This window comes from Duganella sp. P38 (assembly GCF_050859475.1).
Classification (GTDB): domain Bacteria; phylum Pseudomonadota; class Gammaproteobacteria; order Burkholderiales; family Burkholderiaceae_D; genus Rugamonas.
Map to the genome: position 1 here is coordinate 853,723 of NZ_CP193936.1, position 56,577 is coordinate 910,299.

Below are 56,577 nucleotides of genomic sequence, written 5' to 3' on the forward strand. Positions count from 1 at the left end.
CGCTGCAAGTCGAATGCGGCGAAGTGGTCGGCCTGCTGGGGCCGAACGGCGCCGGCAAGACCACCTCGTTCTACATGATCGTCGGCCTGGTGCCGTCGGACGCCGGCAGCATCGACATCAGCGGCACCGACATTTCCGCGCTGCCGATCCACCGCCGCGCGACGATGGGCCTGTCCTATCTGCCGCAGGAGGCGTCGGTGTTCCGCAAGCTGACGGTGGAAGAAAATATCCGTGCCGTGCTGGAAATCCAGAAGGTGGACGGCAAGCCTTTATCCAAGGCGGAGATCGATGAACGGCTGAATACCCTGCTGGCCGATTTGCAAATCGAAAAGCTGCGCGAGAACCAGGCGCTGTCGCTGTCCGGCGGCGAGCGCCGCCGCGTCGAGATCGCGCGCGCGCTGGCCACCAATCCGCGCTTCGTGCTGCTCGACGAACCATTCGCCGGGGTCGACCCGATTGCCGTGATTGAGATCCAGCGCATCGTGCGCTTCCTCAAGGAGCGCAATATCGGCGTCCTCATTACCGATCACAATGTGCGCGAGACGCTGGGCATCTGCGACCGCGCCTACATCATCAACCAGGGCTCGGTGCTGGCATCGGGCCGGCCGGACGACATCATCGCCAACGAGTCGGTGCGGCGCGTCTACCTGGGTGAACATTTCCGTATGTAAGCCTTACATGAAACAGTCTCTGCAACTGCGCACGTCGCAGCACCTCGCGTTGACGCCCCAGCTGCAGCAGTCGATCCGGCTGCTGCAACTGTCGACGCTGGAGCTGCACCAGGAACTGGAACAGCTGCTGACCGATAACCCGCTGCTGGAGCGCCTCGACGATCCGCTCGACCACTCGCTGCGGCTGCTGGCCGACGGCGCCATCAGCCCGCAGGCGCCGGCGGCCGAGGCGCCGGCCGAGGGCCCGCCGCAGGGCGACGCCCCGGCCGCCGAGGCCGACGCCTACGACGGCCCGGCCGCCGACACCGAAAGCACCACGCCCGAGGCCGACATGGACTGGGGCGATTCCGGCCGCAGCAAGAACAGCGACGACGAGGACGCGCGCCCGCAACTGGAGGCGCACCACCGCACGCTGCGCGAACACCTGATGGAACAGATGCGCGTGACGGTGCTGGCAACGCGCGACCGCGCGCTGGTCGAACTGATCATCGACGGCCTCGACGAGAACGGCTATCTGGAGGAGTCGCTGGACGACATCCACGCGCGCCTGCCGGAAGAGCTGGAAGTGGAGGGCGCGGAATTGCAGACCGCGCTGAAGCTGCTGCAAAGCTTCGATCCGGCTGGCGTCGGTGCGCGCAGCGCCGCCGAATGCCTGGCGATCCAGATCCGGCGCTTGCCCGGCGTGCCGCTGGTGACGCGGCGCATGGCGCTGGCCATCGTGGAAAACCACCTGGCCTGGTTCGCCCAGCGCGACTTCAACAAGCTGAAAAAAGCGCTGCTGTGCGATGACGAGGACCTGCGCGAAGCCCAGGCCGTGATCCGCCAGTGCAATCCGCATCCGGGCGCGGCCTTCGCGTCGGACGTGTCCGATTACGTGGTGCCGGATGTGATCGTCAAGAAATCGCGCAACGGCTGGCAGGTCAGCCTGAACAACGACGTCATGCCGCGCCTGCGCGTCAACGCCATGTACGCCAACCTGCTCAAGCAGGGCAAGGGCGAGGGCGCGATGGGCGCGCAGTTGCAGGAGGCCAAGTGGCTGATCAAGAATATGCGCCAGCGCTTCGACACCATCCTGCGCGTGGCGCAAGCGATAGTAGAAAGACAAAAGAACTTTTTCTCGCACGGCGCCGTTGCCATGCGTCCCCTTGTGCTTCGCGAAATTGCTGATACACTGGTTTTACACGAGAGCACAATTTCTCGGGTAACAACTCAAAAATATATGCTGACCCCGCACGGCATGTTTGAGTTGAAATACTTCTTTGGTAGCCACGTCGCCACCGAAGCTGGCGGGGAAGCAAGTTCGACGGCGATACGTGCGTTGATAGTGCAATTGACAGGAGCTGAAGACCCGAAAAATCCTTTATCCGACAGTAAGATTGCGGACATGCTGGGAGAACAGGGCATGGTGATTGCGCGACGCACTGTGGCCAAATATCGCGAAGCTCTCAAAATCCCTCCAGTCAGCCTCCGCAAGTCTTTGTAGTTACCTGGTTCCTGCACGCCCGGCCGCAATGGGCAACGCACGAACCGTCAGAAGCGACTTATCTTTAGGAGTGTGTATGAATCTCACCATCAGTGGACATCATCTCGAAGTGACCGCAGCTATTCGCGAATACGTGCAGAATAAACTGGAACGCGTCACCCGCCACTTTGATCAAGTGATTGATATTGCCGTCATCCTGACCGTAGATAACCTTAAAGAGAAAGAGAAACGCCAGAAGGCTGAAATCAACCTGCGTCTGTCCGGTAAAACCGTCTACGTGGAGAGCCTGTCGCAAGACCTGTACGCCGCCATCGATACACTGATCGATAAGCTCGACCGCCAGGTCATGAAATACAAAGCCAAAGTCCAGGGCCACGCCCGCGATGCGATCAAGCACATCCCGGAAAGCTACGAACCCGCCGCCGCCGTCTGACTGACGCTGCCGGCACCTGACGAAAGGGCGTCTGCACGGCGCCCTTTTTTGCGCCAATCCTGATAAACGATTTCCTAATAACGTGCAAGCTGCGTTGGTGTAAACGCAACGTGTGGTAAATCCTTATAGAGTTCTGTTGGTGAAAATGTTTTAATGAATCAGGTAAAACGTTTTACCAATAACTATAAAGAGAGACTGCCCGATGAACAAGCTGACGATCCGGCCGCTGAGCGCGGCCATTGCCTTGCTGTGCCTGTCCAACGCCTGGGCGCAGCAGGCACCGGCGGCCGACGCCAACACCGTGGTGGTGTCCGGCATCCGCAAATCCTACGCCGACGCCGTCAACATGAAGCGCGACACGCTGGAAATCACCGACAGCATTTCCTCCGACGGCCTCGGCCGCTTTCCGGACCTCAACGTCGGCGAGGCCATCCAGCGCATCCCCGGCGTGCAGCTGAACCGCGAGGCCGGCTCGCGCAACGCCACCATCAACCTGCGCGGCCTGCCGGGCACGTTCGCGCTGACGACGATTAACGGCATGTCGTTCGCGCAGCCGGTGCTGAACGGTTCGACGCCGCTGGGCGCGTTCAACTCGGACATCTTCAGCGCGGTGACGGTGCTGAAAAGCCCGACCGCCGCCGAGCAGCCGGGCGGCTTGAGCGGCAATATCGACTTGCGCATCACCTCGGCGCTGGCGCGCAAGGATGGTGGCAGCCTGTCGATCGGCGACGAGTATAACGAACTGGGCCACCTGAGCACGCCCAACGCCAGCGCCGCGTGGAATCGGCACTTCGGCAAGGACCTGGCGGTGTTTGGCGTCTACGCGTACAAGAAGGAGGATTTCCGCCGCGACTCGACGCAGGTACAGGATTACGACCAGCTGACCGCGGCCAACCTCGGCATCACGCAGGCGCAGTTCGACGCCCGCTATCCGAAAGCCGAATACGCCAAAGGCATCCTGTTCCCCGGGCAAATCCGCCAGACCGTCACCGCCAACACCGGCGACACGCACAGCGGCGCGGCCGGCGTCGGCTGGCGCATGAACAGCGAGGCCCGCCTCAACCTGACCGGCTATGTCAGCGACCGCAAGCTGGGCTCGTCCAACCAGTACCTGAACTATATCGACCCGACCGTCAACTCGCCGATCACCAACCTGGGGCCGGTCTTCTTCATCGACACGCCGACCGGCAAGCAGGCGATGATCAACTCCTACGACTACGCCAACGCCAGCATCACCGATTCGCTGCGCTCGGCGCCGCAACGCCAGCGCACCCACGGCCTGAGCGCCGATGTCGACTGGGAAAACGACGAGTGGCACGTCAACGGCGCGGTGCACAGCTCGCGCGCGGAAAACCGCCAGGACCAGCTGTCGATCGACATCGTGCAGTCGGCGCGCACGCTGCCCGGATCCAACGGCACTTATGGCCACTACTACTCGGGCGGCGACGATTTGCGCAACTCGGTGCTGACGCTGTTCACGCCGACGGCCGGCCACATCAATCCCGGCCCGTATGACCAGCGCCCCGGCACCTCGGTCACGCAGGCGCGCAACAACGGCAACGACCGCTTTGGCGTCACCGGCACCAACGGCCGCGCGCTGACCTCGGTGGACGCGGTGCAGGCCTTCGCCGAGCGCAGCTTCGAGGATGGCTTCTTCAAGTCGGTGAAGGCCGGCCTGCGCGCCGAGAAAAACGATTTCATCTCCAGCGGCACGCGCAACACGGCGCAGGGCATCAACTTCGCCGCGATCCAGCCCTCGCTGGCGATCGCCAATCCGTATCTGTCGACCTTCGGCGGCGGCTATATCCCGGGCTATACCAAGAATTGGGTGGCGGTCGACATCCCGGCCGTGCTGAACGCCGTCAAGCCGGTCACGGTGCTGCCGGGCCAGACGCTGACGCCATACGGCCTGGTCAACAACGACGCCGATCCGGGCTTCTCCTCGTACAACTTCTCGGTGCGCAACAAGATCGCTTCGGCCTATGTGTCGAGCATCTGGGGCGCCAGCGTGTGGGGCGTGCCGCTCAAAGGCAATCTCGGCGCGCGTTATGAAACCACGCGCGAAACGGTCGACTCGCTCGACACCAGCAACGTCACTGTCGCCATTCCCGGCGGCACCAAGGTGGTGACGACCAGGACGCCGCGCACCTTCGCGCAGCGCTATCACAACTTCCTGCCGTCGCTGGTGGCCAAGGCCGACCTGAGCGACAGGATCGCGCTGCGCGGCGCCGCCTACCGCAGCTTTGTGCGGCCGCAGCCGCGCGACATCACGCCGTCCACGGTGGTGACCGAACCGGCCACCGGCAGCGCCACGCCGACCTACAACGTGGTGCTCGGCAGCGCCGACCTGAAGCCGTACACCGCCAATTCCTTCGACCTGGCGCTGGAATGGTATAACCGCCCGAACGGCCTGGTGGCGCTGACGGCGTTCCAGAAGGACGTCAAGGGCCTGGTCGGCCCGGTGCGCGACGTCAATCGCCTGTGCCCGGCCGACGCGACCGCGCTGGGCCTGGGCCACCTGAGCATCGTCGGCAACAACTGCCTGAGCGATATCCTGGTCAACGTCGGCACGGCGGAGGCGCCGTCACTGCAGCCGGCGCGCGTGGTCATCACCGGCCAGACCAATCAGCAGAAGATCAAGGTGCAGGGCCTGGAACTGAACATCCAGCAGAACCTGGACTGGCTGCCGGCGCCATGGAACAACCTCGGCGGCGCCTTCAACTACGCCTACACCACCATCAAGGGCAAGAACGACGATGGCTCGGCGGCGACGCTGCCCGGCGTTTCCCGCAATAATTACAACCTCATCGCTTATTACGAGACCAAGGCCTGGGGCGTGCGCGCGGTGTACAACTACCGCGACGACTACGACCTGGCGGCCGGCGGCACCTTCAACGGCGCGGCGCGCTCGGTCAAGGCGCGCGGCCAGCTGGACATGTCGGCCAGCTACACGTTCGAGAACAACCTCAAGCTGTCGTTCGACGCGTTCAACATGACCAACTCGATGCGCGAGGAATACGAGGCGTCGTACCTGAAGCCGCGCCGCCTGGATGTCGACGGCCGCACTTATCAGGTCAAACTGAGCACGACTTTCTGACAGGAGCACCATGAAATTATTGATACCGTTACTGCTGGCCATTCCGCTGGCGCAGGCTTGCGAAGCGCCGCCGCCGGCGCGCAGCGACATCGAGGCCAACAGCTACTACTCGGACAGCAATCATTCAGTGATCGATCCGGTCAGGCGCGCGCAGAACATCGCCAACACCCGGCCGATCGAGGATTTCCTGGCGCACGTGGCGCAGGACGCCAACGGCCGCGACGCCGGCTGCGCGCTGACCTGGCTGGCCAGCTGGGGCGGGCAGAACGCCATGCTGGGCAAGCTGTCGAGCGAGCAGGCATACTACGTGCGCAAGTGGACGCTGAGCGGCATGGCGCTGAACTACGCGCGCGTGCGGCAGCAGGCCACACCGGCGCAGCGCGGCGTGATCGAAGGCTGGTTCAAGGCGCTGGCCGACGCCACCATCGCGCATTCCGACGCAAAAAGGGGCACGCGCAACAACCACTACTACTGGGAAGGCCTGGCGGTGACGGCGGTGGGCGGCGTCACCGGCGAGACGCGCTACCTGGACTGGGGGCGCAAGGTGTTGCAGCATGCGCTGGCGCAGATGGAGCCGGATGGCGCGCTGCCGGCCGAGATGGCGCGCGCGGTCAAGGCGCTGCACTATCAGGTCTACGCCGCCACGCCGCTGGTGATGATCGCCTCGATCCTGGACGTGCGCGACGCGCGCCTGGACACGCTGGTGGCGTTCACGGCGGCCGGCTCGGCCGACCCGTCCGGCATCGCCAGGCGCACCGGCTTCGAGCAGGAGCCGGTGGGCAGCCGCGAGGTGCTGACCATCTACAACCGCCACGTCGGCCGGCCGCCGCCGCCGGCCGGCAAGGCGCTGTGGCAGCCGCGCCTCGGCGGCGCGCTAGGCGTGCCGAATCCGCTGGAGCATCTGAAGTAGAATATTCGCATGAGCGTATATATCCATACCAGCGTTAGCAACGGCACTGGCTTGATCGTGCTGGACCGGCCCAAGGCCCTGAACTCCCTGTCCCTCGACATGGTGCGCGCGATTACGCAAGCGCTGCTGGCGTGGCGCGACGATGCGGCGGTGGCCGCCGTGGTGATCCGCAGCAGCAGTGACAAGGCCTTCTGCGCCGGCGGCGACATCCGCTTCTTCTACGAGGCGGGGCGCAGTACGCCGCAGCGCGGCAGCGCGCTGGTGGAGGATTTCTTCACCGAGGAATACGCGCTGAACCACCTGATCCACCGCTATCCCAAACCGTATATCGCGCTGATGGATGGCGTGGTGATGGGCGGCGGCATGGGCGTGGCGCAGGGCGGCATCCGCATCGTCACCGACAAGACCAGGATGGCGATGCCGGAAGTAAATATCGGCCTGTTCCCGGACGTCGGCGGCAGCTATTTCCTGCCGCGCGCGCCGGGGGCGCTGGGCTATTACCTCGGCGTCACCGGCGTGACCATCGGCGCCGCCGACGCGCTCTACGCCGGCCTGGCCGACCACTACGCGCCGCTGGCCGACCGCGCCGCGCTGGACGCGCTGCTGGCCGCGACGCCCGGCGCCGGCCTGGCGGCCGCGCTGGCCGCCTACGCCAGCTACAGCGCCGGCGACAGCACGCTGGCCGCGCACCGCGACGCCATCGACCGCCATTTCAGCGCCGGCTCGGTGCCGGCCATCGTCGCCTCGCTACAGGCCGACGGCGGCGATTTTGCGCAAAAGACGCTGGGCGTGATCGCCACCCGCTCGCCGCTGATGATGTGCGCCACGCACGAGCTGATCCGGCGCGGCGCCGAACTGGACCTGGCCGGCTGCCTGCGCATGGAGCGCGCGCTGGTGCGCCGCAACTTCGAAAACGGCGAAGTCATCGAAGGCGTGCGCGCGCTCGTCATCGACAAGGACAACGCGCCGCAATGGCAGCCGCCAAGGCTGGAAGAAGTCAGTGTAGCAATGGTGCAGGCGTTGTTCGAGCCCGTCTGGCCCGACTACGCCCACCCGCTGCGGCACCTGTGATTACTGTTCGCGGTGGCGCAGGACCACGCGTTCGGTGGCGTTGAAGTAGGCGGCCAGTTTTTCCGCCATGTAGACCGAGCGGTGCTGGCCGCCGGTGCAGCCGAGCGCCACCGTCAGGTAGCTGCGGTTGTCGGTCTTGAACGACGGCAGCCATTTTTCCACGAAGGCGCGGATGTCGTTGAGCATTTCGCCGGCGCTCGGCTGGGCGTCGAGGAAGTCGATCACCGGCGCGTCGCGGCCCGTCAGCGGGCGCAACGCCAGGTCGTAATACGGATTGGGCAGCGCCCGCACGTCGAACACGAAATCGGCGTCCATCGGCACGCCGAGCTTGAAGGCGAACGATTCGAAGAACAGCGTCAGCGGCGCGTGTTCGGTCAGCACCAGGTCCTTGATCCAGGCGCGCAGCTTGTTGGCGCTGAGTTCGGACGTGTCGAGCACATGGCCCAGCTGTTCGATGGCCGACAGCCGCTCGCGCTCCTCCATGATGCATTCGATCAGCGTGCGGCGCCCGGCCGGGTTCTGGCCCGGCCGCAGCTCGTGCGACAGCGGGTGGCTGCGGCGCGTTTCCGAGAAGCGCGCCACCAGCGAATGGGTGTTGGCCGTCAGGAACATCACCTTGACGTCGTGGCCGGCCTCGCGCAGCCGTTGCACATCGCCCGGCAGCGAGGCCAGCGATTCGGCGCTGCGGGCGTCGACCGCGACGGCCAGCGCCTGCAGCCCTTCGTCAGACAGGGTGTTGACCAGATGGGCGAGCAGGGCGGGCGGCAGGTTGTCGACGCAATAGTGTCCCGTGTCTTCGAGGACGTTGAGGGCGACGGATTTGCCGGAGCCGGAGATGCCGGTAATGAGTACGATGCGCATAATTGGCGATGATACCATCGCCGATTAGTCGCCGCTCATCGCTTGCCGCTGGCGTTCCATAAATTCTTGCAGCGTATCGATACCGCGCAGTTGCAGGATGGTGTTGCGCACGGCGGCCTCGAGCAGCACCGCGATGTTGCGGCCCGCCGCGACCGGAATCACCACCTTGCGGATCGGCAGGCCCAGCACGTCCTCGGTCGGGAACTGGAACGGCAGGCGTTCGACCTCTTCATCGGCCGCACCGCGGCGCACCAGGTGCACGATCAGCTTGAGCCGCATCTTGCGGCGCACGGCGGTTTCGCCAAAGATGGCCTTGATGTCCAGCAACCCCAGGCCGCGCACTTCCAGCAGGTTTTGCAGCAGCGCCGGGCAGCGGCCCTCGATCATATTGGGCGCGATGCGCGAGAATTCGACCGCGTCGTCGGCCACCAGGCCGTGCGAGCGCGAGATCAGCTCCAGGCCCAGCTCGCTCTTGCCGAGGCCGGAATCGCCGGTGATCAGCACGCCCACGCCCAGCACGTCCATGAACACGCCGTGCATGATGATGCGCTGGGCCAGCTTTTTCGACAGGTAGACGCGCAGGAAGTCGATCACCTGCGCCGCCGGCAGCGGCGTCGAGAACAGCGGGATGTTTTTCTCGTCGCAGATGGCGAGGATGTCGGGCGGCGTCTCCAGGCCCTGGGCGACGATCAGCGCCGGCGGGCTGCCGGCGATCAGCTCGCCGATGACGTGGGCGCGCGTCAGCGACTTCAGGCGCTGGTAGTAATTGATTTCCTGGTGGCCGAAGACCTGGATGCGGCCCGGGTGGATGGTGTTCAGGTGGCCCACCTGGTCGGCGGCCGAGGCGACGTCGCCGGAGATCAGGCGCTCGCCGCCGGGGAAGCCGGCAAACCAGCCGAGCTGTAGAACTTTCGCGATTGTCATCGTAGAGCCGTTGGATCGTCAGCGGAGTTTGCAGCATGGGCGTCTGTATAAAAAGTGCTTAACCGGCAGCTTGCAGGCTCGGCAGCCAGTTGATGATGCGCGAGTGCACCGAGTGCGGATCGGTGTCGGTGCTCAGCGCGGTACGGAAGGCGTCGTCCGAGAACATCTCGGCGATCTCGGACAGGATCTCCAGGTGCTGCTGGGTCACGTGGTCCGGGATCAGCAGGAAGAACAGCAGGTTGACCGGCTTGCCGTCGGGCGACTCGAACGGAATCGGCTCGGCCAGGCGGACAAACGCGGCCAGCGGCGTCTTCAGGCTCTTCATGCCCTTGATACGGCCGTGCGGCACGGCGACGCCATGGCCCAGGCCGGTCGAACCGAGGCGCTCGCGCGCGAACAGATTGTCCGAGACGGTGGAGCGGGCGATGCCGCAGTTGTTTTCGAAGATCAGGCCAGCTTGCTCGAAGGCGCGTTTTTTACTGGACACTTCCAGGTCGAGCAACACGTTTTCGAGAGAGAGTATTTTGCTAAGGTTGTTCATAGTACGACGTCTGATGTTGCAACGCACAAGGGTGGCATGCGAGCAGAATTATAGGCTTGTTTCTGCGCCGTGTAACATGAAATCGCTCGTGCCGCGGTGGCAAGCCACGGTGGTAAAAATGCATTCCAGAAAGAATCGCTATTTCTGAACAGGAAAGCCTGAAAACACCCGACGTTTGCTTGGAGCCGGGGCGGTTTTTCCGTTTTTTTACGTGTTGTTCGACCTGCGGGGTCGTATGACGTGTTCACCACGCTGAACACATCATACGCCGGTTTGCTGATCTTTGATTGAAAAAATAAACACGTTTATTGACGTGCGCCACGCAGGTTGGGCGGTTTCTGTGCTGTGCTGAAGTTGCTGCGCCAGGGATTGATGTCCAGCCCGCCGCGCCGGGTGTAGCGCGCGTACACCGCCAGCTGCGCCGGCTGGCACTGGCGCAGGATGTCGACGAAGATGCGCTCGACGCACTGCTCGTGGAACTCGTTGTGCTCGCGGAAGCCGATCAGGTACTTCAGCAGGCTTTCCTGGTCGATCTGCGGACCGCTGTAGTGGATCTGCACGCTGGCCCAGTCCGGCTGGCCGGTGACCAGGCAGTTCGATTTCAGCAGGTGCGACACCAGCTTTTCCTCGACTGGTTCCTCGTCGTGCGCGGCCTTGAGCAGGTCCGGCGACGGGCTGTAGTGGTCGACCTCGATGTCGAGGCGGTCCAGCAGCAGGCCGTCCAGTTCGCCCATCTCGACCATGCCGAATTCTTCCGGCTGGGTCAGCAGCACGTGGACGTTGGCGCCGGCCGCGTCCGACAGGTCCTGTTGCAGCAAGGTCTTCAGCGCCACCACGTTGTCCAGCCGGGTCTGGTTGAACGAGTTCAGGTACAGCTTGAACGACTTCGATTCGATGATGTTGGGCGAGTCGGACGGGAAGGTGATGCGGGCGATCGCCACCTGCGGCTTGCCGCGCTGGTTCAGCCACGAGATTTCATAGGCGTTCCAGATATCGACGCCGAAGAACGGCAGCGTGCCCGACAAGCCCAGCTCGTCGCGCTTGCCCTGGCGCGGAATCGGGAACAGCAGTTCCGGCGCGTAATCGGTGCGGTAGGCGGAAGTTTTCCCCAACGGGGACTGGTCGGCGGTATTGGTCATGGTGCGCGGGACGGAGATGAAGTAAGCCGCATTGTAACGCGGGCGGGCCGGGCCTGTCGGCGCCCGTGCCCGCGCCGGCCTCAGCCGAGGAACAGCTGATAGACCGGGTTGCTGCTCTCGTCCCAGTAGCGGTAGCCCAGCGTCGCCAGGAACCGGGCGAAGTCGCTCATCTCCTCCGGCGGCACTTGCAGGCCGATAACGATGCGGCCGACGTCGCCGCCCTGGCTGCGGTAATGGCACAGCGAGATATTCCAGTTCGGCGCCATCGAGTCGAGGAAGCGCATCAGCGCGCCCGGCCGTTCGGGGAACTCGAAGCGGTACAGCAGCTCGTTGCTGGCCAGCGGACTCTTGCCGCCGACCAGGTGGCGCAAGTGGGTCTTGGCCAGCTCGTCGTGGGTCAGGTCCAGCGCCTTGAAGCCGTGTTCCTCGAAGCGGCGCGCCAGCGCGCCGGACTCGTTGCGGTCGGCGATCTGCACGCCGCAGAACACGTGGGCGTCGTCCTTGTCGGAGATGCGGTAGGTGAACTCGGTGACGTTGCGTCCGCCGACCAGCTGGCAGAAGCGCTTGAAGCCGCCGCGCTGCTCGGGCAGCGTGACGGCAAACAGCGCCTCGCGCGCCTCGCCCAGCTCGGCGCGTTCGGCCACGAAGCGCAGGCGATCGAAATTCATACTGGCGCCGCTGGCGATGGTGATCAGCGTTTCGTTCCGGATCGGGTCCCGGGTCAGCGCGGCGCGCTCGACATAGGCCTTGGCGCCGGCGATGGCCAGCGCGCCGGACGGCTCCAGGATCGAGCGCGTATCGGTGAACACATCCTTGATGGCGGCCGAGACGGCGTCGGTATCGACCAGGATCACATCATCGACGTACAACTGGGCCAGGCGGAAAGTCTCCTCGCCGGCCAGGCGCACGGCGGTGCCGTCGGCGAACAGGCCGACATCGGACAGCGTGACGCGCTCGCCGGCCTTGAGGCTGCGCGCCATGGCGTCGGAATCGAGCGACTGCACGCCGATGATCCGGATGTCCGGGCGGATCTGCTTGACGTACGCGGCGATGCCGGCGATCAGGCCGCCGCCGCCGATCGGCACGAAGATCGCGTGGATCGGGCCGGAATGCTGGCGCAGGATCTCCATGCCGATGGTGCCCTGGCCGGCGATCACATCCGGATCATCGAACGGATGGACGAAGGTCAGCTTCTGTTGCTGCTCCAGCGTCAGCGCATGGTTATAGGCATCGGTATAGGACTCGCCGTGCAGCACCACCTCGACATCGGCGCCGCCGCGCGCCTTGACCGCGTCGACCTTCACCTGCGGCGTGGTGGTGGGCATCACGATGACGGCGCGGCAGCCCATGCGGGCGGCGGACAGGGCCACGCCCTGGGCATGGTTGCCGGCCGAGGCGCAAATCACGCCGCGCTTGCGTTGCGCGTCGCTCAAGTGGGCCATCTTGTTATAGGCGCCGCGAATCTTGAAGCTGAACACGCTCTGCATGTCCTCGCGCTTGAAATAAATGCGGTTCTCGAAGCGCTGCGACAGGGTCGGCGCGAGCTCCAGCGGGGTTTCATCAGCCACGTCATAGACGCGGGCGGTCAGTACTTTCTTCAGATAGTCGGTAGTCATAGTCTGCAAACAAGTTAAAACCTGGGATGTCGGTGGGCTGCGATGCTAACTATCCGGCGGGTGACCGGGGGGAGCAGGGGCGCTGATGCCGGCGGGATGGGCCGGCATCGGACTGTTCAATCGTGCGGTGTGGACTCATTATAATGGCTGCTTTCTTTTCCGCCCAATAATGCCATGATCGAATCCGCCATTGCCTGGCTGCTGCACGTGCTCGCCGCGCCCGAGGTGGGGCTGACGTCGGTGTTTGTCATTAGCCTGGTGTCGGCCACGCTGGTGCCGCTGGGCTCGGAACCGGCGGTGTTTGCGGTGATTAAGGCCAATCCGGCCATGTTCTGGAGCGCGATCCTGGTGGCCACCGTCGGCAATACCATCGGCGGCGCCATCGATTACTACATGGGCTGGCAGGCCAAGCAGACGTTTGCCAAGGAGCGCAAGAGCCGCTGGTTCCATTGGCTGGAGCGCTATGGCGCCAAGACCATGCTGCTGGCCTGGCTGCCCGGCATCGGCGATCCGCTGTGCACGCTGGGCGGCTGGCTGCGCTTGCCGTTCTGGCCCAGCCTGGCCTATATGGCGGTCGGCAAATTCCTGCGCTACCTGACCATGACCACCGTGCTGTTGTACGTGCCGGACGGTGTGTGGCACCGCATCGGACAAATGATGGGCTAATTTGGTGCAACTTATCATATTGCCGCATAAGCTTATGCGTGAATTTCATTCCGTGTGCGCCTTGTATTTGGCATGTTATTGCTCGGCCATGGGGGTGTTTTCGAATTTTTAGCGGTTTCCGTGCCGCTTCAGAGCCCCTCGGCCACCTAAGGCTGTTCCCGCGTGGTGCGCCGCAATAGGCTAGAATGACCCTCCCGGTGTCTGTCTATAGTGTCTGCATAATGAACGCCCCTGCACAAATTCAAGCTTTGCTGGCGGAAACGCCCCACGGTCCGGAGGCCCAGCGCCTGCGGGAAATTCCTTACAACTACACGTCGTTTTCCGATCGCGAGATCGTGATTCGCCTGCTGGGTGAGGAGTCGTGGTCGCTGCTGGACGCGCTGCGCGGCGCGCGCCAGACCGGCCGTTCGGCGCGCATGCTGTACGAGGTGCTGGGCGATATCTGGGCGGTGCGCCGCAACCCGTATTTGCAGGATGACCTGCTGGATAACCCGAAGCGCCGCCAGGAACTGATCAACGCGCTGCATCACCGCCTGGCCGAGGTGGACAAGCGCCGCCTCAGCGTCGACGAGGCCGAGCAGGATGAGGCGGCCGGCCAGCGCAGCGCCAACGTGGTCAGGCTGCTGCGCGCAGCCAGCAAGGCCGTGGCCGACTTCGGCGAGGAATTCAAGCAGGTCTACGATTTGCGCAAGCGCACCACCAAGGTGCTGGGCCGCTACACCGACAAGCACAATATCTGCTTCGACGGCATGAAGCGCATCAGCCACGTGACCGACGCCACCGACTGGCGCGTCGAGTATCCATTCGTGGTGCTGACGCCCGATAGCGAAGAGGAAATGGCCGGCCTGGTCAAAGGCTGTATCGAACTCGGCCTGACCATCATCCCGCGCGGCGGCGGCACCGGCTACACCGGCGGCGCGATTCCGCTGACGCCGATGTCGGCCGTCATCAACACCGAGAAGCTGCTCAACATGGGCGCGGTCGAGATGAAGGTGCTGCCCGGCCTGGACAAGGAATACGCCACCATCTACACCGGCGCCGGCGTCATCACCAATAAAGTCTCCGAGGCCGCCGAGAAGGCCGGCTTCGTGTTCGCGGTCGATCCGACCTCGGCCCACGCTTCCTGCATCGGCGGCAATATCGCCATGAACGCCGGCGGCAAGAAGGCGGTGCTGTGGGGCACGGCGCTGGACAACCTCGCCTCGTGGCGCATGGTCGATCCGAACGGCGACTGGCTGGAAGTCACCCGCCTCGACCACAACCTGTCGAAGATCCACGATACGCCGCTGGCCCGTTTCCAGCTGGAGTGGACCCATCCGACCGCCAAAGGCGAGGCCAAGGGCGCGCCGTTCAAGACCGAGGTGCTGGAAATCGCCGGCCGCGTGTTCCGCAAGGAAGGCCTGGGCAAGGACGTCACCGATAAATTCCTGGCCGGCCTGCCGGGCATCCAGAAAGAGGGCACGGACGGCCTGATCACGTCGGCGCGCTGGATTCTGCACAAGATGCCGAAGTTCACCCGCACCGTCTGCCTGGAGTTCTTCGGCCAGGCGCGCGATGCGATTCCATCGATCGTGGAAATCAAGGATTACCTCGACGGCCTGCCGGCCAAGGGCGCCGAGTTCGCCACGCTGCGCCTCGCCGGCCTGGAGCACCTGGACGAGCGCTACCTGCGCGCGGTCGGCTACGCCACCAAATCGAAACGCGGCGTGCTGCCGAAGATGGCGCTGTTTGGCGATATCGTTGGCGATGATGAAAACGCCGTGGCGCTGGCCGCGTCGGAAGTGGTGCGCCTGGCCAACACCCGTGTTGGCGAGGGCTTTGTCGCCGTCACCCCGGAAACCCGCAAGAAATTCTGGCTGGACCGCGCCCGCACCGCCGCCATCGCCAAGCACACCAACGCCTTCAAGATCAACGAGGACGTGGTGATTCCGCTCAACCGCATGGGCGAGTACACCGACGGCATCGAGCGCATCAACGTCGAACTGTCGATCAGGAACAAGCTGCAGCTGGTCGAAGCGTTGCAGGACTTCTTCGCCGCCGGCAATCTGCCGATCGGCAAGAGCGATGATGCCGACGACAGCGTCGGCGACGCCGAAATGCTGGGCGACCGCCAACAGCAAGCCGAAGCGCTGCTGGCGCAAGTGCACGCGCGCTGGACCTATCTGCTGGCCGAACTGGACAAGCCGCTGGCCGCCATTACCGGCGAACTGTCCGCCCACGGCCTCGACCGCCTGCTGCCGGTCTTCGAAGAGCGCCTGAAGGCGCAGCCGGACGCCACGCTGTTCGATGTGGTGCAGGACCGCACCATCCGCGTCACGTGGAAGCAGGAAATCCGCGCGCAATTGCGCCAGATCTTCAACGGCGCCGCCTACAAGCTGATCCTCGATGAAGCCACCGCCATTCACAAGCGCGTGCTGCGCGGCCGCGTGTTTGTCGCGTTGCACATGCACGCCGGCGACGGCAACGTCCACACCAATCTGCCGGTTAACTCCGACCACTACGAGATGCTGCAACTGGCGCACCAGGCCGTCGCGCGCATCATGACGCTGGCGCGTTCGCTGAACGGCGTCATCTCGGGCGAGCACGGCATCGGCATCACCAAGCTGGAATTCCTGCAGGAGGACGAGATCGGCCCGTTCCGCGAGTACAAGCTGCGCGTCGACCCGGAAGGCCGCTTCAACAAGGGCAAGCTGCTGAATCTGGAAGGCATGGAAGCCGACCTGCGCAACGCCTACACGCCGTCGTTCGGCCTGATGGGGCACGAATCGCTGATCATGCAGCAAAGCGATATCGGCGCCATCGCCAACAGCGTCAAGGACTGCCTGCGCTGCGGCAAGTGCAAGCCGGTGTGCTCGACCCACGTGCCGCGCGCCAACCTGCTGTACTCGCCGCGCGACAAGATCCTGGCCACCTCGTCGCTGATCGAAGCCTTCCTGTACGAAGAGCAAACCCGCCGCGGCATCTCGATCAAGCACTGGGAAGAGTTCGAGGACGTGGCCGATCACTGCACCATCTGCCATAAATGCGTGACGCCCTGTCCGGTCAACATCGACTTCGGCGACGTGTCGATGAATATGCGCAACCTGCTGCGCAAGATGGACAAGAAGTCCTTCAATCCGGGCAAGGCGGCGGCGATGTTCTATCTGAACGCCACCGACCCGGCCACCATCAACGCCACCCGCGCGGCGATGGTCGGCCTCGGCTACAAGGCGCAGCGCCTGGGCAATGACATCCTGAAGAAATTCGCCAAGAAGCAGACCAAGGCGCTGCCGCCAACCGTCGGCAAGCCGCCGGTGCGCGAGCAGGTGATTCACTTCATCAACAAGAAAATGCCGGGCAACCTGCCGAAGAAAACCGCGCGCGCGCTGCTCGATATCGAGGACGACAAGGTTATCCCGATCATCCGCAATCCGAAGGCCACCAATGCCGATACGGAAGCGGTGTTCTACTTCCCGGGCTGCGGTTCGGAGCGCCTGTTCTCGCAGGTGGGCCTGGCCACGCAGGCGATGCTGTGGGAAGTCGGTGTGCAGACCGTGCTGCCGCCGGGCTATCTGTGCTGCGGCTACCCGCAACGCGGCTCGGGCCAGTACGACAAGGCCGACAAGATGATGACGGACAACCGCGTGCTGTTCCACCGCATGGCCAACACGCTCAACTATCTGGACATCAAGACGGTGCTGGTGTCGTGCGGTACCTGCTACGACCAGCTGGCCACCTACGAGTTCGACAAGATCTTCCCCGGCTGTCGCATCATGGACATCCACGAGTATCTGCTGGAGAAGGGCGTCAAGCTGGAAGGCGTGACCGGCACCCGCTATATGTATCACGAGCCGTGCCACACGCCGATGAAGCTGCAGGAGGCCACCAAGACCGTCAACGGCCTGATTGCCACCCACGACAACGTCAAGATCGAGAAGAACGACCGCTGCTGCGGCGACTCGGGCACGCTGATGGTGGCGCGTCCGGACATTTCGACGCAGGTGCGCTTCCGCAAGGAAGAGGAAGTCATCAAGGGCGCCGACAAGCTGCGCGCCGATGGCTTCGATGGCGAGGTCAAGATTCTGACCAGCTGCCCGGCCTGCCTGGGCGGCGTCTCGCGCTACAGCGAGGATGCCGGCACCACCGCCGATTACATCGTGGTGGAGATCGCCAAGCATCTGCTGGGCGAGAACTGGATGCCGGAGTATGTGAAGCGCGCCAATGATGGCGGCATTGAACGGGTATTGGTGTAACGATGACGTGCGATCTGTGCAATTTGCTGGCGGCGCCGGGCGCCGCCCTGATCTGGGGCGATGACCGTTTGTCCGTGGTGGCCGTGGATGAGGCCGAGTATCCGGGCTTCACGCGCGTGGTGTGGCATGCCCACGTCAAGGAGATGACCGATCTGCCGGCCGCCGACCGCACGCGCGTGATGGACGTGGTGTGGGCGGTGGAGTCCGCCCAGCGCGAGGTTTTTGCCCCCGAAAAAATCAATTTGGCCAGTTTTGGTAATATGACGCCGCACGTGCATTGGCACGTTATCCCGCGTTACCGCGATGATGCGCACTTCCCCAACCCGACCTGGGCTGTGGCGCAGAGGGCATCGTCGGCGGAGGTACTGGCGGCGCGTCGCGCGCTGCTGCCGGCATTGCACGCGGCCATCGTCGAGAAAGTGAAAGCATTATGAGCAAACCTGTCCCTACCGGCCTGACGGTCCACAACAAGTCCCGCGTACTCGATATTGAGTTTGACGACGGCAAGTCGTTTTCGATTCCGTTCGAGCTGCTGCGCGTGTATTCGCCGTCGGCGGAGGTGATGGGACATGGTCCGGGCCAGGAGGTGCTGCAAGTGGGCAAGCGCGAAGTGGGCATCGCTGGCATTGAGCCGGTAGGCAACTACGCGGTGCAGCCGACGTTCTCGGATGGCCATAACACCGGCATCTTCACCTGGGACTATCTGTACAAGCTGGGCAGCGAAAAAGATGTGCTGTGGGATGGCTATATGCGCCGCCTGCACGAAGCCGGCTTCGAAGGCGACACCGGCCGGGAAACCGGAACGGCACTGTCGTTCGCGCCGGTGGCCCAGCAGGGCGGTGGCGGTGGTTGCGGCAGCGGCAGCTGCGGCTGCAAAAGCTAATCCGTCAGCTGATCCCGCATCACATACAACACCCGCGCCCGCGCCCACGGTGACAACAGCCGCAACTTTTCAACACTGAAAGTCAGCGGCTTGTCGAAGTGAGGCGGGATCGGCGCAGTTTTGATTTTCGCCAATATGTCGGCCACAGGCGATTCTGCAAGACGCCGTTTTCTCTCTTCTCGCTCGACCATAGTCGCAGCCCGAAATTCATCGAGCTCCGCCTTGCTCTCAGGATCAATTTCCGGAATATCGATATCAGAGGGAATTTCCACGCCACAAAGTTTCATGGCTATTCTCCATTAGTTGAAAGGGCGTCACCGGCTCAGGAAGCATATGCATGCCATCGTTAAACAATATGCGCATCAGCCTGAGCTTATTCGCGTTTGCAATGTTTGCGCAGTCCCAAGTCAGTAATATGTCGCAGTTGCTAAGGGTCGCGCAGGCAATATGCTCAGCTGCTCTTCGCGCTTTAGCGTTTAGACCACCACCGCTAATGAGAAGTTCCCTGACGCTTTCCATTCTTGCGCCAGATCGATGCCGTGCAATATGCTGAATGGCGCCAATTCTCTGCGCCACGCGCAGCGGATCGCCTGCGTGTATTTCATCATGAACATAGTCGGAAACGAACAGGTACTGGGGATCGCAGCGGGTGTGCCATCAGAGTTGAGTGCGTTGCTGGCACGCGCGGGTGATGGGATTGGCGCTGGGCGGGTCGGTCAGGTGACAGATGACCGATGTTTCAAGGTAGATGGTGTGCATGATGCCCTCGCTGGCTGAGCTGCCAGCGTAGGCGGCTCAGCCAACGGGAGCTTTAGATGGATCAAACTTACTTCGGTTGCCAGGTCCACACGCGGCTGGCGATATTGACCTGCCTCGGGATCAGCTTCTGCTGGTAGAACAGGTCCGCCACGCGCTGCTGGTTGGCGGCGATCTCCGGCGTCACCGGCGTCGCGCCGAAGCGCGAGCGGCCCATCCACGTGGCCACGATATCGGCCGGCACGCCGGTCTGCTGCGTGAGCAGCGCGCTGACTTCCTTCGGATGCTCGCTCGCCCACTTGCCGCCCTGGCGCACCTGCTCCAGCAGCGCCGCCACCAGCTGCGGCGACTCCTTCGCAAATTTGCTCGACGCCAGATAGAAGCCATTCGCCAGCGGCAGGCCGGTGTAATCCGCCAGCAAACGCGCCTGATACGCCTTCTGCGCTGACGCCAGATACGGGTCCCACACCACCCACGCATCGATGCCTCCGCTGACAAACGCCGCCCGCGCGTCCGATGGCGACAGGAAGATCGGCGTAATATCGCCGATCTTCAAGCCAGCCTTCTGCAAGGCGGAAGCCAGCAGGAAGTGCGAGCCCGAACCCTTCTGAAACGCCACGCGCTTGCCTTTCAAATCGGCCACCGCCCGTATCTTCGAATCCTTGGGCACGATGATCGCCTCGCTGTTGACCGGCGCCGGCTCCGCGCCCACGTACAGCAGATCGACGCCGCCGGCCTGCGCGAATATCGGCGGTGGCGCGCCGGTGCTGCCGAAATCGATGCTGCCGGCGTTCAGCGCCTCCAGCATTTGCGGACCGGCCGGGAATTCTATCCACTTGAGCTGATGGCCCGGCAGCGTCACGCCCTGCGTCTTCATCATGCTGAGCAAGCCGGAACCCTTTTGAAAGCCGATTCGTATCTCGGCCGCCGACGACAGCAGCGGCACGGCCAACAGTAAGCAAAACCATTTTTTCATCGTCAGTCCTTATGCGCTCTCGCGCTCTATCAATTCGCAGGCCAGCAGGTTCAGATGCGTATCGTGGCCAGAGGAGGGCAGCACGCCCAGTTGTTCAAGAATGCGCAGCGCGGCGATTTCGCCGATCTCGCGGCCGGGCGGGCGTATCGTCGTCAGGCTGGGTAGCAGCAGTTGCGAGAAGGCGTAGTCGCCAAAGCCGACAATCGCGCATTGCCGCGGTATCTTCAGGCCCGCGCGATGGCCGGCCAGCAGCGCGCCAGCCGCCAGATTGTCGTTGGCGAAGATGATCGCCTCGGCCGCCCTTGCGCGGCGTGGCGGCGCCAGCGCCAGGGCGTCAATGGCCTGCTTGCCGGCCTCGAACGGCGCCTCGGCGGTCGGCACGTAGATGATCGGCTCCAGGCCATGCTCGCGCATCACGGCCTCATAGCCGTCGCTGCGATCCACCGCGCTCAAGTCGCCGGCCAGGCTGTTCTGCACAAAGGCGATGCGCCGGTAGCCCTTGGCGTACAAATAGCGCGCCGCCTGCTCGCCAACCGCGTTGTTTGAATAGCCGACCTGTATCGGCTTGCGCTTGGGCTGGTAGTCCCACGTCTCGACCACCGGTATGCCGGCGGTCGACAGCAGCTTCTCGGTGGCGCGATTGTGGAAGCGGCCCACCACCGCCAGCGCCGCCGGCTTCCAGCCGAGGAAGGCGCGCACCGCGCTTTCCTCCTTCGCGGTGGAGAAGTAGCTTGACGCCAGCAGCAGCTGGTAGCCATGGCGGTTCAGCGTGTCGCTGAAACTCTGGATGGTGCTGGCGAAGATCGGCCCGGAGATATTCGGTATCACCATGCCGACCACGCGGCCGTGCGCCGACGCCAGGCCGCTGGCGGCGAGGTTCGGCACATAGCCCAGTTCCTTGGCCGCCGCGGCGATGCGCGCGCTGCGTTCCGCGCCCACGCGTCCCGGCTCGCTGAAATAACGCGACGCTGTAATCGATCCCACCTGCGCCAGGCGCGCCACATCGTGAATGGTCGCGCGCCCCGATCCGCGGCGCTTTCGTGGTGCTGCTGGTTTGCTCATGGACGCACTCATGGACGCATATTCTGAAAAGGCATATCGATGATTTTTTTAATTCTTTGACTTCAATCCGGGCCGCCATGAAACTAAAAAAAGGGTACCGGTACCACTAAATTGTAGCGAAGCAGCTGGCGCTCACTAAGCTGGTTCTTCGACGATCAAAGCAGGTTTTCCGCATATGGCGCAAAGGGCGCTTTCAAATCAAGGGATCAGAACATGAAGAGCAACAAGAAGATTTTGGGCGCGCTGAGCACCGGCGCTTTGCTGGTTGCAAGCGCATACGCCGGCGCTGCGGAAGCCGACCCGACGCCGATCGCCAACCGCGACGAAAGCGCGTCCGTGCCCAGCGTGACGGTCAACGCCACGCGCCGCAACGCTTCGCTGCAATCGGTGCCGGTGGCCGTGTCGGTGCTGGACGGCGATGCGCTGAACAACGCCAACCGCACTAGCATCGACACCATAGTGCAGGAGGTACCGAGCGTGACGTTCCGCCAGCAGGGCGGGAACAAGGATTCCACCATCTTCGTGCGCGGTATCGGTACCATCTCTACCTCGCCGGGCGTCGAACCGACCGTATCGACCGTGGTGGATGGCGTGGTGTATGCGCGTCCCGGCCAGGCCACGCTGGACCTGCTCGATATCGAACACATTGAAATCCTGCGCGGCCCGCAAGGAACGCTGTTCGGCAAGAACGCCTCGTCCGGCGTGCTGAATGTGATCGGTCGTAAATCGACGCAGGAAAGCACCGGCTTTGTCGACGCCTCCTGGTACGAGGGCAATGAGAAGCGCGTGCGCGCCGGCGTCTCCGGCGCGATCAATCCGGGCGTGGTGGCCGCTTCCGTCACCGCGCTCTACGCCGACTACGACGGCAATGTGAAGAACGTCCACGCCGGCGGCGATTTGAATGGCTACGACCGCAAAGGCGTGCGTGGCCGCGTCGACATCACGCCGAACAAGGATCTGGATATCGCGCTGATCGCCGATTACCTGCGCTCGAACTCCTCGCCAACCTTCACGGCCTACAAATCGACGGCGGCGGCTTTCAACGCCGGCATTGCGCCGGTGGTGGCTGGCACGGAGAACCGCCAGGTCAACGCCGACATCCCGAGCGATATCCGCGACAAGAACAAGGGCCTGTCGGCACAGGTCGATTACCGCTTCAACGGCTACACGCTAACCTCCATCACCGCCGTGCGCGACTGGGACAACACCCAGTACACCAGCACCTCGGCCATCGGCAACGCCGCCGAGGCGTCGCGCATCACGGCCGCTTTCCCGGCCACGCGCGATATCGGCACGGTGGAATTCAGCCAGGCGTCGCAAGAGCTGCGCCTCGCTTCGCCGAAGGGTGATTTCGCCGATTACGTGGTCGGCGCCTACTACCTGCATGGCAAGGACCGCGAGACTTACCAGCGCATCGTCAACAACGGCACGGCGGTCAATTCCGGCCGCGCGGACTACGGCGTGAAGAGCGACAGCTACTCGCTGTTCGGCGAAAGCACGCTGAATTTCTCGCCGGTGTGGCGCGCCATCGCGGGCGCCCGCTGGACCAAGGATGAGCTGTCCTACGATCACGCGCGCACCTCGACCCAGGCGGTGGCTTTCGCCGGTGTGCAACCGGCCGTGCGGAACTCCGGCTCCACCAATGAGGACGGCTACTCGGGCCGCGTGGGCCTGCAATACGATATCTCGCGCGACGTGAACACCTACGCCACTTACTCGCGCGGCTACAAGGGGCCGGCCTACAACGTGTTCTTCAACATGTTGAGCCGCGATACGCTGGCGCTGAAGCCGGAAACGTCGGATTCGTTTGAGCTGGGCCTGAAAGCCAGCGCCTTCGACCGCAAGCTGACCGCCAACCTTGCCGTGTTCAGCACCAAGTACGATAATTATCAGGCCAACTTCTACGACACCGTTGCCGGCGCCGTGGTCACGCGCCTGATCAACGCCGGCGATGTCTCGACCAAGGGCGTTGAGCTGGACATCAACGCGCGCCCGACCCGCGCGCTGACCCTGACCGCGTCGCTGGCCTACACCGACGCCACCATCGACAGCTTCAACTGCCCGCCGGCTGCCGCCGCCTCGTGCAACCTGAATGGCAAGCCGCTGCCGTTCTCGCCGAAGTGGAAGTCCTTCACCCGCGCCAACTACGCGCTGCCGCTGGAGAATGGCCTGATCGTCGATCTGTCGGCCGACTATAGCTGGCAGGCGAAGACGCAGTACGATTTGTTCCAGTCGCCGGATGCGATCCAGGGCGCGTATGGCGTGGTCAATGCGGGCATCGCGCTGTCGTCGCCGGTTGGCGGCTGGCGCGTGGCGCTGGTCGGCAAGAACCTGGCCAACAAGTCGTACGCCACCAACCTCGTGACCTCGACCGGCTACGTCACCCGCGCCGTGCCGCGTGACGATGAGCGTTACTTCGGCATCACCGCGCGCAAGGAGTTCTGATGTCGCGTCAAATGAGCATCGGCGCATTCATGATGCGCTATGGCCACCACGTCGCGGCGTGGCGGCACCCGGACACCGACCTGCTGTCGAATCCCTTCAAGGTATTCCGCGATCAGGTGCAGGCGGCGGAACGCGCCTGCCTGGACGCGGTGTTCTTTGCCGACAGCGTGGCGCTCACCGGCGCGCCGTCGCTGGAGCCTTTGACGCTGCTGTCGGCGCTGGCCGCGTCGACCGGGAAGATTGGCCTGATCGGCACCGCCACCACCACCTACAACGAGCCGTACACGGTGGCGCGCCAGTTTGCGTCGCTGGACCTGTTGTCGGAAGGGCGCGCGGGATGGAACCTGGTCACGTCGGACAACGCGGCGGAAGCGGCCAACTTCGGCCGCGAGCAGCACGTGGCGCACGCCGACCGCTATGCGCGGGCGCGGGAATTTCATCAGGTTGTCACAGGACTGTGGAATAGTTGGGACCCCGATGCGCTGCTGGACGATAAAAGCGGCGAGCTGCCGTACGATCCGGCCAGGCTGCATACGCTGAATCATCGCGGCGATCACTTCGCGGTCAAAGGGCCGCTGAACGTGGTGCGCAGTCCGCAGGGGCGGCCGGTGGTGGTGCAGGCCGGCAGTTCCGAGACGGGCCGCGACCTGGCGGCGGCGACGGCGGAGGTGGTGTTCACCGCGCAGCCTTCGCTGGCCAAGGCGCAGGATTTTTACCGTGACATCAAGCAGCGCGTGGTGGACAAGGGCCGCAAGCCGGAGTCGCTGAAGATTTTGCCCGGATTGTTTGCGGTGGTTGGCCGCACGCAGGCGGAGGCGGATCAGAAGTTTGCGCAGTTGCAGTCGCTGATCGAGCCGAAGGCCGGACTGGCGCTGCTGGGGCGTATGATCGGTAACTTCGATTTGTCCGGCTATCCGCTGGATGGCCCGCTGCCGGAGCTGCCGGAGACGCAGGACGGTCAGCGCAGCCGCCAGCAGTTGCTGACGGCGCTGGCGCAGGGCGAGAATTTGTCGATACGCCAGCTGTATGAGCGCATCGCCGGCGGGCGCGGTCACTTCACCGTGGTCGGCACGGCGGAGGTGGTGGCGGATCAGATGCAGGCGTGGTTCGAGCAGGGCGGGGCGGACGGCTTTAACTTCATGTCGCCGGCGCTGCCCGGCGGGCTGGATGATTTTCTGACGCTGGTGATACCCGAGTTGCAGCGGCGCGGCTTGTTCCGCACGGCTTACGCGGGGAGTACCTTGCGTTCGCACTTGGGTCTATAGGAGAGCGTATGTTGGGCAGGATGTTGATGTTGGTTGCGGCGCTGGTCTGCGGTGGCGTGGGCGCTCAGGAGTACTACGGCGACTTGCGGCCGGATGCGCCGGAGCTGGCGGCGCGCGGCGCGCTGCAAGTGGGCGTGCGCACGCTGGTGGCGGAGAACAAGGACCAACCCGATGTCTTGCGCTACAGCGCCGGGCAGCCGGATCCGCGCTACACGCGCAAGCTGACGCTGGAGGTGTGGTATCCGGCGCGCCTGGCGGCGGGCCAGGCAGAGCACACCGTCTACACGGACGTCCTGGGCTCCGGCCCGAATGACCCGAAACGTCCCAACACGCCATTCCAGTTCAATGGCCGCGCCGCGCGCGACGCGGCGCCGGCGCCTGGTGCACGCTACCCGCTGGTGATCGTTTCGCACGGCTATCCCGGCTCGCGCTTGCAGATGAGCTATCTGACCGAGAACCTGGCGTCGAAAGGTTATGTGGTCGTCGCCATCGACCATCCGGAGTCCACGCGCGCCGACAAGGCGGGGTTCGCCAGCACGCTGCTGAACCGCCGCCTGGACGACCTGTTCGTGCTGAACACCGTGGCCGCCTGGGGCCAGCCGGGCAGCGGCAGCTTCCTGGCTGGCCTGGTCGATGCCGACAACACCGCGCTGATCGGCTATTCGATGGGCGGCTATGGCGCGCTGAATACCGTCGGCGCCGGCGTCAGCGCCACGGCGGCCGCCTACGTCCCCGGCGGCAAGCTGGCCGTCAACCAGCACGGCAATCAACAATACGAGGCGGCGCGCGACAAGCGCATCAAGGCGCTGGTGGCATTCGCGCCGTGGGGCGGCGCGCACAAGGTGTGGGACGACACGGGCCTGGCCGCCGTGCGCACGCCGATGCTGTTCATCAGCGGCGATCAGGACGACGTGGCCGGCTACCAGGACGGCGTGCTGCAACTGTTCCAGAAAACCATCCACGCCGACCGCTACCTGCTGACCTACATCGGCGGCCGCCACGACTCCGCGCCGAATCCGCCGTCGCCCGCGCACTGGAGCAACTTCGACGACTTCCAGTCCTATGCCGAGCCGGTGTGGGACAGCCGCCGCATCAACAACATCAACCAGCACTTCGTTACCGCCTTCCTCGCCATCCAGCTGAAACAACAGCCGCTGCACAGCTACCTCGAACTGCCGCCGCTGCAAGCCGACGGCACCATCAGGCCGGACGCCGGCCTGTGGAAGGGCTTCCCCAAGCGCGCCGCGCTGGGGCTGGAATGGCGTCACCTGACGCCGCAGTAAGCAGCCCGACTGGCTGGCGCTGGCCGCGCAAAACCGCGCGGCAGCCGGCCATTTATGCATCCTGATCCTTTAATCAGCATTAAAGTTGCAAAGTTGGCCATGTTTAAACGCAGTCCTCCAGGGCGGCACCTTGTATAATGCGCACAAACTAACAGGCCTGCATAACATGACCAATACCACTCATTTCGGTTACAAAACCGTCGCGGAAGACGAAAAAGTCCGCGAAGTTGCCAAGGTTTTCCATTCTGTCGCCGCCAAGTACGACATCATGAACGACGTCATGTCGGCTGGCCTGCACCGCGTGTGGAAAATGTTCACCATCGCCAACGCGGCCGTGCGGCCGGGCTTCAAGTGCCTGGACATCGCCGGCGGTACCGGCGACCTGGCCAAGGTATTTGCCAAGCAGGCCGGCGCGACCGGCGAGGTGTGGCTGACCGACATCAACGAGTCGATGTTGCGCGTGGGCCGCGACCGCCTCTTGAATCGCGGCCTGTTGACCCCAACATTGTTGTGTGACGCAGAAAAACTGCCGTTCCCCGATAACTATTTTGACCGGGTCAGCGTCGCTTTCGGCCTGCGCAACATGACGCACAAGGATCAGGCGCTGAAAGAAATGCAGCGCGTGCTGAAACCCGGCGGCAAGCTGCTGGTGCTGGAATTCTCCAAAGTCGCTGCACCGTTGCAAAAACCTTACGATCTGTATTCCTTCAAGGTGTTGCCTTGGATGGGCGAGAAAATCGCCAACGATGCAGAGAGCTACCGTTACCTGGCCGAGTCCATCCGCATGCACCCGGACCAGGAAACGCTGAAGACCATGCTGGAAGACGCAGGCCTGGAACGGGTGACGTATTACAACCTGACGGCAGGTGTGGCCGCTTTGCACACCGGTATCAAAATGTAATCACGGAAAAGAGAGAGATAACACAATGAAACTGAAAAAAATTCTGGTAGGCGCACTGATCGCCACCATGGCCGTCTCGACCCTGGTCGAAGCGCGCCCGGCCGGCGGCGGCAAATCGATAGGCCGCCAGTCGCAAAACGTCAACCGCATGCCGGCCCAGCCAGCGCCGCAGCAGGCGCCACGACAGGCGCAGCCTAACCAGGCGCCGAACACGCCGCCGGCGGCCGCGCCGAAGCCTAGCCCATGGAAAGGCATCCTCGGCGGTGCGCTGCTGGGCCTGGGCCTGGGCGCACTGTTCTCGCACCTCGGCCTGAGCGGCGCGCTCGGTAGCGCCATCGGCTCGATCCTGATGATCGCGCTGCTGGCCGGCGTGGTGTTCTTCATCATCCGCATGATCCGCAACAAGTCGCAGCCGGCGCAGCAGCGTCCGGCCGCGTTTGCCGGCAATGGCAACCAGAACGTCTACTCGATGCCGCCGCAGCAGCCGCCATCGGGTGCGTCGGCGACGCCGGAAATCGGTTCGCGTCTGCAACCGGCCGCCGCAGCGCCGGCGCAGCAGACCTACACCCAGTGGGGCGTGCCGGCCGATTTCGACCAGGCTACCTTCCTGCGCGTTGCCAAGAGCAACTTCATCCGCCTGCAGGCGGCGTGGGATAAGGGCGATGTGGCCGATATCCGCGAATTCACCACGCCGGAAGTGTTTGCCGAGATGCGCATGCAGATCAGCGAGCGCACCGTGGCCGACTACACCGACGTGGTCAGCATCGACGCCGAGCTGCTGGGCATCGAAACCACCGACACCGAATACCTGGCCAGCGTCAAGTTCACCGGCATGATCAAGCCGGCGGCCGATGCCCTGGCCGAGCCGTTCCACGAAGTGTGGAACCTGGTCAAGCCGGTCAACGGTTCGAGCGGCTGGCTGCTGGGCGGTATTCAACAGCTGGCGTAAGCAAAACAGCTTCTGCTGGCAAAACTGGTAAGATCAAGGCCGCCCGTTCTCGGGCGGTTTTGTTTTTCTACGGCTCGAACATGATTTCATTCAATCCAGGCAGTTTTTCCGCGGCGCCGGCCAGCGCCGCCATCAACCATTTGCTGGCGCAGGAGCCGTGGGCGCGCCAGCAGTTGCAGCGTCACGCCGGCAAGATCGCCGCCATCGACGCCGGCTCGGTGGCGCTGCGCCTGCGCGTGACGGCCGACGGCTATCTGGAGCCGGCCCCGGCCGACGAGGCCGCCCGCGTGACGATCCGCGTCAAGCTGTCGGACCTGCCGTTGATCGCGCAAAACCGCGAGCGCGCCTTTTCCTATGTGCAAATCGAGGGCGACGCCGAGTTCGCCAACGCCATCTCCAGCCTGAGCCAGTCGCTGCGCTGGGAAGCGGAGCACGACCTGGAAAAAGTGGTCGGCCCGGTGCTGGCCGTGCGCGCCGTCTCGGGCGCCAGGGCGGCAATGGCGGCGGTCGCGAACGGCCATCAGAAACTGGCTGAAAACGTCGCCGAATTCCTGCTCGACGAGAAGCAGGTGCTGGTGCGCCCGCAAACGGTGGAAGCCTACTCGGCCGACGTGACGCGCCTGCGCGACGACGTCGAACGCGCCGCCAAACGCCTGGCCAGGCTGGAACAGAAACTGGGAATCCAATGATGCTGAAATTCTTGCGCCTGCTGAAAATTCTGCGGGTAGCGGTGCGCTATGGCCTGGACGAGATCGCCATCTCCGGCCTGAAAAAGCCGCGCATCTCCAACCTGATCGACACCGTGTTTTTCTGGCGCGACCTGTCGACGCCGCGCGGCGTGCGCCTGCGCCTGGCGCTGGAGGAACTGGGGCCGATCTTCGTCAAGTTCGGCCAGGTGCTGTCCACCCGCAGCGACCTGATACCGCCCGACCTGCAAATCGAGCTGGCGCGGCTGCAGGACCGCGTGCCGCCGTTCGATCCGGACCTGGCCATCGCGCAGATCCGCAAATCGCTGGGCGCCCATCCGGACCAGCTGTTCGCCACCTTCGAGCGCAACCCGGTGGCCTCGGCCTCGATCGCCCAGGTGCACTTCGCCACGCTGAAGGACGGCCGCCAGGTGGCGGTCAAGGTGCTGCGCCCCGGCATGAAGAAAACCATCGACGACGACGTCGCGCTGATGCACGTGGCGGCCGAGTGGATCAGCAACGTCTGGGCTGACAGCAAGCGCCTGAAACCGCGCGAAGTGGTGGCCGAGTTCGACAAATACCTGCACGACGAACTGGACCTGATGCGCGAGGCGGCCAACGCCAGCCAGCTGCGCCGCAACTTTGCCGACTCGCAGCTGCTGCTGGTGCCGGAGATGCACTGGGATTACTGCTCGTCCAACGTCATCGTCATGGAGCGCATGCACGGCATCCCGGTATCGCAGATCGACCGCCTGGAGGCGGCCGGCGTCGACCTGAAAAAGCTGTCGAGCGACGGCGTGGAAATCTTCTTCACGCAGGTGTTCCGCGACGGCTTCTTCCACGCCGACATGCACCCCGGGAACATCCTGGTGTCGGTCGAGCCGGAAACCTTCGGCCGCTACATCGCGCTGGACTTCGGCATCGTCGGCACCCTGACCGACTTCGACAAGGACTACCTGTCGCAGAACTTCCTGGCCTTCTTCCGCCGCGACTACAAGCGCGTGGCCGAGGCCCACATCGAGTCCGGCTGGGCGCCGAAGGAAACCCGGGTCGACGAGCTGGAATCGGCGGTGCGCGCCTGCTGCGAGCCGATCTTCGACCGGCCGCTGAAGGACATCTCGTTCGGCCAGATCTTGCTGCGCCTGTTCCAGACCTCGCGCCGCTTCAACGTCGAAGTACAGCCGCAGCTGGTGCTGCTGCAAAAAACGCTGCTCAATATCGAAGGCCTGGGGCGCCAGCTCGATCCCGACCTCGACCTGTGGAAGACCGCCAAGCCCTACCTGGAAAACTGGATGGCCGATCAGGTCGGCATCAAGGGCTTCATGCAGCGCCTGAAGGCCGAGGCGCCGCGCTACGCCCACATCTTCCCGCAGCTGCCGCGCCTGATGCACCAGGCGCTGGAGCGCCACGCCGAGAAGCCGAACGACAACGCCGAGCTGCTGCGCGCGCTGGTGATCGAACAGCAGCGCACCAACCGCCTGCTGGGCGTGGTGATCTACAGCGCGGTCGGCATCGCGCTGGGCGTCGCCGCCTACGAGCTGTACCTGCGTTTCCACCACCTGGTCTGACGGCGATGGCGGATTTCGTCCAGCGTGATCCAGGCTCGCCGGCGTTCTGGGACGAACGTTTCGAGCGCAACTTCACGCCGTGGGACCAGGGCGGCGTGCCGCCAGCCCTGCGCGATTTCGCCGCCGCCCAGCCGCCGCTGGTCACGCTGATTCCCGGCTGCGGCTCGGCCTACGAGCTGGCTTTCCTGGCGCAGCAGGGCTGGGACGCCACTGCCATCGACTTTGCGCCGGCCGCCGTGGCGCAGGGCCGGGCAGCGGTCGGACCGCAATATGCGGCGCGCGTGGTCGCGGCGGACTTCTTCCAATGGCAGCCGGCGCGGCCGCTGCAACTGATTTATGAGCGCGCCTTCCTGTGCGCCATGCCGCGCGCCATGTGGCCGCGGGTGGCGGCGCGCTGGGCGCAACTGCTGGCGCCGGGCGCGCTGCTGGCCGGTTTTTCTTCTTTGACGATGCGCCCAAGGGGCCGCCGTTCGGCATCGCCCGCGCCCAGCTCGATGCGCTGCTGGGCGCGGACTTCGCCTGTATCGCCGACGACGCCGTCAGCGCCTCCATCCCGGTGTTTGCCGGCAAGGAGCGCTGGATGGTGTGGCGCCGTTTATAGCCGCGCCGGCTTCTCCCGCTTCGCCGCGATGGCGGCGCCCTCGCGGCCATGCGGCCGCAGCAACAGCAGTAGCAAACCCCAACCCAGCATCACATAGCCGGACGGCTCGGGCACCGGGCTGGCCGCCAGCGGCGCGGTGGCCAGCGGCGTTTCCTCGGGCGGCGGCAAACGGAGGGCCTGGGCCAGATCCGCCCCTGGCGGCTGCTGCGCGATGGCGATCAGCGGCGCGCGCTGGTCCTGCGCCAGCGCGACCGGCGCGCGCTGGTCGGCATCGATGTATTGGCGGGCGCGCATGGCCGAGGCCGGGCTGGCGGCCAGCGAGCCGCACAAGCCCAGCAGGGCGAGCCGTCGCATGGGCAGTCCGGGCGCGGGGCCGGTCATTGACGCTGCTGGTGGGTGCTGCGCGCGGGCAGGCGCGGCGCGTGGCGCAGGGCTTGCAGGCCAAGCACGATGAGGACGCCCAGCACGATGGTGCGGCGATGCAACGGTTCGTCGGGCGACTGCGCGGCAAATTTGGTCGGGGTGGCGAAGGCTGGAGCGGCCAGGCATGCGGTCAGCACACCTGCATAGAGGTATTTTTTCATGTAATTTCCCAAAGAATCAAAGAGTTGGAGCGTCGTCGGTCGAGGACGGCAAACGAGGCGGCGATTCAGGTTTTGGGAAATCAGCGCTTATCGGATGGTATTTAATCATGCCGCCAATCAATAGGCGAATAGATTTTTGCTATGAAAACCATTGGCGCCAGCGGCTTAACAAGAGGAAACAGTCAGATGCCCGGCAAAAGGCTTTATAATTCAGGGTTTTGATGATTTTTGCGGAGTAATAGATGCCGATCTACGCGTACCGCTGCGAGGCATGCGGTTTTGCCAAGGACGTGTTGCAGAAGATTTCCGATCCGCAGTTGACGGTGTGCCCGTCCTGCGGCAAGGACTCGTTTAAGAAACAAGTGACCGCGGCTGGGTTCCAGTTGAAGGGTTCGGGCTGGTATGTGACCGATTTCCGTGGCGGCACGCCGCCGGCGACCGGCACCGCGCCGGCCAAGAGCGAAGCTGCGCCGGCGCCGGCCCCCGCGCCCGCGCCATCGGGCGGCTCCAGCGACACCTGAAGCCCTTCATCCACCACCAAGGACATCGATGCGTAAATATTTCATTACCGGCTTGCTGATTCTGGTGCCGCTGGCGATCACCGCCTGGGTGCTGAATCTGGTGATCAGCACCATGGACCAGTCCCTGCTGTTCGTGCCGGAGCGCTGGCAGCCGCGTACCCTGATCGGCTTCGATATCCCCGGCCTGGGCACGCTGCTGACCGTCATCATCGTGTTCCTGACCGGCCTGCTGACCAACAACCTGGTCGGCAACTACGTGGTGCGCCTGTGGGAAAAGCTGCTGACCCGGATTCCGGTGGTCAGTTCGCTGTATTCGAGCGTCAAGCAAGTGTCGGACACGCTGTTCTCGTCGTCCGGCAACGCCTTCCGCAAGGCGGTGCTGGTGCCGTATCCGCATCAGAACTCGTGGACCATCGCCTTCCTGACCGGCGCGCCGGGCGGGGACGTGAAGAACCACCTGGCCGGCGACTACGTCAGCGTGTACGTGCCGACCACGCCGAACCCGACCTCGGGCTTCTTCCTGATGATGGCCAGGAAGGACGTGGTCGAACTCGACATGTCCGTTGATGCGGCCCTGAAGTACATCGTGTCGATGGGGGTGGTGGCGCCGGAAGACGCCGCGCCGAAAACCATCGTCCTGAACGACACCAAGATTAACTGAGTAACCTAACCTGAACCGAGAAATAAACATGTCCTCAATGCGTACTCACTACTGCGGCCTCACCACCGAAGCGCTGCTCGGCCAAACTGTCAGCCTGTGCGGCTGGGTACACCGTCGCCGCGACCACGGCGGCGTGATCTTCATCGACCTGCGCGACCGCGAGGGCCTGGTGCAGATCGTATGCAATCCGGAACAGGCTGAAGTATTCAAGGCCGCCGAAGCCGTGCGTAACGAGTTCTGCCTGCGCGTCACCGGCGTGGTCAAGGACCGCCTGGCCGGCACCGTCAACGCCAACCTGAAATCGGGCAAGATCGAAGTGATCTGCTCGGAACTGGAAGTGCTGAACGCCTCGGTGGCCGTGCCGTTCCAGCTGGACGACGACAACCTGTCGGAAACCACCCGCCTGACCCACCGCGTGCTGGACCTGCGCCGTCCGCAGATGCAGAACAACCTGCGCCTGCGCTACAAGGTGACGATGGAAGTGCGTAAATACCTGGACGAGCTGGGCTTCATCGACGTCGAAACGCCGATGCTGACCAAGTCGACCCCGGAAGGCGCGCGCGACTACCTGGTGCCGTCGCGCGTCAACGCCGGCAACTTCTTCGCGCTGCCGCAATCGCCGCAGCTGTTCAAGCAGCTGCTGATGGTGGCCAACTTCGACCGCTACTACCAGATCACCAAGTGCTTCCGCGACGAAGACCTGCGCGCCGACCGCCAGCCGGAATTCACCCAGATCGACTGCGAAACCTCGTTCCTGACCGAGCAGGAAATCCGCGACCTGTTCGAGGACATGATCCGCAAAGTGTTCAAGAACACCATGGACGTCGACCTGCCTAACCCGTTCCCGGTGATGGACTTCGCCGAAGCGATGGGCAGCTACGGTTCGGACAAGCCGGACATGCGCGTCAAGCTGCAGTTCACCGAACTGACCGAGGTGATGAAAGACGTCGACTTCAAGGTGTTCTCGGGCGCCGCCAACATGCCGAACGGTCGCGTGGTCGGCCTGCGCGTGCCGAAGGGCGCCGACATGCCGCGTTCGGAGATCGACGCCTACACCCAGTTCGTCGCCATCTACGGCGCCAAGGGCCTGGCCTACATCAAGGTCAACGAGAAGGCCAAGGGCCGTGACGGCCTGCAGTCGCCGATCGTGAAAAACCTGCACGACGCCGCGCTGGCCAAGGTGCTGGAACTGACCGGCGCCGAAGACGGCGACCTGATCTTCTTTGGCGCCGACAAGGCCAAGGTGGTCAACGACGCCATCGGCGCGCTGCGCGTGAAGATCGGCCACTCGGAATTCGGCAAGAGCGCCGGCCTGTTCGACGACGTCTGGTCGCCGCTGTGGGTGGTGGACTTCCCGATGTTCGAATACGACGAGGAAGCCGACCGCTGGACCGCGACCCACCACCCGTTCACCGCGCCGAAGGACGGCCACGAGGACATGCTGGAAACCAATCCGGGCGCCTGCATCGCCAAGGCCTACGACATGGTGCTGAACGGCTGGGAACTGGGCGGCGGTTCGATCCGTATCCACCGCGAGGAAGTGCAGTCGAAAGTGTTCCGCGCGCTGAAGATCGACGCCGACGAAGCGCGCCTGAAGTTCGGCTTCCTGCTGGACGCGCTGCAATATGGCGCGCCGCCGCATGGCGGCCTGGCGTTCGGCCTGGACCGTATCGTCACGCTGATGACCAAGTCGGACTCGATCCGCGACGTCATCGCCTTCCCGAAAACCCAGCGCGCGCAGGATCTGCTGACCCACGCGCCGTCGGAAGTGGACGAGAAGCAGCTGAAAGAACTGCACATCCGTCTGCGCGCCGCCGAGCCGAAAGTGGCCGGCTAATCATCGACATGGGCCGTCGTTCCCGCGCAGGCGGGAACCCATGCGGCGCCCGGCTCCGCTGGCTCAGCATGGATTCCCGCCTGCGCGGGAATGACGTGGCCGGCGGAGTCATTTCCCCATGAACAAGCCATACAAAATCCCCGTATCGGTGCTGGTGGTGATCCACACCGCCGACCTGCAAGTGCTGCTGATCGAGCGCGCCGCCAACCGGGGCTACTGGCAATCGGTCACCGGTTCGCTGGACGCGCCGGACGAGCCGCTGCTGGCGACTGCCGCGCGCGAACTCGTCGAAGAAACCGGCATCGTCGCCGACGGCCAGCGCATCGTGCTGCGCGACTGGCATCTATCCAACGTCTACGAAATCTACCCGGTCTGGCGGCACCGCTACGCGCCTGGCGTCACCCACAATACCGAGCACGTCTTCAGCGTCGAAGTCCCGCGCGACATCGTCGTCACGCTCAGCCCGCGCGAGCACGTCGACCACATCTGGCTGCCGCACCTGGCGGCCGCCGACAAATGCTTCTCCTCCTCCAACGCCGAAGCCATCCTCCAGCTGCCCCGCCAAACCCGGGGTCAGGTCTGACATTCGCACACGGTCTCAACTGCGAAGCAGTTGAGACCGTGTGCGAATGTCAGACCTGACCCCGGAGTGTGCGGCGGCGCACGTCGAGTTTGCTGCGGGGAGTAAAATAGGCCGCATGAAGATCCGTGTTGCTACTTATAACATCCATAAGGGCGTTTCCAGCATCCGTGCGGAACCGCGCGTGCTGGCGCTGAAACAGGCCATCGGCATGTTTGATGCCGATGTGGTTTTTTGCAAGAGGTGCAGGGCAAGCATGATCTGAAGGCCGCCAAATATGGCGCCGAACATCTGGGCCATAAGCATTGGCCCGCTGCGGCGCAGCATGAATATTTCGCCGGCGAATCGCGCCATTTGCATGCCGCCTATGGCATGAACGCGATCTATGACCATGGCCACCACGGCAACGCGCTGCTGAGCGCCTTTCCCATCGCCAGCCACCTGAACCGCGATGTCTCCGACCACGCCTACGAACAGCGCGGCATCCTGCATTGTGTGCTCGATACGCCGAACGGGCCGGTGCATTGCTACGTCGTCCACCTCGGCCTGTTCGAGGGCAGCCGCCGCCGGCAGACCCAGGCGCTGATCAACGCCGTCAGGGAAACCGCGCCCCACGGCGAGCCGGTGGTCATCGCCGGCGATTTCAACGACTGGCGCAATACCCTCAGCGCCGAACTGTACAACGCGCTCGGCGTGGTCGAGGCCTTCGACGAGATCGAGGGCGCGAACACCGCGCTCGGCGAGATCATGCGCAAGCTGCGCCGCAAGAGCAGCATCACCCCGGCGCGCACCTTCCCGGCCGCGCTGCCGTTCTTCCGCCTCGACCGCATCTACGTGCGCGGCTTCAAGGTTGACGCGGCAGAGGTAATGCATGGTAGTCTCTGGGCCAAGCTATCCGATCATGCGCCCATCGTCGCCTCGCTGACGCTGGCGTAGCGCCAACTATGCGACCAGTTAATTTTCTTGCTGATAACGAAGTCACCCTGCTCCACACCGGCACCGATTATTTCCCGGCCCTCATCGGCGCCATCGACGCCGCGCAGTACGAGGTGTACTTCGAGACCTATATTTTCGCCGGCGACGACACCGGCCAGCGCGTCATCGCCGCCCTGATCCGCGCCGCCCGGCGCGGCGTGCAGGTGCGCGTGATTACCGACTGGTGGGGCACCGGCCGCCGCCAGATCAACAGCATGCACGAGGTGTTCAGCGCCGGTGGCGTCGAGCACCGCATGTTCAATCCGTGGTTCAGGCGCGGCGTCACCCGCACCCACCGCAAGATCTGCGTGGTCGACCGCGCGCTGGCCTATGTCGGCGGCATCAATATCAACGACGATATGTTCTGCGATTACGACCACAGCAAGCCGCTGTCGGCGCCGCGCTGGGATTTCGCGGTGCAGGTGCGCGGCCCGCTGGTGGCCGAGATCCAGCTGGAGGCGGTGACCCAGTGGCGCCGGCTCGGCAAGCTGAGCCTGATCAAGCGGATCGGCCTGTACCGCGACATGCGCAAGGTCGAGAAGATCGCCGCCGCCCACGCGGTGCAGGCCGGCTTCGTGGTGCGCGACAACCTGCGCAACCGCCGCACCATCCAGCGCGCCTATTTGCAGGCGCTGGGCCGGGCCCGCAAGAGCGTGCTGCTGGCCAATCCGTATTTCGCCCCCAGCCGCAAGTTCCGCCGCGCGCTGACCTTGGCCGCCGAGCGCGGCGTCGAGGTGGTGCTGCTGATCGGCGTCGGCGAAATCTGGCTGCAGGACGCGGTGGCGCACTCGTTCTACCCGAAGCTGCTTGCGGCCGGCGTCAAAGTGGTGGAATATCATAAGACGCAGCTGCACGCCAAGGTGGCCGTCATCGACGACGACTGGGCCACGGTCGGCTCCAGCAATGTGGACGGGCTGAGCCTGTTCCTGAACCAGGAAGCCAATGTGGTGATCAAGGACGCGCGCTTCGCGCAGAGCCTGCGCCAGCACATCGAGGCGGCTATTGCCGACGGCAAGATCATCACCTATGATGATTTCGAGCACGTCGGCCATGTGCGCCGGGTCGGCTACGAAATTGCGTTTGTGTTCTACAAATTACTAATGCGGGTGTTCGCAGTGGGGAAATACGCGTGAGCGACGGTGTACGACTGGATAAATGGCTGTGGGCAGCGCGCTTCTTCAAGACCCGTTCGCTGGCCACCGACGCCATCTCGCTGGGCCGGGTGATCGTCAACGGCGACCGCGCCAAGCCGGCGCGCAACGTCAGGCTGGGCGACGTGCTGGAGATCGACAACGGCGCCGACCGGTGGGAGGTTGATGTCATGGGCCTGTCCGACGTGCGCGGCCCGGCGCCGGTCGCCCGCAACCTCTATGAGGAAACCGACGTCAGCGTGGCGCGCCGCGCCGCCGTGGCGGAAAACCGCCGCCTGTACCGCGAACCCGGCACCACCATCAAGGGCCGTCCGACCAAACGCGACCGCCGCGAATTGGACAAGCTCTAACTTAGTTTCTCTTCCGCATGCTGCGTCGCAGCAATAGAACCGCACCTCTAAAGGTACTGTTTGACATTCCCCGCAAGTGGATAATAGTACGAGCGTTCGCAATTCTTTTCACACAGAGTAAATTTATCTGGTGGAGAATAATCCTTCTCCACGAAATTACAAAAACTTACTCTGGGATGGCATCTTATTAATACCTCAACTAAATTTATGCGCAAAGGCGAGTTAACCCGCGCAGCGATCCTGGACATGGCGCTGGATCTGGCCAGCCGTGACGGCCTGGAAGGCCTGACCATCGGATTGCTTGCGGATAAGATGAACATGAGCAAATCCGGCGTGTTCGCACACTTCGGATCGCGTGAAGATTTGCAGTTGGAAGTGCTGAAGCTGTACCACCACCGTTTCGAGCAGGAAGTGTTCTTCCCCAGCGTGAAGGAAGCGCGCGGCATTCATCGCCTGCAGGCGATGTTTGCGCGCTGGGTCAAGCGGGTCAGCGTGGAAGTGGCCTCGGGCTGCATCTACATCAGCGGCGCGGTCGAGTATGACGACCGTCCGGGGCCGATCCGCGAAGAGCTGATGGCCATGGTCGGCGCCTGGCAGGGCGCGCTGCTGCGCTGCGTGAAGCAGTGCGTCGACTGCGGCGACCTGAAGGCGGGCACCGACCCGCAGCAGCTGGTCTACGAGATGTATGGCCTGATCCTGGCCCTGCATCACGACGGCCGCTTCATGCGCATCCCCGGCAGCCAGGAGCGGGCTGAACGGGGCTTTGAGCGCGTGCTCGAAACGTACCGCAACGCAGTGAAGTCGAATTAATCAAATCAAACTACAGTAGTCATCAGGAGAAAACCATGGGTCAATACGTCGCGCCAATCCGGGATATGCAATTCGTTCTGCACGAGCTGCTGAAGGTCGAAGATGAACTGAAAACGCTGCCGAACTACTCGGAAATCGATGCCGACATCATCAACCAGGTGCTGGAAGAGGGCGGCAAGTTCACCTCCGAAGTGCTGTTCCCGCTGAACCACAGCGGCGACCGCGAAGGCTGCCACTACGACGGCGCGACCAAGTCGGTGACCACTCCTAAAGGCTTCAAGCAAGCCTACAAACAATACGTCGACGGCGGCTGGGCCGCGCTGGCCTGCGATCCGGAATACGGCGGCCAGGGCCTGCCGGTGGTGATGAATAACTCGTTCTACGAGATGCTGAACTCGGCCAACCAGGCCTGGACCATGTACCCGGGCCTGTCGCACGGCGCCTACGAGTGCCTGAAAGAACACGGCACCGAAGAACAAAAGAAAACCTACCTGCCGAAACTGGTGTCGGGCGAATGGACCGGCACCATGTGCCTGACCGAGCCGCACTGCGGCACCGACCTCGGCATGCTGCGCTCGAAAGCGCTGCCGCAGGAAGACGGCTCGTGGCTGATTACCGGCAACAAGATCTTCATCTCGGCCGGCGAGCACGACATGTCGGAAAACATCCTGCACCTGGTGCTGGCCCGCGTGCCCGACGCGCCGGAAGGCTCGAAAGGCATTTCGCTGTTCCTGGTGCCGAAGTTCCTGCCGAACGCTGACGGCGGCATCGGCGAGCGCAACCCGATCTTCTGCGGCGCCATCGAAGAAAAAATGGGCATCCACGGCAACTCGACCTGCCAGATGAACCTGGACGGCGCCAAGGGCTGGATCATCGGCCAGCCGAACAAGGGCCTGCAAGCGATGTTCGTGTTCATGAACGCCGCCCGCCTGGGCGTCGGCATGCAGTCGCTGGGCCTGACCGAAGTGGCTTACCAGAACGCCGTGGTGTACGCCAAGGACCGCATCCAGATGCGCTCGCTGACCGGTCCCAAGAATCCGGAAAAGCCGGCCGACCCGATCATCGTCCACGCCGACGTGCGCCGCATGCTGCTGACCGGCCGCGCCTACGCCGAAGGCGCGCGCGCCTTCACCTCGTACGTCGCGCTGCAGATCGACCGCGAACTGCACCACCCGGACGAGGATGTGCGCAAGGAAGCGGCCGACGAAGTCGCGCTGCTGACCCCGATCGTCAAGGCCTTCATCACCGACAACGCCTGGATCGCCACCTCTGAAGCGATGCAGGTGTACGGCGGCCACGGCTACATCAGCGAGTGGGGCATGGAGCAGTACGTGCGCGACGCCCGCATCAACCTGATCTACGAAGGCACCAACACCGTGCAGTCGCTGGACCTGCTGGGCCGCAAGATTCTCGGCGACAACGGCGCCAAGCTGCGCAAGTTCGGCGAGAAGATCAAAGCCTTCGTTGAAGAAAACGGCCTCGATGAAAACCTGAGCGAATTCATCACCCCGCTGGGCGACCTGGGCGACAAAGTCACCAAGCTGACCATGGAAATCGGCATGAAGGCCTTCCAGAACGCCGACGAAGTGGGCGCCGCCGCCGTGCCTTACCTGCGCGTCGTCGGCCACCTGGTGTACAGCTACTTCTTCGCGCAAATGGCCAAGATCGCGCTGGAAAAACAGGACAGCAGCGACACCTTCTACAAAACCAAGCTGGCGACCGCGCGCTTCTACTTCGCCCGCCTGCAACCGGAAACCGCCACCCTGATCCGCCAGGCACGCTCGGGCTCCGCCAACCTGATGGCCCTCGACGCCGACCTGTTCTAAGAGGAAACGACAATGACCAATTTCATCGTTAAAAAAGTAGCCGTGCTGGGCGCCGGCGTGATGGGCGCGCAGATCGCCGCCCATTGTGTCAACGCCAAGGTGCCTGTGGTGCTGTTCGACCTGCCGGGCAAGGAAGGCACGCCGAAGAACGGCATCGTGCTGAAAGCCATCGAAGGCCTGAAAAAGCTGTCGCCTGCGCCGCTGGGCAACAAGGAACACGCGGCGCTGATCGAAGTCGCCAACTACGAAGACGACCTGGCCAAGCTGGAAGAGTGCGACCTGATCATCGAAGCGATCGCCGAGCGCCTGGACTGGAAACACGACCTGTACAAGAAAGTCGCGCCGCATATTTCGGCTAACGCCATCTTCGCCTCGAACACCTCGGGCCTGTCGATCGGCAAGCTGGCCGAAGGCTTCGACGCGGACCTGAAGGCGCGCTTCTGCGGCGTGCACTTCTTCAACCCGCCGCGCTATATGCACCTGGTGGAAATCATCCCGACCCCGGACACCAAGCCGGAGATCGCCGACCAGCTGGAAGGCTTCCTGACCTCGACGCTGGGCAAGGGCGTGGTGCGCGCCAAGGATACGCCTAACTTCATCGCCAACCGCGTGGGCGTGTTCGGCATCCTGGCCATCGTCCACGAAGCCGAGAAGTTCGGCCTGTCGGTGGACGTGGTCGATGACCTGACCGGCGCCAAGCTGGGCCGCGCCAAGTCGGGCACCTTCCGCACCGCCGACGTGGTCGGCCTGGACACCATGGGTCACGTGATCAAGACCATGCAGGACTACCTGCCGAACGATCCGTTCGCCGCTGTCTACAAAACCCCGGAAGTGCTGGCCAAGCTGGTCGAGAAGGGCGCGCTGGGCCAGAAATCCGGCGCCGGCTTCTACAAGAAGGTCGGCAAGGATATCCTGCGCCTGGACTTCGCCACCGGTGAATACGTGCCGGGCGGCGCGAAGGCAGCCGATATCGTGGCCCGCATCCTGAAGGAAAAAGATCCGGTCAAGAAAATGAAAGCGATGCGCGAATCGACCAACCCGCAGGCGCAGTTCCTGTGGGCGATCTTCCGCGACGCCTTCCATTACATCGCCGTGCACCTGGAAGACATCGCCGACAACGCGCGCGACATCGACTTCGCCATGCGCTGGGGCTTCGGCTGGACCGTCGGCCCGTTCGAAACCTGGCAGGCCTCCGGCTGGACCCAGGTGGCCCAGTGGGTCAAGGAAGACATCGACGCCGGCCACGCGCTGAGCAGCGCGCCGCTGCCGGCCTGGGTGTTCGAAGGCCCGGTGGCCGAGAAGGGCGTGCATACGCCGGAAGGTTCGTGGTCGCCGAAAGCCAACGCCTACATTCCGCGTTCGGACCTGGCCGTGTACAAGCGCCAGGAATTCCGCGCGCCGGTGCTGGGTTCGGGCGAAATCGACGGCCGTAAAGCCGGCACCACCGTGCATGAAGACGACGATGTGCGCATCTGGCACTCGGGCGACGAGGTGCTGGTCATTTCGATGAAAACCAAGCTGCACGTGATCAGCCCGGGCGTGATCGCCGGCTTCAAGAAAGCCCTGGCCGAAGCCGAGAAAAACTTCAAGGGCCTGGTGATCTGGGCGGCTGACGCGGCCGACGGCGGCGCCTTCTCGGCCGGCGCCGACCTGCAATCGGCGCTGCCAGCCTTCATGAGCGGCGGCGCCAAGGCAGTCGATCCGATCATCAAGGAACTGCAAGACACCTTCATGGCGATGAAATATTCGAACGTGCCGGTGGTGGCCGCGGTGGCTGGCCTGGCACTGGGCGGCGGCTGCGAAATGGCGTTGCACGCGTCGAAGCGCGTGGCCTCGATCGAATCGTACATCGGCCTGGTGGAAGTGGGCGTGGGCCTGATTCCGGCCGGCGGCGGCCTGAAGGAAGCGGCGCAGCGCGCCTACAAGGAAGCCAAGGGCACCGACATCCTGCAATTCCTGAAAAACGGCTTCACCAACGCGGCCACCGCGAACGTGTCGAAATCGGCGCTGGAAGCGCAGGCGATGGGCTACCTGAAAGAAGACGACGTGATCGTGTTCAACCCGTACGAACTGCTGTACGTGGCCAAGACCGAAGCGCGCGCCATGTTCGACAAGGGCTACCGCGCGCCGCTGAAGGCGCCGATCCAGGTGACCGGCCGCTACGGCTGGGGCACCATCAAGGCGCAACTGGTCAATATGCGTGACGGCGGCTTCATCTCCGCGCACGACTTCAAGCTGGGCGACATGATTGCCGAAATCGTCAGCGGTGGCGATATCGACCAGGGTTCCTTCGTGAGCGAACAGTGGCTGCTGGACATGGAGCGTAAAGCGTTCCTGGAGCTGCTGAACCATCCGAAAACCCAAGAGCGCATCATGGGCATGCTGCAAACCGGTAAGCCAGTCCGCAACTAAGGAATAAGACAATGAGCAAACAAGTTCAAGACGCATACATCGTCGCAGCGACCCGCACCCCGATCGGCAAGGCGCCGCGCGGCATGTTCAACAAAACCCGCCCGGACGACCTGCTGGTGCGCGTGATCCAGTCGGCGCTGGCACAGGCGCCCGGCCTGGACCCGGCGCTGATTACCGACGCCATCATCGGTTGCTCGTTCCCGGAAGCGGAGCAGGGCTTTAACATCGCCCGTCAATCGGTGCTGCTGGCCGGCCTGCCGAAGACCGTCGGCGGCGTCACCATCAACCGTTACTGCGCTTCCGGCATCACCGCGCTGGCCATGGCGGCCGACCGCATCCGCGTGGGCGAAGCCGACGTCATGCTGGCCGGCGGCGTGGAGTCGATGTCGATGGTGCCGATGATGGGCCACCATCCTTCGATGAACCTGAATATGTTCACCGACGAAAACGTCGGCATGGCATACGGCATGGGCCTGACCGCCGAGAAGGTGGCGGCGCAGTGGAAGGTGTCGCGCGAAGACCAGGACGCGTTCTCGGTCGAATCGCACCGCCGCGCCATCGCCGCGCAGCAGGCCGGCTTCTTCAAGGACGAAACCACCCCGGTCGAGATCATCACCCGCACGCCGGACCTGGCTACCGGCGAGATCAAGGTCAAGACCCGCACCGTCGATACCGACGAAGGCGCGCGTCCGGATACCAGCCTGGAAACCCTGGGCAAGCTCAAGCCTGTCTTCGCGGCCAAAGGTTCGGTCACTGCCGGTAACAGCTCGCAGATGTCCGACGGCGCCGGCGCGCTGCTGGTGGTGTCGGAGAAAATCCTGAAGGAACACAACCTGACCCCGCTGGCCAAGTTCTCGTCGTTCGCTGTCAAGGGCGTGCCGCCGGAAATCATGGGCATCGGTCCGAAGTTCGCGATTCCAGAGGCGTGCAAGGCCGCCGGCATCACCCAGGACCAGCTGGACTGGATCGAGCTGAACGAGGCGTTTGCCGCGCAGGCGCTGGCCGTGATCCGCGATCTGGGCCTGGACACCGCCAAGGTCAACCCGATGGGCGGCGCGATCGCGCTGGGTCACCCGCTGGGCGCGACCGGCGCGATCCGTGCCGCGACCTTGGTGCACGCCCTGCGCCGCAATAACCTGAAATACGGCATGGTGACCATGTGCGTAGGTGCAGGCATGGGCGCAGCCGGCATCATCGAGCGCGTGTAATACAAATACAGCCGCAAAACCGTCATTCCGGCGAACGCCGGAACCCATACTTCGCTTGCAGTCATGCGTTCTATGGGTTCCGGCCTTCGCCGGAACGACGTCAGGCCAGGAGACACAAATGGAAATTTTGAGCAGCATAGAAAACGGCATCCTGACGCTGGAGTTCAACCGTCCGGAGCGCAAGAACGCCATCACCGCCGCCATGTACCAATCGATGGCCGACGCGCTGACCGCCGCCGAAACCGACACCGCCGTGCGCGCCATCCTGCTGGCCGGCAAGCCAGAGATTTTCACCGCTGGCAACGACCTGGAAGACTTCATGAAAACCGCCCCGACCGGCGGCGCGATTGAAGACCGTTCCGTCTACAAATTCATGATGGCGCTGAGCGGCGCCACCAAGCCGGTGGTGGCCGCCGTGGCCGGCAACGCCGTCGGCATCGGCACCACGCTGCTGATGCATTGCGACCTGGTCTACGCCGCCGACAACGCCAAGTTCTCGATGCCGTTCGTGCAGCTGGGCCTGTGCCCGGAATTCGCGTCCAGCTTGCTGCTGACGCAAATCGCCGGCTACCCGCGCGCGGCCGAAAAGCTGATGCTGGGCGAAGCCTTCGGCGCGCAAGAGGCGCTGGACATGGGCCTGATCTCGAAAGTGCTGCCGGTGGACGAACTGCGCGCCTACGCCGAAGGCCAGGCCGCCAAGCTGGTTGCGCTGCCCGCCAGCGCGATCCGCGTAACGAAAGAGCTGATGAAAGCCGCTCGCAAGGCGCCGACCAGCGAAACCATCGCCGCCGAGAACATCCACTTCAGCAAGATGCTGTCCTCGCCGGAAGCCAAGGAAGCCTTCATGGCCTTCTTCCAGAAACGCAAACCGGACTTCACCCAGTTCGCTTAATGTGGCAGGTAGCGCAGGGCAGCGAAAAGCAAGCTGGTCTGCGCGATGGAGATGGTGACGAGCCATTTCAGCATGTCCGCCTTGAGCGATTGAATCTGTTCCTTCACATACAGCTGTACCCATTCTTTTAGTCGGGCTTCAAGCGCGTCCAGATCATCCTTAGTGGCGACCTGGGCCATTACCTCGGCCAGCATTTGCGCGTGCACCTCCGCTTGCCCGCGCGGTACGCCGACGGTCTCCAGTCGTTTGCAATAGCCAGGAATGTCGAGGGCGTTCATGCGGAGCAGTATGCGCTTGGCCCGGGCAATTTCAAGGGCCGCACATTTGACACGCATCAGGAAGTGACACGTTGAGACAGGATGAATTGTTGCGGGTCATGCAGGCGTGTTCGTTGCAACGTTTCCGCCTGCTTCGCGACGAAGGTTACTGCAAACCTTTACGCGGCCACTTCTTTCGACCAGCTCGCGTACCAGCTGCGGAACAGCGCGTACTGCATCTCGGCGTAGCGGCGCTGGCTGGCGCTCAGTTCGTCGGTTTCGTTGAAGTGCAGCGTGTACTCCTTTTCGCCGTTCAGTACCATCAAGTACTTATAGAACAGCACCAGCAGCGCCGCTTCCAGTTATGCGATTAAATGCAGGCAACTCATCGTCACGGGCGGCGCTAACACGGCCCTCGTGCTGGAACGACAGACTCGATTGATTTCATTTGATCAGTACGGCCCTACCCCGGTGGATTGCAACGCACGCGTTATGAGCCGTATCAACAACTGGGACTGAACGTCGTTGCAGTATCGCTTTTCGTCTTACTGAACAGGAGATGGAAAGTGGTAGTGCCTGCTTGCATGGCGTATCGGCGCGCGATACGATCATGATTAGGAACTTTCGTCATAAAGGGCTGCAACGCTTCTTTGAGACAGGAAGCCTGGCCGGCATTCAGGCAGCGCACGCTGCGCGTTTGATGGCGAAGATGTGATTCTGGTCGATTATTCTGACTATCACTGAAATGTGGAGGCGAGATGGCGCGTATGCATAATCCACCTCATCCAGGTGAGGTGCTCAGAGAATATCTTGGTAGCCTGATAGTTTCTGATGTCGCTACACATCTCAGTATGAGCGCCCTGGCCTTGCAGGGTATTGTTGATGGGGATGCGGATATTTCCGCCGACATAGCTTACCGACTGGGCGACGCTTTTGGTACCAGTCCCGAATTTTGGGCTGGCATGCCGCTGGAGTACGATCTGTATCAAGCTGGAAAATTGCAGCGACCGAAAATCGAGCGGCTGGTGCCTGCGACAAGCGACTTGGTCTAACGGCGTTGGCTCTCCAGCGGCACCAGCGCCTCGCGCGCCGGCATCCGGCTTGCCGAACTCGGCCACGAGCGCATTCTGTGGCAGCGAAACGCCTTCCGACAATTCGGCCGCCACGATCTTACGGCGCAAGGCGCTTGCCGCCTGCGCTGCAACAGTGCTTACCGCAACGCTTTTACGCGGCCACTTCTTTCGACCAGCTCGCGTACCAGCTGCGGAACAGCGCGTACTGCGTTTCGGCGTAGCGGCGCTGGCTGGCGCTCAGTTCGTCGGTTTCGTTGAAGTGCAGCGTGTACTCGTGGTCGCCGTTCAGCACCATCAGGTATTTATAGAACAGCACCAGGTCGGCGCCCTCGTCGAACGACGACAGCACCAGCAATGCGGCTTCCAGCTCGCGCGCCTGGCGGCGCGCCACGGCGTCGCCGGCGGCAGCCTTGCGCGACAGCGACACCAGTTGCAGCACCTCGCGCGGCAGCGCGTTGCCGATGCCGGTGATGGCGCCGGTTGCGCCGCAGTTGACGAAGCCATGGAACACTTGGGTGTCCACGCCCACCATCAGCGTGACGTTGTCGTCCTGGCTGGTGATGTGTTCGGCCGCGTAACGCAGGTCGGCGGCGCCGCCGAACTCCTTGAAGCCGATCAGGTTGGGGTGCCTGGCGCGCAGTTCGAAGAACAGGTCGGCGCGCGTGGCGAAGCCGTAGTACGGGCTGTTGTAGATCACCGCCGGCAGCTTCGGCGCCGCTTCCAGAATGGCCGAGAAGTGCGCCTTTTGCGCCGACGGCGACGAGCCGCGCGACAGCACGCGCGGAATCACCATCAGGCCGCTGGCGCCAACCTTGGCTGCGTGGGCGGCGTGCGACACCGCCTCCTTCGAGTTGACCGCGCCGGTGCCGACGATCACCGGCACACCGGCCGCCGCCAGCCGCGCCACGCCTTCCTGGCGCTGTGCTTCGGTCAGCAGCGGCCAGTCGCCCATCGAGCCGCAATACACCACGGCGCTCATGCCGGCGTCGACCAGCTCGCGGCCTTTCCTGACCAGCGCGTCGTAGTCGGGCGTGCGGTCGGCTTTGCAAGGCGTCATCAGGGCCGGGATGGTGCCGGTGAAAATATTCTCGCTCATGGTGTTCCTTCAGGCTGGGTGAATGGGATGGGCAGCATTTAGCCAGCTTTGGATGTTTTATACAATCCAAACATGGCGGTTGTGCCGCTTTAGTCATCCGTCATGCTGATTTCTACCAAGCCTGCCCCGTCGTTCCCGCGCAGGCGGGAACCCATGCTGAGTTCGAAGCACGTCGGCTCTATGGATTCCCGCCTGCGCGGGAATGACGGGGAGCATCAGTTCAGGCGGTTACCGGCGTCAACGGCCGGGCGGCATTGCGCCGCTCCAGCAGCACCGACAGGCCCAGCACCGCGATGCCGCCGACCGCCAGCAGCGCGCCGACCGGACCGGTCGATTGCAGGCTCATGCCGTGGGCGATCGCCAGGCCGCCGCACCAGGCGCCGGCCGCGTTGGCGAAGTTGAAGGCCGAGTGATTCAGCGCCGCCGCCACCGTCTGCGCGTCGCCGGCCACGTCCATCAGGCGCGTCTGTACGGCCGGCGCGACCGCGATGCCGCAGCCGATGGCGAACAGGTTCAGCGCCACCGTCCAGACATTGCCGCTGGTGTAGTAGAACGCCGTCAGCGCCAGCACATTCCACACCAGCGCGCCGAAGATGGTCCACAGGCGCGAACGGTCGGCGAACCAGCCGCCGACCAGGTTACCCACCGTCATGCCGACACCCATCATCGCCAGCAGCACCGGCACCATGCCCGGCGCCACCCTGGTCACTTCCAGCAGCGTCGGCGTAACGTAGGTGTAGACGGCGAACAGGCCGCCGAAGCCGATCGACACCATCAGCAGCGTGACCCATACCTGCAGGCGGCGGAACACGCCCAGCTCGCGGCGCGGGCTGGCGTCGCCGGCGGCCATGAACGGCACGTAGCGGCCGACCATCAGCGCTGTGGTCACGCCCAGCACGCCGACCACCAGGAAGGTCGAGCGCCAGCCGAAGCCCTGGCTCAGCCAGGTAGCCAGCGGCACGCCGACGATGTTGGCGATGGTCAGGCCCAGCAGCACGCGTGATACCGCCTGCGCCCGCTTGGCCGGCTCGGCCATCGCGGCCGCCACCAGCGCCGCCACGCCGAAGTAGGCGCCGTGCGGAATGCCGGCGATGAAGCGGGCGACGATCAGGCCGACATAGCCGGGCGCGGCCGCGCTGAGCAGGTTGCCGGCCGCGTACAGCGACATCAGCAAAATCAGCATGGCGCGGCGCGGCATGCGTGCCAGGAAGATGGTGATCAGCGGCGCGCCGACCACCACGCCCAGCGCATAGGCGCTGATCATGTGGCCCATGTCGGGCAGGCTGGCGCCGAGGTCGCCGGCAACCACCGGCAGGATGCTCATCGAGGCGAATTCGCCGGTGCCGATTGCCAGGCCGCCGATGGCCAGGGCCAGGCTGGCCATGCCGGCGCCGCGCGGCGCGGTGATGAGGGAGTGTCAGAAATCGGTTCGTGGTGCATCGGAAAGGGGCAAAACTGCGAAGAAAAAGGGTCAACGATAGCACGTTTGGCGGTTTGCCGCTGACGCCAACCAACTGTTACTATTGCAATTCTGAAACATTGCAAGAGGAGCTAGCATGAAATACATGGGCACTTTGCTGGCCGCCGCCACGCTCGCCCTGGCCGCCCCCGCGCATGCGGAGCAGGGCCGGCTGTGCGTGGACGAGGCCTGCCTCGGCATGACGCTGGCCGAGGCCGAAGCCTTGCCACTGGCGCCTGCGCGCTATGCCTTCAAGCTCGGTGGCAAGGGCGACCACCATGGACTCGACAGCAGCGGCCAGCGCGTCAACTACGCCGAAACGGGCGAATTCGACGCCGCGGTGATCCGCCAGTTCCGCAGCGGCGTGGCGACCGTGTGCAGCTTCGGCAGCGCCACCGCGCGGCTGACCGGCAGCGACGACCGGCAGCTCGTGCTGCTGTTCGTCGCCGCGATGAAAAATGGCAAGGGCGAACTGGTGTTGAGCGAAATCGGCAGCTTCTTGCCGAAGCAGCTGAGCGAAGCCGAGGTGCAGCGCGTCAAGGCCGAGGCACGGGCCAGGTATGGCAAGGCCTTCAGCGCCACGTGGTCGAAGACCATTACGCGCCCGGACGTGGCGCTGTACCAGAACCGCATGGTCGGCAACACGCTGACGCTGCGCCTGCCGGAGCAAGACGTCGGCGCCGCCCTGATGGCGCAGCCGGGCTGTGCCGGGGAGTAAGTATTATCGTGCGACGCACCCAAGGCATTTCATCATATATTTGAACTTTTGTTGTGTTTTGATGAAGGGGATGATATGAAGAAACTGATACTTGCACTCGCCTTAACCGGACTGGCCGGCGGCGCGCTGGCCGACACCAATGTGGCCCTGAACAGCGCTGTCAGCCTGTCGGGCAGCGGCTTCTGGAACAGCCCGGGCTCGGGCGAGGGGATTCCCGCCACCCCGGCCAGCCTGGTGGACGGCGTGTTCCAGCCTGACAGCACGACCTGGAACCAGCACTCGGTGTTCTGGACCGGCCGCGACGCCGCCATCACCATCACGCTGCAACAGGCCGCCTCGGTCAAGCAGATTACGCTGCAAGCCGACAACAACGACCGCTACCTGGTCGAATACCTCGACAACACGCAGTCCTGGCAAGAACTGAGCGTGCTGGGCCAGCCCGCCGTCTGGGGCCTGAGCACCAGCACCTACAACCTGAGCGCGCCGGTGGTGGCGTCGGCCTTCCGCATCAGCGGCACGCCAACCGGCGACGCGCGGTTTGCTGTCGCTGAATTCCAGGCCATCGGCACGCTGGCGGCGGTGCCGGAGCCGTCCACCTACGGCATGCTGGGCGCCGGCCTGGCGCTGCTGGGCTTCGCGGCCCGCCGCCAAGGCCGCAAGCAGGCCTAAGCTTTACGCCATTCCCCGATGATGCTGGCGGCGATGATCATCGCAGCGCCGAGCACCGCCAGCGCGGGGATGTGCTCGCCGGCCAGCAGGCCGAACACGCCGGCCCACACCGGCTCGCCGGCATAGATCAGCGTCGCCTTGGTGGCGCTGACCTGGCGCTGCGCCCAGTTCATCACGTACTGGATGGCGGCACTGGCCATGCCCAGCGCCAGCGCGCACAGGAAGAACAGCGGCGCCAGGCCGGGCAGGCTTTCGCCGGCCACCGGCATGGCGATGAACGCCAGCAGCGCAGCCACCGCCAATTGCACCACCGTGACCCTGGCCACATTCACGCGCGAGGCGTAGCGGCCGATCAGGATGATTTCCGCCGATATCGCCAGCGCGCCCAGCGCGGTCAGCATTTCACCGTGGCCGAAGCCGCCGCGCATGCCTTCCGGCCCCGCCAGGCAGGCCAGGCCGATGAACGACATCGCTGAACCGACCAGTGCCGCCACGTGCGGCTGCTGGCGCTGGAACAGCCATTGCAGCAGCGGCACCGTCGGCACGTAGAAAGCGGTGATGAAGGCCGATTTGCTGCTGGTGATGTATTGCAGGCCCAGCGTTTGCAGCGAGTAGCCGGCAAAGATGCAGGCGCCGATCGCCAGGCCGGCGCCCAGCTCGAGCGCGGTGAAGCCGCGCAGGTGGCGGCGGCTCAGCGCGGCCGCGATCAGCGCGGCGATGGCGAAGCGGGTGCCGACGAAGGCCAGCGGGCCGGCTGTGTGCACGGCGGTCTGGACGATGAGGAAGGTGCCGCCCCAGATCATCGTGACGACGACCAGCGACAGCTCCGCCCAGCGGGAGGAGGTCAGGTTCATGATAGAATATGCGCAAAATATTTCTCATATTATGATGCGCAATATAATGCACAGTCAAGACACTTCGTCGCCCGCGCTCGCCCATGCGGCCGAACACGTGCGCCGCTACCGGCAGCAGCAGGGGCTGAGCCAGGAACAGCTGGCCACGCGTGCCGGCCTGAGCCGGCGCATGATCAACGGCCTGGAGGCCGGCAGCGCAAATATCAGCCTGTCCAATCTGGATGCGATCGCGCTGGCGCTGGGCGTGCGCTTTGTCGACCTGGTGCGGCCGCCGCAGGCCGACAACCGCGATATCCGCAGCGTGATGTGGCGCGGCGTTGGCGCCGACAGCCAGGCGGTGTTGCTGGGCGCGGCGCCGGCCGCGCACATGGTGGAGTTGTGGACCTGGTCCTTGCACGGCGGCGACCGTTACGACGCGCAGCCCGATATGCAGGGCTTTTCGGAGATGATCCTGGTCACCGAAGGCGTGCTGCATATCGAGTTTGAACACGAGACCCGGCGGCTGGCCGTTGGCGAGTTTGCCATCTTCAGCAGCGCGCAGCGTTATGCCTACGTCAATCCGGGAGCGGCGACCGCGCGCTTTGTGCGCAATGTAATCAGCTAGGCAGCAGTTGCAACAAGCCGGCCGCCAGCAGCAGCGCCGTCCACGCGCGCGCCAGCGTGCCGGCGCTGAAGGTCCAGATGATGGCGGCGGCGTAGAACACAAAGCTGAGCAGCATGCCGGTGAGGGCGGCGTCGGCGCGGGCCATGAACAGCGCGCACAGCGCCGCCAGTCGCGCGCTCGCCAGCGCGGCCAGCGCATAGCCGCCGAAGATGGCGGTCAGTACGCGCGCGCCGGTGTGCCAGCGCCACGGCGTGGCCGGACGCAGCCGCCAGCCGGCCCATGCCAACAGCACGCCGCACAGCAGCAGGCCGGCGTCGGTGGCGGCGATCAGGCCGTTGCCGCCGGCCAGCAGTCCGGCGTGGGCGTCGGCCGGCGCGGTGGCGATGTTGAGCAGCGGCAGCGCGGCAAACAAGGCGCCGCCCAGCATCAGCTGCGCCATCCACATGCGTCGGGCCGGCCAGCACAGCGCGGCAGCCGACAGCACGCCCCAGCAGAGGAAGAAGCCGTTGATTTCGGCCACCGCGCGCTGCGCCAGCTCTGCCGGCAGCAGGCGGTTGAGCCAGAAGTAGGCGCCGATGGCCGCCGGCAGCGCGGCGATGGTGATGATGTTCAGGCTTTCCGCCAGGCGCAGGCCGGGCGGCGGCTGCTTGCGCTGGCGCGCCTTGACGGTCCACAGCAGCATGCCGGTGCCCATCATCGCGCAGCACGCCAGGCCGGAGATAAACAGCAGCCCGCGCAGCGAGGGCTCGGCGAAGTGCCCGAGGTGCAGGCCGATCATGGTGTTGCGCGTTGCGGCGGCGGCCGACTGCGCGTCGCCGCTGCGCTCGGCCAGCGTGCCGTCAACGCCGCTGAAGAACAGGCTTTGGCGCTGGTTCGACAGGCGCCCCGACTCGTCGCGCTGGACGATGTAGCGCGCCGCCGCGTCGTTCGGCCGCTGCACGGTCAGGCGCGCCGCCAGCGCGCCGTCCCATTGGCGGGCCGATTGCGCCAGCACGTGCGTGACGTCGGCCAGCGGCGCTGCCATGCCGAGCGCCGGCGCCAGTCGCGGCGCCTGCGGGAACACCGCGCCGACGAATGCGTTGCGGTCGTCGGGATACAGCTGCTTGACCGCCCACGGCATGGTCAGCAGCATCAGCGTCACCAGGCCGCTGTAGCAGATCATGGTGTGAAACGGCAGCGCCACCACGCCGAGCGCGTTGTGCGCATCGAGCCACGAGCGCTGGCCCTTGCCGGGCCGGAAGGTGAAGAAGTCGGCGAAGAAGCGCCGGTGCGTGATCACGCCGCTGATCAGCGCGACGAACATCACCATGGTGCAGATGCTGACGATCCAGCGCCCCCACAGCACCGGCATATAGTGCAGCGTGAAGTGGAACACGGCAAAAAAGCCGCCGCCGCGCGTGTCGCGCGCTTGCTGCAGCAGGTGGCCGTGGCCGTCCAGCGTGGCGCTTTCGAAGGTGCCGGCGGGGCGGCCGGCGCCCGGCGCCAGGCGTTCGCCGCGTGCGCTGGTCCAGCTGATGCCGGTGTAAGGCTTGCGCTGCTGCGGCAGGTCGATGATCCAGCTGTCTGCCTGCGGCGCGATCTGTTGCAGGCGCGCCAGCGCCATGCGTGCGGCGTCGGCCTGCGCGGCCGGCGTGGCGGCGGCCGGAATGCCGCTGTGCCACTCGGGCTGCATCCACAGGCTGATCTCGTCGCGGTAGTAGGCCGCCGTGCCGGTGATGCAGACCACCAGCAGCAACCATCCGGACAGCAGCGTGGTCCAGGTGTGCAGCCACGCCATCGACTGGCGCAGGCCGCCGTTCATGCGGCTCCCCTTGCGGCGGCTGGGGGAGCGCTGGCCGGCGCCGTCATTACAGGTCCGTGCTGACCGACAGCCGCACGCTGCGCGGCGCGCCCACCACCAGCACGCCGCGCGAGGCGGACGACCAGTAATCGCGGTTGGCCACGTTGTCGATGTTCAGGCGGAACGTGGTGTCGCGGCCGTTGATTTTGGTGGCGTAGCGCGCGCCGATATCGAAGCGGGTCCACGACGGCGTGCTGCGCGCGCGGGTGTTGCCGGTGTCGATGAACATGCGGTCGGTGTAGACCATGCGGCCGGTGACGGTGGCGCCGGCCAGGAACGGCAGATCCCATTCGCTGCCCAGGTTGAGGTTGTTCTTCGGCACGCCACGGGCGCGGCGGCCGTCGGTCAGGCCATCCTGGGTGCGGATCAGGCGCGCGTCGATGAACGAGTAGCCGCCCAGCAGGCGCAGGCCCGGCGCCGCCTCGCCAAAGGTGTTCAGTTCGAAGCCGCGGTTGCGCTGCTCGCCGTCGAGCGCGAAGATCGGGCGCGGGTCGGCGTTGTCCGAGGCTTTCTCGATGCCGTTCTGCAGCGTGATCTGGTAGATATTGCTGGTGACGGTCAGCTTGCCCAGTTCGTACTTGAGGCCCGCCTCGTACTGCTTGCTCGGATACGGATCGAAGATCTGCGCCGAGTTCTGGTAGTAGGTCGACGGCGTCGGCCCCGGCATCAGCGATTCCATGTAGTTGCCGTACACCGACCAGTGCGGCGTGACCTTGACCACCAGGCCCAGGGCCGGCGAGACCTTGTTGGAGTTGCGGTCGCGCGTCACTTCCAGCGCGCCGGCGGCGGTGCGGCGGTAGAAGATGCTGCCGATCGCCTGATTGCGCGCGCCCACCATCAGCAGCACCTGGTCGTCGAAGAAGCCCATGGTGTCGGAGAAGGCGGTCGACTTGGTGTTGTAACGGTTCAGCATGTCGACATCGCGGCTGATGCCGCTGCCGTCACGGTAAGGCTCGGCCACCGGGTGGTAGAGGTTGGAGGCGGCCGAGCTGCCCACCGCCAGCGTGGCCTGGCCACGGCGTGCCGTGACGTCGCCGCCGCCGAACACCACCGCGTGCGTCACCGCGCCGGTGACGAACTTGCCGCGCAGGCTGACGTTGGTGCCCTTGTTGGTGCTGCGGCCCGGTATCCAGAACACCGAGCCGGACAGGTTGCCGCTGGCGTCGTCGATGGTGCTGACCGCTTGCAGGTAGACCTCGTTGCTCAGCGACTGGCCGTGGCTGGCGGAAAATGTCCAGTCGGGCGCGAGCTCGTATTCCAGGCCCAGTTGCAGCGAGCGGTTATCCGAATCGAAGGTTTCCCACGCTTGCTTGAAGTTGGTCGAGGCGTGCGGTGCGCGCGGGATCGGCAGCGAGCCGCGGATGCGGGTGGCGGCCAGGCCGCCATGCAATTCCTTTTCCTGGTAGGTGCCGTCGGCTGTCAGGCGCAGCTTGTCGCCGCGATAGTCGAGCGCCACGGCGGTGAACGCCTGGCGGTTGGCGGTGTGGTCGATGGCGCCGTCGCCGTTCTTGTAGACGGTGTTGATACGGGCGCCGAACTGCTTGTGCTCACCGAAACGGCGCCCCAGGTCGAAGTGCGCGCCCAGTTGCGATTGGGAGGCGAAGCTGCCGGTGAACTGCGCGGTGGGCGTGTCCTCGGCGCGCTTGAGCACGTAGTTGATCGAGCCGCCGACCGACGAGCCCCATGGGCTGACGCCGTTCAGCAGGGCGCTGGGGCCTTTCAGCACCTCGACGCGGTCGACCGCCTCGATCATGGCGCCGCGATTATCGCCCAGGCCGGCGATGCCGTTGATCATGATCTCGCGGCCGAACATTTCAAAGCCGCGCACCATGATGATGTCGGCCTCGCCGTCGACGGGCGAGCTGTTGCGCACCGACGGGTCGTTTTCCAGCACGTCCATCAGGCCGCGCACCTGCTGGTCCTGCATCAGCTTGGCGGTGTAGCTGGTCTGGTTGAATGGCGCGTCCATCACGTCGACATTGCCCAGCAAGCCAAGGCGGCCGGCGCGCGCCACCTGGCCGCCCGGCGCCGCCGGCACGTCGGTAGCGGCGCGCACCTGAATCGCTTGCAGTTTCGCGTCGGCCGGCGCGGCGCTGGCGGCGGCGCGGCGCAGCAGGTAGCTGCCGTTGGGCTGGCGCGCCGCCTCCAGGCCGCTGCCGGCCAGCAGCTTGCCCAGCCCCTGGTCCACCGTGTGCTGCCCTTGCAGGCCGTCGCTGCGCAGGCCGGCGGTCAGCTCCGGCACGAACGACAGCATGATGCCGGAGGCGCGGCCGAAGCGGTTCAGCGCGTCCTCCAGCGGGCCGGCGGCAATGTTGTAGTTGCGGGTGTCGGCCGCCTGGACGATGATGGGCAGGGTGGCGGCGACGGCCAGGGCGAGCAATTTGACGTGCATGGGAACCTTTCGCGGAGAGGAAGTGTGTTGTCTTACTTCCTATGTCACGCGAAATATCGAAACAGACCAGGTTTTATGAAATATTTTTGGCGCCAGGCGGATGCCGCTGCGGTAGCGGCCCCAGAAGCGGGTGCGGGTCTCGATGTTCAGGTCGAGTGTGGCCGACACGGTTTCCAGCACCAACTGCACGTCGTCGAGCCGGTAGCTGCCCGAGACGCGCAGCCCGGCCGCCTCCGGCGCGCAGCTCAGCGCGACCTCGCTGTAGCGGCTGAGCTCGGCCAGGAAATCGCCCAGGCGCATGCCCTTGGCGATCAGGAAGCCGTCGGTCCAGGCGATGCTGTCCTCGTCGGCCGCCAGCGACGGCATGATGGCGTCGGCGCCGAACAGCGCCTGCTGGCCGGCCTGCAAGGTGCGCGACGGCGTGCCGCGCGCCGGCCGCAGTTCGACCGCGCCGTCGAACACGCTGACCTGGGTGGCCGCTTCATACAGGCGCACGGCAAAGCGCGTGCCCAGCGCCTGCAGCGTGCCCTGCGCGGTGCGCACGGTGAACGGGCGCTGCGCCGGGTCGTGGGCGGTGGTGACGACGATTTCGCCGGCGCGCAGGCGCAGGCGGCGGCCGTGCTGGTCGTAATCGACGTCGAAGGCGGCGCCGACGTTCATGGCGACCGCGCTGCCGTCGGCCAGCGCGACATTGCGGCGCCGGCCGTCGCCGCTGCGCTGGTCGGCAGTCCAGGTGCGCCACGGCAGTTGCTGTTGCGCGGTCCAGGCCAGGCCGCCGGTGAAGAACAA

Annotated in this window: 48 protein-coding genes and 4 pseudogenes (2 of these 52 cut by a window edge); 34 read left to right on the forward strand and 18 right to left on the reverse strand. The window is 64.5% G+C overall.

Features of this window, described 5'->3' with window-relative positions; genetic code table 11:
- The 6 genes from lptB to ACRQ5J_RS03930 all read left to right on the forward strand — a co-directional run.
- Nucleotides 1–671 carry the 3' portion of an LPS export ABC transporter ATP-binding protein gene (gene lptB / locus ACRQ5J_RS03905; RefSeq protein ID WP_432381209.1) on the forward strand. It extends 82 nt beyond the left edge of the window, so 671 of the gene's 753 nt are visible here — the last part of the coding sequence; its start codon lies off the left edge, out of view; its stop codon occupies nt 669–671.
- Between the two features lie 7 nt (nt 672–678).
- A complete protein-coding gene (locus ACRQ5J_RS03910) occupies nt 679–2,154 on the forward strand; it encodes an RNA polymerase factor sigma-54 (protein WP_432381210.1) in 1,476 nt (491 codons plus the stop codon).
- Nucleotides 2,155–2,230: 76 nt separating this feature from the next.
- A complete protein-coding gene (hpf, locus tag ACRQ5J_RS03915) occupies nt 2,231–2,587 on the forward strand; it encodes a ribosome hibernation-promoting factor, HPF/YfiA family (RefSeq protein ID WP_432381211.1) in 357 nt (118 codons plus the stop codon).
- Nucleotides 2,588–2,789: 202 nt separating this feature from the next.
- Nucleotides 2,790–5,684 carry a TonB-dependent receptor gene (locus ACRQ5J_RS03920; protein WP_432381212.1) on the forward strand — a complete coding sequence of 965 codons (2,895 nt, stop codon included), beginning with the start codon at nt 2,790–2,792 and terminating at the stop codon, nt 5,682–5,684.
- Between the two features lie 10 nt (nt 5,685–5,694).
- Nucleotides 5,695–6,594, forward strand: coding sequence for an alginate lyase family protein (locus ACRQ5J_RS03925; RefSeq protein WP_432381213.1), 900 nt, complete (start codon nt 5,695–5,697; stop codon nt 6,592–6,594).
- Nucleotides 6,595–6,603: 9 nt separating this feature from the next.
- Nucleotides 6,604–7,665, forward strand: a complete 1,062-nt coding sequence (locus ACRQ5J_RS03930; RefSeq protein WP_432381214.1) for an enoyl-CoA hydratase/isomerase family protein — start codon at nt 6,604–6,606, stop codon at nt 7,663–7,665.
- Here ACRQ5J_RS03930 and rapZ read toward each other — a convergent pair whose 3' ends face one another.
- From rapZ to ilvA, 5 genes and pseudogenes are all read right to left on the reverse strand, one after another.
- Entirely contained in the window at nt 7,666–8,526 is an 861-nt protein-coding gene (gene rapZ / locus ACRQ5J_RS03935) for an RNase adapter RapZ (protein ID WP_432381215.1), read from the reverse strand.
- Nucleotides 8,527–8,550: 24 nt separating this feature from the next.
- Nucleotides 8,551–9,487, reverse strand: a pseudogene (gene hprK, locus ACRQ5J_RS03940) (HPr(Ser) kinase/phosphatase).
- A 21-nt stretch (nt 9,488–9,508) separates the two neighbouring features.
- Nucleotides 9,509–9,991, reverse strand: coding sequence for a PTS sugar transporter subunit IIA (locus tag ACRQ5J_RS03945; RefSeq protein ID WP_432381216.1), 483 nt, complete (start codon nt 9,989–9,991; stop codon nt 9,509–9,511).
- Nucleotides 9,992–10,296: 305 nt separating this feature from the next.
- Nucleotides 10,297–11,130: an NADPH-dependent 7-cyano-7-deazaguanine reductase QueF gene (queF, locus tag ACRQ5J_RS03950; RefSeq protein WP_432381217.1), complete on the reverse strand. Its 834-nt coding sequence runs from the start codon at nt 11,128–11,130 to the stop codon at nt 10,297–10,299.
- A gap of 80 nt (nt 11,131–11,210) precedes the next feature.
- Nucleotides 11,211–12,746: a threonine ammonia-lyase, biosynthetic gene (gene ilvA / locus ACRQ5J_RS03955; RefSeq protein ID WP_432381218.1), complete on the reverse strand. Its 1,536-nt coding sequence runs from the start codon at nt 12,744–12,746 to the stop codon at nt 11,211–11,213.
- Nucleotides 12,747–12,920: 174 nt separating this feature from the next.
- On the opposite strand from ilvA, the gene ACRQ5J_RS03960 reads away from it, so the two are divergent.
- The 4 genes from ACRQ5J_RS03960 (at nt 12,921) to ACRQ5J_RS03975 (ending at nt 18,527) form a co-directional block, all read left to right on the forward strand.
- Nucleotides 12,921–13,412 (forward strand): YqaA family protein, encoded by a 492-nt coding sequence (locus ACRQ5J_RS03960; RefSeq protein WP_432381219.1) that lies wholly within the window; start codon nt 12,921–12,923, stop codon nt 13,410–13,412.
- A gap of 221 nt (nt 13,413–13,633) precedes the next feature.
- Complete coding sequence (locus ACRQ5J_RS03965) at nt 13,634–17,644, forward strand: DUF3683 domain-containing protein (RefSeq protein ID WP_432381220.1); 4,011 nt, start codon at nt 13,634–13,636, stop codon at nt 17,642–17,644.
- 2 nt (nt 17,645–17,646) lie between these two features.
- Complete coding sequence (locus tag ACRQ5J_RS03970) at nt 17,647–18,078, forward strand: HIT family protein (protein WP_432381221.1); 432 nt, start codon at nt 17,647–17,649, stop codon at nt 18,076–18,078.
- The gene (locus tag ACRQ5J_RS03975) at nt 18,075–18,527 is read left to right on the forward strand and encodes a gamma-butyrobetaine hydroxylase-like domain-containing protein (RefSeq protein ID WP_432381222.1); all 453 of its coding nucleotides are present in this window, start codon (nt 18,075–18,077) and stop codon (nt 18,525–18,527) included. The genes ACRQ5J_RS03970 and ACRQ5J_RS03975 overlap by 4 nt, the downstream gene beginning before the upstream one ends.
- On the opposite strand, the gene ACRQ5J_RS03980 is transcribed toward ACRQ5J_RS03975, so the two are convergent.
- The 3 genes from ACRQ5J_RS03980 to ACRQ5J_RS03990 all read right to left on the reverse strand — a co-directional run bounded on the left by ACRQ5J_RS03980 (nt 18,524) and on the right by ACRQ5J_RS03990 (nt 21,321).
- Nucleotides 18,524–18,814, reverse strand: a complete 291-nt coding sequence (locus ACRQ5J_RS03980) for a hypothetical protein (RefSeq protein WP_432381223.1) — start codon at nt 18,812–18,814, stop codon at nt 18,524–18,526. The genes ACRQ5J_RS03975 and ACRQ5J_RS03980 overlap by 4 nt on opposite strands.
- Nucleotides 18,815–19,353: 539 nt before the next feature.
- Nucleotides 19,354–20,259 carry a sulfonate ABC transporter substrate-binding protein gene (locus tag ACRQ5J_RS03985; RefSeq protein WP_432381224.1) on the reverse strand — a complete coding sequence of 302 codons (906 nt, stop codon included), beginning with the start codon at nt 20,257–20,259 and terminating at the stop codon, nt 19,354–19,356.
- Nucleotides 20,260–20,268: 9 nt separating this feature from the next.
- Nucleotides 20,269–21,321, reverse strand: coding sequence for a LacI family DNA-binding transcriptional regulator (locus tag ACRQ5J_RS03990; protein ID WP_432381225.1), 1,053 nt, complete (start codon nt 21,319–21,321; stop codon nt 20,269–20,271).
- 213 nt (nt 21,322–21,534) lie between these two features.
- On the opposite strand from ACRQ5J_RS03990, the gene ACRQ5J_RS03995 reads away from it, so the two are divergent.
- From ACRQ5J_RS03995 to ACRQ5J_RS04030, 8 genes and pseudogenes are all read left to right on the forward strand, one after another.
- Entirely contained in the window at nt 21,535–23,766 is a 2,232-nt protein-coding gene (locus ACRQ5J_RS03995; RefSeq protein ID WP_432381226.1) for a TonB-dependent receptor, read from the forward strand.
- The gene (locus ACRQ5J_RS04000; protein ID WP_432381227.1) at nt 23,766–25,031 is read left to right on the forward strand and encodes an LLM class flavin-dependent oxidoreductase; all 1,266 of its coding nucleotides are present in this window, start codon (nt 23,766–23,768) and stop codon (nt 25,029–25,031) included. The genes ACRQ5J_RS03995 and ACRQ5J_RS04000 overlap by 1 nt, the downstream gene beginning before the upstream one ends.
- A gap of 8 nt (nt 25,032–25,039) precedes the next feature.
- On the forward strand, nt 25,040–26,314 hold the full coding sequence (locus ACRQ5J_RS04005; protein ID WP_432381228.1) for an alpha/beta hydrolase family protein: 1,275 nt from the start codon (nt 25,040–25,042) through the stop codon (nt 26,312–26,314).
- 166 nt (nt 26,315–26,480) lie between these two features.
- Nucleotides 26,481–27,215, forward strand: a complete 735-nt coding sequence (gene ubiE / locus ACRQ5J_RS04010; RefSeq protein WP_432381229.1) for a bifunctional demethylmenaquinone methyltransferase/2-methoxy-6-polyprenyl-1,4-benzoquinol methylase UbiE — start codon at nt 26,481–26,483, stop codon at nt 27,213–27,215.
- A 25-nt stretch (nt 27,216–27,240) separates the two neighbouring features.
- Nucleotides 27,241–28,164: a Tim44 domain-containing protein gene (locus ACRQ5J_RS04015; RefSeq protein WP_432381230.1), complete on the forward strand. Its 924-nt coding sequence runs from the start codon at nt 27,241–27,243 to the stop codon at nt 28,162–28,164.
- Between the two features lie 80 nt (nt 28,165–28,244).
- Entirely contained in the window at nt 28,245–28,853 is a 609-nt protein-coding gene (locus tag ACRQ5J_RS04020) for a ubiquinone biosynthesis accessory factor UbiJ (RefSeq protein WP_432381231.1), read from the forward strand.
- Entirely contained in the window at nt 28,850–30,418 is a 1,569-nt protein-coding gene (gene ubiB, locus ACRQ5J_RS04025; RefSeq protein ID WP_432381232.1) for a ubiquinone biosynthesis regulatory protein kinase UbiB, read from the forward strand. Before ACRQ5J_RS04020 ends, ubiB begins: the two co-directional genes overlap by 4 nt.
- 5 nt (nt 30,419–30,423) lie before the next feature.
- Nucleotides 30,424–31,019, forward strand: a pseudogene (locus ACRQ5J_RS04030) (methyltransferase domain-containing protein).
- Here the strand turns inward: ACRQ5J_RS04030 and ACRQ5J_RS04035 are convergent.
- On the reverse strand, nt 31,014–31,373 hold the full coding sequence (locus ACRQ5J_RS04035) for a hypothetical protein (RefSeq protein ID WP_432381233.1): 360 nt from the start codon (nt 31,371–31,373) through the stop codon (nt 31,014–31,016). The pseudogene ACRQ5J_RS04030 and the gene ACRQ5J_RS04035 sit on opposite strands and share 6 nt — an antisense overlap.
- Nucleotides 31,374–31,396: 23 nt before the next feature.
- Nucleotides 31,397–31,603 carry a hypothetical protein gene (locus ACRQ5J_RS04040; protein WP_432381234.1) on the reverse strand — a complete coding sequence of 69 codons (207 nt, stop codon included), beginning with the start codon at nt 31,601–31,603 and terminating at the stop codon, nt 31,397–31,399.
- 242 nt (nt 31,604–31,845) lie between these two features.
- Here ACRQ5J_RS04040 and ACRQ5J_RS04045 point away from each other — a divergent pair, with 242 nt between their 5' ends.
- The 12 genes and pseudogenes from ACRQ5J_RS04045 to ACRQ5J_RS04100 all read left to right on the forward strand — a co-directional run bounded on the left by ACRQ5J_RS04045 (nt 31,846) and on the right by ACRQ5J_RS04100 (nt 44,826).
- On the forward strand, nt 31,846–32,124 hold the full coding sequence (locus ACRQ5J_RS04045) for an FmdB family zinc ribbon protein (protein WP_432381235.1): 279 nt from the start codon (nt 31,846–31,848) through the stop codon (nt 32,122–32,124).
- 28 nt (nt 32,125–32,152) lie between these two features.
- Nucleotides 32,153–32,785 carry a DUF502 domain-containing protein gene (locus tag ACRQ5J_RS04050; RefSeq protein ID WP_432381236.1) on the forward strand — a complete coding sequence of 211 codons (633 nt, stop codon included), beginning with the start codon at nt 32,153–32,155 and terminating at the stop codon, nt 32,783–32,785.
- A 37-nt stretch (nt 32,786–32,822) separates the two neighbouring features.
- Nucleotides 32,823–34,622: an aspartate--tRNA ligase gene (aspS, locus tag ACRQ5J_RS04055; RefSeq protein WP_432383578.1), complete on the forward strand. Its 1,800-nt coding sequence runs from the start codon at nt 32,823–32,825 to the stop codon at nt 34,620–34,622.
- Nucleotides 34,623–34,740: 118 nt separating this feature from the next.
- Nucleotides 34,741–35,205, forward strand: a complete 465-nt coding sequence (nudB, locus tag ACRQ5J_RS04060) for a dihydroneopterin triphosphate diphosphatase (protein ID WP_432381237.1) — start codon at nt 34,741–34,743, stop codon at nt 35,203–35,205.
- A gap of 115 nt (nt 35,206–35,320) precedes the next feature.
- Nucleotides 35,321–36,138, forward strand: a pseudogene (locus ACRQ5J_RS04065) (endonuclease/exonuclease/phosphatase family protein).
- 8 nt (nt 36,139–36,146) lie between these two features.
- Nucleotides 36,147–37,310 carry a cardiolipin synthase ClsB gene (gene clsB / locus ACRQ5J_RS04070; RefSeq protein WP_432381238.1) on the forward strand — a complete coding sequence of 388 codons (1,164 nt, stop codon included), beginning with the start codon at nt 36,147–36,149 and terminating at the stop codon, nt 37,308–37,310.
- Nucleotides 37,307–37,678: an RNA-binding S4 domain-containing protein gene (locus ACRQ5J_RS04075; protein WP_432381239.1), complete on the forward strand. Its 372-nt coding sequence runs from the start codon at nt 37,307–37,309 to the stop codon at nt 37,676–37,678. The genes clsB and ACRQ5J_RS04075 overlap by 4 nt, the downstream gene beginning before the upstream one ends.
- 207 nt (nt 37,679–37,885) lie before the next feature.
- Nucleotides 37,886–38,488 carry a TetR/AcrR family transcriptional regulator gene (locus ACRQ5J_RS04080; RefSeq protein ID WP_432381240.1) on the forward strand — a complete coding sequence of 201 codons (603 nt, stop codon included), beginning with the start codon at nt 37,886–37,888 and terminating at the stop codon, nt 38,486–38,488.
- A gap of 35 nt (nt 38,489–38,523) precedes the next feature.
- Nucleotides 38,524–40,314: an acyl-CoA dehydrogenase C-terminal domain-containing protein gene (locus tag ACRQ5J_RS04085; protein WP_432381241.1), complete on the forward strand. Its 1,791-nt coding sequence runs from the start codon at nt 38,524–38,526 to the stop codon at nt 40,312–40,314.
- Between the two features lie 12 nt (nt 40,315–40,326).
- Nucleotides 40,327–42,726, forward strand: coding sequence for a 3-hydroxyacyl-CoA dehydrogenase/enoyl-CoA hydratase family protein (locus tag ACRQ5J_RS04090; protein ID WP_432381242.1), 2,400 nt, complete (start codon nt 40,327–40,329; stop codon nt 42,724–42,726).
- Nucleotides 42,727–42,737: 11 nt separating this feature from the next.
- Nucleotides 42,738–43,934 (forward strand): acetyl-CoA C-acyltransferase, encoded by a 1,197-nt coding sequence (locus ACRQ5J_RS04095; protein ID WP_432381243.1) that lies wholly within the window; start codon nt 42,738–42,740, stop codon nt 43,932–43,934.
- Nucleotides 43,935–44,052: 118 nt separating this feature from the next.
- Nucleotides 44,053–44,826 (forward strand): enoyl-CoA hydratase, encoded by a 774-nt coding sequence (locus ACRQ5J_RS04100; RefSeq protein ID WP_432381244.1) that lies wholly within the window; start codon nt 44,053–44,055, stop codon nt 44,824–44,826.
- On the opposite strand, the gene ACRQ5J_RS04105 is transcribed toward ACRQ5J_RS04100, so the two are convergent.
- Complete coding sequence (locus ACRQ5J_RS04105) at nt 44,823–45,104, reverse strand: hypothetical protein (protein ID WP_432381245.1); 282 nt, start codon at nt 45,102–45,104, stop codon at nt 44,823–44,825. The two genes, ACRQ5J_RS04100 and ACRQ5J_RS04105, sit on opposite strands and share 4 nt — an antisense overlap.
- A gap of 158 nt (nt 45,105–45,262) precedes the next feature.
- Nucleotides 45,263–45,442 (reverse strand): annotated as a pseudogene (locus ACRQ5J_RS04110) (dihydrodipicolinate synthase family protein); the annotation flags it as partial.
- 399 nt (nt 45,443–45,841) lie between these two features.
- On the opposite strand from ACRQ5J_RS04110, the gene ACRQ5J_RS04115 reads away from it, so the two are divergent.
- Complete coding sequence (locus ACRQ5J_RS04115) at nt 45,842–46,135, forward strand: HigA family addiction module antitoxin (RefSeq protein ID WP_432381246.1); 294 nt, start codon at nt 45,842–45,844, stop codon at nt 46,133–46,135.
- A gap of 172 nt (nt 46,136–46,307) precedes the next feature.
- On the opposite strand, the gene ACRQ5J_RS04120 is transcribed toward ACRQ5J_RS04115, so the two are convergent.
- Together ACRQ5J_RS04120 and ACRQ5J_RS04125 are read right to left on the reverse strand one after the other, a co-directional pair.
- Nucleotides 46,308–47,252 carry a dihydrodipicolinate synthase family protein gene (locus tag ACRQ5J_RS04120; protein WP_432381247.1) on the reverse strand — a complete coding sequence of 315 codons (945 nt, stop codon included), beginning with the start codon at nt 47,250–47,252 and terminating at the stop codon, nt 46,308–46,310.
- Nucleotides 47,253–47,472: 220 nt separating this feature from the next.
- Entirely contained in the window at nt 47,473–48,636 is a 1,164-nt protein-coding gene (locus ACRQ5J_RS04125) for an MFS transporter (protein ID WP_432381248.1), read from the reverse strand.
- A gap of 172 nt (nt 48,637–48,808) precedes the next feature.
- Here ACRQ5J_RS04125 and ACRQ5J_RS04130 point away from each other — a divergent pair, with 172 nt between their 5' ends.
- Both ACRQ5J_RS04130 and ACRQ5J_RS04135 read left to right on the forward strand, forming a co-directional pair.
- A complete protein-coding gene (locus ACRQ5J_RS04130; protein ID WP_432381249.1) occupies nt 48,809–49,429 on the forward strand; it encodes a hypothetical protein in 621 nt (206 codons plus the stop codon).
- 75 nt (nt 49,430–49,504) lie between these two features.
- The gene (locus ACRQ5J_RS04135; RefSeq protein WP_432381250.1) at nt 49,505–50,098 is read left to right on the forward strand and encodes a PEP-CTERM sorting domain-containing protein; all 594 of its coding nucleotides are present in this window, start codon (nt 49,505–49,507) and stop codon (nt 50,096–50,098) included.
- Here ACRQ5J_RS04135 and ACRQ5J_RS04140 read toward each other — a convergent pair.
- Entirely contained in the window at nt 50,095–50,952 is an 858-nt protein-coding gene (locus tag ACRQ5J_RS04140; RefSeq protein ID WP_432381251.1) for a DMT family transporter, read from the reverse strand. The genes ACRQ5J_RS04135 and ACRQ5J_RS04140 overlap by 4 nt on opposite strands.
- A gap of 46 nt (nt 50,953–50,998) precedes the next feature.
- Between ACRQ5J_RS04140 and ACRQ5J_RS04145 the strand changes: the two genes are divergently transcribed.
- Nucleotides 50,999–51,556 carry a helix-turn-helix domain-containing protein gene (locus tag ACRQ5J_RS04145; protein ID WP_432381252.1) on the forward strand — a complete coding sequence of 186 codons (558 nt, stop codon included), beginning with the start codon at nt 50,999–51,001 and terminating at the stop codon, nt 51,554–51,556.
- On the opposite strand, the gene ACRQ5J_RS04150 is transcribed toward ACRQ5J_RS04145, so the two are convergent.
- The 3 genes in view from ACRQ5J_RS04150 to ACRQ5J_RS04160 are tightly spaced (at most 46 nt apart) and all read right to left on the reverse strand, a layout consistent with a single transcriptional unit that may run on beyond the window.
- Nucleotides 51,549–53,357, reverse strand: coding sequence for a PepSY-associated TM helix domain-containing protein (locus tag ACRQ5J_RS04150; protein ID WP_432381253.1), 1,809 nt, complete (start codon nt 53,355–53,357; stop codon nt 51,549–51,551). The genes ACRQ5J_RS04145 and ACRQ5J_RS04150 overlap by 8 nt on opposite strands.
- A 46-nt stretch (nt 53,358–53,403) precedes the next feature.
- Nucleotides 53,404–55,788 (reverse strand): TonB-dependent siderophore receptor, encoded by a 2,385-nt coding sequence (locus tag ACRQ5J_RS04155; protein ID WP_432381254.1) that lies wholly within the window; start codon nt 55,786–55,788, stop codon nt 53,404–53,406.
- Between the two features lie 39 nt (nt 55,789–55,827).
- Nucleotides 55,828–56,577: the 3' portion of a FecR domain-containing protein gene (locus ACRQ5J_RS04160; protein ID WP_432381255.1), read on the reverse strand. Its footprint extends 270 nt past the window's final position; 750 of the gene's 1,020 nt are visible here — the last part of the coding sequence; its start codon lies off the right edge, out of view — the gene reads right to left on this strand; the stop codon is at nt 55,828–55,830.

Coding starts and splice junctions, on each gene's coding strand:
- ACRQ5J_RS03910 (WP_432381210.1), top strand. CDS start 679: ATGAAACAGTCTCTGCAACTGCGCACGTCGCAGCACCTCGCGTTGACG.
- hpf (WP_432381211.1), top strand. CDS start 2,231: ATGAATCTCACCATCAGTGGACATCATCTCGAAGTGACCGCAGCTATT.
- ACRQ5J_RS03920 (WP_432381212.1), top strand. CDS start 2,790: ATGAACAAGCTGACGATCCGGCCGCTGAGCGCGGCCATTGCCTTGCTG.
- ACRQ5J_RS03925 (WP_432381213.1), top strand. CDS start 5,695: ATGAAATTATTGATACCGTTACTGCTGGCCATTCCGCTGGCGCAGGCT.
- ACRQ5J_RS03930 (WP_432381214.1), top strand. CDS start 6,604: ATGAGCGTATATATCCATACCAGCGTTAGCAACGGCACTGGCTTGATC.
- rapZ (WP_432381215.1), bottom strand. CDS start 8,526: ATGCGCATCGTACTCATTACCGGCATCTCCGGCTCCGGCAAATCCGTC.
- ACRQ5J_RS03945 (WP_432381216.1), bottom strand. CDS start 9,991: ATGAACAACCTTAGCAAAATACTCTCTCTCGAAAACGTGTTGCTCGAC.
- queF (WP_432381217.1), bottom strand. CDS start 11,130: ATGACCAATACCGCCGACCAGTCCCCGTTGGGGAAAACTTCCGCCTAC.
- ilvA (WP_432381218.1), bottom strand. CDS start 12,746: ATGACTACCGACTATCTGAAGAAAGTACTGACCGCCCGCGTCTATGAC.
- ACRQ5J_RS03960 (WP_432381219.1), top strand. CDS start 12,921: ATGATCGAATCCGCCATTGCCTGGCTGCTGCACGTGCTCGCCGCGCCC.
- ACRQ5J_RS03965 (WP_432381220.1), top strand. CDS start 13,634: ATGAACGCCCCTGCACAAATTCAAGCTTTGCTGGCGGAAACGCCCCAC.
- ACRQ5J_RS03970 (WP_432381221.1), top strand. CDS start 17,647: ATGACGTGCGATCTGTGCAATTTGCTGGCGGCGCCGGGCGCCGCCCTG.
- ACRQ5J_RS03975 (WP_432381222.1), top strand. CDS start 18,075: ATGAGCAAACCTGTCCCTACCGGCCTGACGGTCCACAACAAGTCCCGC.
- ACRQ5J_RS03980 (WP_432381223.1), bottom strand. CDS start 18,814: ATGAAACTTTGTGGCGTGGAAATTCCCTCTGATATCGATATTCCGGAA.
- ACRQ5J_RS03985 (WP_432381224.1), bottom strand. CDS start 20,259: ATGAAAAAATGGTTTTGCTTACTGTTGGCCGTGCCGCTGCTGTCGTCG.
- ACRQ5J_RS03990 (WP_432381225.1), bottom strand. CDS start 21,321: ATGAGCAAACCAGCAGCACCACGAAAGCGCCGCGGATCGGGGCGCGCG.
- ACRQ5J_RS03995 (WP_432381226.1), top strand. CDS start 21,535: ATGAAGAGCAACAAGAAGATTTTGGGCGCGCTGAGCACCGGCGCTTTG.
- ACRQ5J_RS04000 (WP_432381227.1), top strand. CDS start 23,766: ATGTCGCGTCAAATGAGCATCGGCGCATTCATGATGCGCTATGGCCAC.
- ACRQ5J_RS04005 (WP_432381228.1), top strand. CDS start 25,040: ATGTTGGGCAGGATGTTGATGTTGGTTGCGGCGCTGGTCTGCGGTGGC.
- ubiE (WP_432381229.1), top strand. CDS start 26,481: ATGACCAATACCACTCATTTCGGTTACAAAACCGTCGCGGAAGACGAA.
- ACRQ5J_RS04015 (WP_432381230.1), top strand. CDS start 27,241: ATGAAACTGAAAAAAATTCTGGTAGGCGCACTGATCGCCACCATGGCC.
- ACRQ5J_RS04020 (WP_432381231.1), top strand. CDS start 28,245: ATGATTTCATTCAATCCAGGCAGTTTTTCCGCGGCGCCGGCCAGCGCC.
- ubiB (WP_432381232.1), top strand. CDS start 28,850: ATGATGCTGAAATTCTTGCGCCTGCTGAAAATTCTGCGGGTAGCGGTG.
- ACRQ5J_RS04035 (WP_432381233.1), bottom strand. CDS start 31,373: ATGCGACGGCTCGCCCTGCTGGGCTTGTGCGGCTCGCTGGCCGCCAGC.
- ACRQ5J_RS04040 (WP_432381234.1), bottom strand. CDS start 31,603: ATGAAAAAATACCTCTATGCAGGTGTGCTGACCGCATGCCTGGCCGCT.
- ACRQ5J_RS04045 (WP_432381235.1), top strand. CDS start 31,846: ATGCCGATCTACGCGTACCGCTGCGAGGCATGCGGTTTTGCCAAGGAC.
- ACRQ5J_RS04050 (WP_432381236.1), top strand. CDS start 32,153: ATGCGTAAATATTTCATTACCGGCTTGCTGATTCTGGTGCCGCTGGCG.
- aspS (WP_432383578.1), top strand. CDS start 32,823: ATGCGTACTCACTACTGCGGCCTCACCACCGAAGCGCTGCTCGGCCAA.
- nudB (WP_432381237.1), top strand. CDS start 34,741: ATGAACAAGCCATACAAAATCCCCGTATCGGTGCTGGTGGTGATCCAC.
- clsB (WP_432381238.1), top strand. CDS start 36,147: ATGCGACCAGTTAATTTTCTTGCTGATAACGAAGTCACCCTGCTCCAC.
- ACRQ5J_RS04080 (WP_432381240.1), top strand. CDS start 37,886: ATGCGCAAAGGCGAGTTAACCCGCGCAGCGATCCTGGACATGGCGCTG.
- ACRQ5J_RS04085 (WP_432381241.1), top strand. CDS start 38,524: ATGGGTCAATACGTCGCGCCAATCCGGGATATGCAATTCGTTCTGCAC.
- ACRQ5J_RS04090 (WP_432381242.1), top strand. CDS start 40,327: ATGACCAATTTCATCGTTAAAAAAGTAGCCGTGCTGGGCGCCGGCGTG.
- ACRQ5J_RS04095 (WP_432381243.1), top strand. CDS start 42,738: ATGAGCAAACAAGTTCAAGACGCATACATCGTCGCAGCGACCCGCACC.
- ACRQ5J_RS04100 (WP_432381244.1), top strand. CDS start 44,053: ATGGAAATTTTGAGCAGCATAGAAAACGGCATCCTGACGCTGGAGTTC.
- ACRQ5J_RS04105 (WP_432381245.1), bottom strand. CDS start 45,104: ATGAACGCCCTCGACATTCCTGGCTATTGCAAACGACTGGAGACCGTC.
- ACRQ5J_RS04115 (WP_432381246.1), top strand. CDS start 45,842: ATGGCGCGTATGCATAATCCACCTCATCCAGGTGAGGTGCTCAGAGAA.
- ACRQ5J_RS04120 (WP_432381247.1), bottom strand. CDS start 47,252: ATGAGCGAGAATATTTTCACCGGCACCATCCCGGCCCTGATGACGCCT.
- ACRQ5J_RS04125 (WP_432381248.1), bottom strand. CDS start 48,636: ATGGCCAGCCTGGCCCTGGCCATCGGCGGCCTGGCAATCGGCACCGGC.
- ACRQ5J_RS04130 (WP_432381249.1), top strand. CDS start 48,809: ATGAAATACATGGGCACTTTGCTGGCCGCCGCCACGCTCGCCCTGGCC.
- ACRQ5J_RS04135 (WP_432381250.1), top strand. CDS start 49,505: ATGAAGAAACTGATACTTGCACTCGCCTTAACCGGACTGGCCGGCGGC.
- ACRQ5J_RS04140 (WP_432381251.1), bottom strand. CDS start 50,952: ATGAACCTGACCTCCTCCCGCTGGGCGGAGCTGTCGCTGGTCGTCGTC.
- ACRQ5J_RS04145 (WP_432381252.1), top strand. CDS start 50,999: ATGCACAGTCAAGACACTTCGTCGCCCGCGCTCGCCCATGCGGCCGAA.
- ACRQ5J_RS04150 (WP_432381253.1), bottom strand. CDS start 53,357: ATGAACGGCGGCCTGCGCCAGTCGATGGCGTGGCTGCACACCTGGACC.
- ACRQ5J_RS04155 (WP_432381254.1), bottom strand. CDS start 55,788: ATGCACGTCAAATTGCTCGCCCTGGCCGTCGCCGCCACCCTGCCCATC.